This window comes from Spirosoma areae (genome assembly GCF_054781775.1).
The window spans coordinates 1-43790 of record NZ_BAAGTT010000025.1 but is presented as its reverse complement, the minus strand read 5'-3'; the positions used below and the strand labels follow the sequence as shown (position 1 = coordinate 43790).

The 43790-nt window shown below is 49.4% G+C and carries 49 protein-coding genes and 1 rRNA gene; 32 read left to right on the top strand and 18 right to left on the bottom strand.

Annotated features, from left to right (window positions below; all coding sequences use genetic code 11):
- Nucleotides 1-219: 219 nt before the first annotated feature.
- The 4 genes from ACYVI1_RS12860 to ACYVI1_RS12845 all read left to right on the top strand — a co-directional run bounded on the left by ACYVI1_RS12860 (nt 220) and on the right by ACYVI1_RS12845 (nt 2225).
- Nucleotides 220-426 (top strand): hypothetical protein, encoded by a 207-nt coding sequence (locus ACYVI1_RS12860; RefSeq protein ID WP_460910638.1) that lies wholly within the window; start codon nt 220-222, stop codon nt 424-426.
- 150 nt (nt 427-576) lie between these two features.
- Nucleotides 577-1077 carry a hypothetical protein gene (locus ACYVI1_RS12855; RefSeq protein ID WP_460910636.1) on the top strand — a complete coding sequence of 167 codons (501 nt, stop codon included), beginning with the start codon at nt 577-579 and terminating at the stop codon, nt 1075-1077.
- Nucleotides 1078-1243: 166 nt separating this feature from the next.
- Nucleotides 1244-1858 (top strand): hypothetical protein, encoded by a 615-nt coding sequence (locus ACYVI1_RS12850; protein ID WP_460910634.1) that lies wholly within the window; start codon nt 1244-1246, stop codon nt 1856-1858.
- Between the two features lie 199 nt (nt 1859-2057).
- Nucleotides 2058-2225, top strand: a complete 168-nt coding sequence (locus tag ACYVI1_RS12845) for a lmo0937 family membrane protein (RefSeq protein ID WP_460910632.1) — start codon at nt 2058-2060, stop codon at nt 2223-2225.
- A 558-nt stretch (nt 2226-2783) separates the two neighbouring features.
- Here the strand turns inward: ACYVI1_RS12845 and ACYVI1_RS12840 are convergent.
- The 11 genes from ACYVI1_RS12840 to ACYVI1_RS12790 all read right to left on the bottom strand — a co-directional run bounded on the left by ACYVI1_RS12840 (nt 2784) and on the right by ACYVI1_RS12790 (nt 8877).
- Complete coding sequence (locus ACYVI1_RS12840) at nt 2784-3497, bottom strand: class I SAM-dependent methyltransferase (protein WP_460910630.1); 714 nt, start codon at nt 3495-3497, stop codon at nt 2784-2786.
- Entirely contained in the window at nt 3494-4330 is an 837-nt protein-coding gene (locus ACYVI1_RS12835; protein ID WP_460910628.1) for a hypothetical protein, read from the bottom strand. Before ACYVI1_RS12835 ends, ACYVI1_RS12840 begins: the two co-directional genes overlap by 4 nt.
- Before the next feature lie 79 nt (nt 4331-4409).
- Nucleotides 4410-5000, bottom strand: a complete 591-nt coding sequence (locus ACYVI1_RS12830) for a DUF4494 family protein (protein WP_460910626.1) — start codon at nt 4998-5000, stop codon at nt 4410-4412.
- A 30-nt stretch (nt 5001-5030) separates the two neighbouring features.
- Nucleotides 5031-5489 carry a VRR-NUC domain-containing protein gene (locus tag ACYVI1_RS12825; RefSeq protein WP_460910624.1) on the bottom strand — a complete coding sequence of 153 codons (459 nt, stop codon included), beginning with the start codon at nt 5487-5489 and terminating at the stop codon, nt 5031-5033.
- On the bottom strand, nt 5482-6210 hold the full coding sequence (locus ACYVI1_RS12820; RefSeq protein ID WP_460910622.1) for a hypothetical protein: 729 nt from the start codon (nt 6208-6210) through the stop codon (nt 5482-5484). Before ACYVI1_RS12820 ends, ACYVI1_RS12825 begins: the two co-directional genes overlap by 8 nt.
- Nucleotides 6173-7168, bottom strand: coding sequence for a hypothetical protein (locus ACYVI1_RS12815; RefSeq protein ID WP_460910620.1), 996 nt, complete (start codon nt 7166-7168; stop codon nt 6173-6175). The genes ACYVI1_RS12820 and ACYVI1_RS12815 overlap by 38 nt, the downstream gene beginning before the upstream one ends.
- A gap of 4 nt (nt 7169-7172) precedes the next feature.
- Nucleotides 7173-7307: a hypothetical protein gene (locus tag ACYVI1_RS12810; RefSeq protein ID WP_460910618.1), complete on the bottom strand. Its 135-nt coding sequence runs from the start codon at nt 7305-7307 to the stop codon at nt 7173-7175.
- 4 nt (nt 7308-7311) lie between these two features.
- Nucleotides 7312-7701: a hypothetical protein gene (locus ACYVI1_RS12805; RefSeq protein WP_460910615.1), complete on the bottom strand. Its 390-nt coding sequence runs from the start codon at nt 7699-7701 to the stop codon at nt 7312-7314.
- A gap of 1 nt (nt 7702) precedes the next feature.
- A complete protein-coding gene (locus tag ACYVI1_RS12800; protein ID WP_460910613.1) occupies nt 7703-7960 on the bottom strand; it encodes a hypothetical protein in 258 nt (85 codons plus the stop codon).
- A gap of 48 nt (nt 7961-8008) precedes the next feature.
- The gene (locus tag ACYVI1_RS12795) at nt 8009-8395 is read right to left on the bottom strand and encodes a hypothetical protein (protein WP_460910611.1); all 387 of its coding nucleotides are present in this window, start codon (nt 8393-8395) and stop codon (nt 8009-8011) included.
- Nucleotides 8396-8586: 191 nt separating this feature from the next.
- On the bottom strand, nt 8587-8877 hold the full coding sequence (locus tag ACYVI1_RS12790) for a hypothetical protein (RefSeq protein ID WP_460910608.1): 291 nt from the start codon (nt 8875-8877) through the stop codon (nt 8587-8589).
- A gap of 112 nt (nt 8878-8989) precedes the next feature.
- Between ACYVI1_RS12790 and ACYVI1_RS12785 the strand changes: the two genes are divergently transcribed.
- The 3 genes from ACYVI1_RS12785 (at nt 8990) to ACYVI1_RS12775 (ending at nt 12070) form a co-directional block, all read left to right on the top strand.
- Entirely contained in the window at nt 8990-9526 is a 537-nt protein-coding gene (locus ACYVI1_RS12785; RefSeq protein ID WP_460910605.1) for a helix-turn-helix domain-containing protein, read from the top strand.
- Between the two features lie 678 nt (nt 9527-10204).
- The gene (locus tag ACYVI1_RS12780; protein WP_460910602.1) at nt 10205-10927 is read left to right on the top strand and encodes a hypothetical protein; all 723 of its coding nucleotides are present in this window, start codon (nt 10205-10207) and stop codon (nt 10925-10927) included.
- A gap of 93 nt (nt 10928-11020) precedes the next feature.
- Nucleotides 11021-12070 (top strand): sensor histidine kinase, encoded by a 1050-nt coding sequence (locus ACYVI1_RS12775; RefSeq protein ID WP_460910600.1) that lies wholly within the window; start codon nt 11021-11023, stop codon nt 12068-12070.
- Nucleotides 12071-12132: 62 nt separating this feature from the next.
- On the opposite strand, the gene ACYVI1_RS12770 is transcribed toward ACYVI1_RS12775, so the two are convergent.
- The 5 genes from ACYVI1_RS12770 to ACYVI1_RS12750 all read right to left on the bottom strand — a co-directional run bounded on the left by ACYVI1_RS12770 (nt 12133) and on the right by ACYVI1_RS12750 (nt 18207).
- Nucleotides 12133-14757 carry a glycoside hydrolase family 127 protein gene (locus ACYVI1_RS12770; RefSeq protein ID WP_460910598.1) on the bottom strand — a complete coding sequence of 875 codons (2625 nt, stop codon included), beginning with the start codon at nt 14755-14757 and terminating at the stop codon, nt 12133-12135.
- A 296-nt stretch (nt 14758-15053) separates the two neighbouring features.
- Nucleotides 15054-15509, bottom strand: a complete 456-nt coding sequence (locus ACYVI1_RS12765; RefSeq protein ID WP_460910596.1) for a DUF4890 domain-containing protein — start codon at nt 15507-15509, stop codon at nt 15054-15056.
- A 118-nt stretch (nt 15510-15627) separates the two neighbouring features.
- Nucleotides 15628-16134: a hypothetical protein gene (locus ACYVI1_RS12760; RefSeq protein WP_460910593.1), complete on the bottom strand. Its 507-nt coding sequence runs from the start codon at nt 16132-16134 to the stop codon at nt 15628-15630.
- Nucleotides 16135-16222: 88 nt separating this feature from the next.
- A complete protein-coding gene (gene mreC / locus ACYVI1_RS12755) occupies nt 16223-17059 on the bottom strand; it encodes a rod shape-determining protein MreC (RefSeq protein ID WP_460910591.1) in 837 nt (278 codons plus the stop codon).
- A gap of 122 nt (nt 17060-17181) precedes the next feature.
- Nucleotides 17182-18207 carry a rod shape-determining protein gene (locus ACYVI1_RS12750; RefSeq protein ID WP_460910588.1) on the bottom strand — a complete coding sequence of 342 codons (1026 nt, stop codon included), beginning with the start codon at nt 18205-18207 and terminating at the stop codon, nt 17182-17184.
- Between the two features lie 192 nt (nt 18208-18399).
- Between ACYVI1_RS12750 and ACYVI1_RS12745 the strand changes: the two genes are divergently transcribed.
- The 8 genes from ACYVI1_RS12745 to ACYVI1_RS12710 all read left to right on the top strand — a co-directional run bounded on the left by ACYVI1_RS12745 (nt 18400) and on the right by ACYVI1_RS12710 (nt 27797).
- Nucleotides 18400-19902 (top strand): GH3 auxin-responsive promoter family protein, encoded by a 1503-nt coding sequence (locus tag ACYVI1_RS12745; RefSeq protein ID WP_460910586.1) that lies wholly within the window; start codon nt 18400-18402, stop codon nt 19900-19902.
- Nucleotides 19903-19906: 4 nt separating this feature from the next.
- Nucleotides 19907-20218, top strand: coding sequence for a nucleotidyltransferase family protein (locus tag ACYVI1_RS12740; RefSeq protein WP_460910583.1), 312 nt, complete (start codon nt 19907-19909; stop codon nt 20216-20218).
- Nucleotides 20211-20645: a HepT-like ribonuclease domain-containing protein gene (locus ACYVI1_RS12735; protein WP_460910581.1), complete on the top strand. Its 435-nt coding sequence runs from the start codon at nt 20211-20213 to the stop codon at nt 20643-20645. Before ACYVI1_RS12740 ends, ACYVI1_RS12735 begins: the two co-directional genes overlap by 8 nt.
- A complete protein-coding gene (locus tag ACYVI1_RS12730; RefSeq protein ID WP_460910578.1) occupies nt 20638-21810 on the top strand; it encodes a 1-deoxy-D-xylulose-5-phosphate reductoisomerase in 1173 nt (390 codons plus the stop codon). The genes ACYVI1_RS12735 and ACYVI1_RS12730 overlap by 8 nt, the downstream gene beginning before the upstream one ends.
- 140 nt (nt 21811-21950) lie before the next feature.
- Complete coding sequence (gene rseP, locus ACYVI1_RS12725; RefSeq protein WP_460910576.1) at nt 21951-23267, top strand: RIP metalloprotease RseP; 1317 nt, start codon at nt 21951-21953, stop codon at nt 23265-23267.
- Between the two features lie 87 nt (nt 23268-23354).
- Entirely contained in the window at nt 23355-23828 is a 474-nt protein-coding gene (locus ACYVI1_RS12720) for a DUF6702 family protein (protein WP_460910573.1), read from the top strand.
- A 174-nt stretch (nt 23829-24002) separates the two neighbouring features.
- Nucleotides 24003-26492, top strand: a complete 2490-nt coding sequence (gene lon, locus ACYVI1_RS12715) for an endopeptidase La (protein WP_460910571.1) — start codon at nt 24003-24005, stop codon at nt 26490-26492.
- A 69-nt stretch (nt 26493-26561) separates the two neighbouring features.
- Nucleotides 26562-27797, top strand: a complete 1236-nt coding sequence (locus tag ACYVI1_RS12710; protein WP_460910568.1) for an AGE family epimerase/isomerase — start codon at nt 26562-26564, stop codon at nt 27795-27797.
- A 13-nt stretch (nt 27798-27810) separates the two neighbouring features.
- Here ACYVI1_RS12710 and murQ read toward each other — a convergent pair whose 3' ends face one another.
- Nucleotides 27811-28620 (bottom strand): N-acetylmuramic acid 6-phosphate etherase, encoded by an 810-nt coding sequence (gene murQ, locus ACYVI1_RS12705; RefSeq protein ID WP_460910565.1) that lies wholly within the window; start codon nt 28618-28620, stop codon nt 27811-27813.
- 126 nt (nt 28621-28746) lie between these two features.
- On the opposite strand from murQ, the gene ilvD reads away from it, so the two are divergent.
- The 17 genes from ilvD (at nt 28747) to ACYVI1_RS12620 (ending at nt 43394) form a co-directional block, all read left to right on the top strand.
- Complete coding sequence (ilvD, locus tag ACYVI1_RS12700; RefSeq protein ID WP_460910563.1) at nt 28747-30447, top strand: dihydroxy-acid dehydratase; 1701 nt, start codon at nt 28747-28749, stop codon at nt 30445-30447.
- 91 nt (nt 30448-30538) lie between these two features.
- A complete protein-coding gene (locus ACYVI1_RS12695) occupies nt 30539-30718 on the top strand; it encodes a hypothetical protein (RefSeq protein ID WP_460910561.1) in 180 nt (59 codons plus the stop codon).
- Nucleotides 30696-31334 carry a hypothetical protein gene (locus ACYVI1_RS12690; protein ID WP_460910560.1) on the top strand — a complete coding sequence of 213 codons (639 nt, stop codon included), beginning with the start codon at nt 30696-30698 and terminating at the stop codon, nt 31332-31334. Before ACYVI1_RS12695 ends, ACYVI1_RS12690 begins: the two co-directional genes overlap by 23 nt.
- A gap of 21 nt (nt 31335-31355) precedes the next feature.
- Nucleotides 31356-31643 carry a nucleotidyltransferase family protein gene (locus ACYVI1_RS12685; protein WP_460910558.1) on the top strand — a complete coding sequence of 96 codons (288 nt, stop codon included), beginning with the start codon at nt 31356-31358 and terminating at the stop codon, nt 31641-31643.
- Entirely contained in the window at nt 31640-32002 is a 363-nt protein-coding gene (locus ACYVI1_RS12680; RefSeq protein WP_460910555.1) for a HepT-like ribonuclease domain-containing protein, read from the top strand. Before ACYVI1_RS12685 ends, ACYVI1_RS12680 begins: the two co-directional genes overlap by 4 nt.
- A 23-nt stretch (nt 32003-32025) precedes the next feature.
- Nucleotides 32026-33771: a biosynthetic-type acetolactate synthase large subunit gene (gene ilvB, locus ACYVI1_RS12675; RefSeq protein ID WP_460910553.1), complete on the top strand. Its 1746-nt coding sequence runs from the start codon at nt 32026-32028 to the stop codon at nt 33769-33771.
- Nucleotides 33772-33867: 96 nt separating this feature from the next.
- Nucleotides 33868-34401, top strand: coding sequence for an acetolactate synthase small subunit (gene ilvN, locus ACYVI1_RS12670; RefSeq protein WP_460910551.1), 534 nt, complete (start codon nt 33868-33870; stop codon nt 34399-34401).
- An 8-nt stretch (nt 34402-34409) separates the two neighbouring features.
- On the top strand, nt 34410-34619 hold the full coding sequence (locus ACYVI1_RS12665; RefSeq protein WP_460910549.1) for a hypothetical protein: 210 nt from the start codon (nt 34410-34412) through the stop codon (nt 34617-34619).
- 31 nt (nt 34620-34650) lie between these two features.
- Nucleotides 34651-34881, top strand: a complete 231-nt coding sequence (locus ACYVI1_RS12660) for a type II toxin-antitoxin system HicB family antitoxin (RefSeq protein WP_460910547.1) — start codon at nt 34651-34653, stop codon at nt 34879-34881.
- Between the two features lie 103 nt (nt 34882-34984).
- Nucleotides 34985-36028, top strand: a complete 1044-nt coding sequence (gene ilvC, locus ACYVI1_RS12655; RefSeq protein ID WP_460910545.1) for a ketol-acid reductoisomerase — start codon at nt 34985-34987, stop codon at nt 36026-36028.
- Nucleotides 36029-36091: 63 nt separating this feature from the next.
- Nucleotides 36092-37369: a threonine ammonia-lyase gene (gene ilvA, locus ACYVI1_RS12650; RefSeq protein WP_460910543.1), complete on the top strand. Its 1278-nt coding sequence runs from the start codon at nt 36092-36094 to the stop codon at nt 37367-37369.
- Between the two features lie 5 nt (nt 37370-37374).
- Nucleotides 37375-38778, top strand: coding sequence for a 3-isopropylmalate dehydratase large subunit (gene leuC / locus ACYVI1_RS12645; protein WP_460910541.1), 1404 nt, complete (start codon nt 37375-37377; stop codon nt 38776-38778).
- 125 nt (nt 38779-38903) lie between these two features.
- Complete coding sequence (locus ACYVI1_RS12640; RefSeq protein ID WP_460910539.1) at nt 38904-39599, top strand: class I SAM-dependent methyltransferase; 696 nt, start codon at nt 38904-38906, stop codon at nt 39597-39599.
- A 14-nt stretch (nt 39600-39613) separates the two neighbouring features.
- On the top strand, nt 39614-40219 hold the full coding sequence (gene leuD, locus ACYVI1_RS12635) for a 3-isopropylmalate dehydratase small subunit (protein WP_460910538.1): 606 nt from the start codon (nt 39614-39616) through the stop codon (nt 40217-40219).
- Between the two features lie 99 nt (nt 40220-40318).
- Nucleotides 40319-41395 (top strand): 3-isopropylmalate dehydrogenase, encoded by a 1077-nt coding sequence (gene leuB / locus ACYVI1_RS12630; protein WP_460910536.1) that lies wholly within the window; start codon nt 40319-40321, stop codon nt 41393-41395.
- Nucleotides 41396-41660: 265 nt separating this feature from the next.
- Nucleotides 41661-42800, top strand: coding sequence for a 2-isopropylmalate synthase (locus ACYVI1_RS12625; protein ID WP_460910534.1), 1140 nt, complete (start codon nt 41661-41663; stop codon nt 42798-42800).
- Nucleotides 42801-42920: 120 nt separating this feature from the next.
- Nucleotides 42921-43394 carry a hypothetical protein gene (locus ACYVI1_RS12620; protein WP_460910532.1) on the top strand — a complete coding sequence of 158 codons (474 nt, stop codon included), beginning with the start codon at nt 42921-42923 and terminating at the stop codon, nt 43392-43394.
- A gap of 82 nt (nt 43395-43476) precedes the next feature.
- Here ACYVI1_RS12620 and rrf read toward each other — a convergent pair.
- Nucleotides 43477-43589, bottom strand: a 5S ribosomal RNA gene (gene rrf / locus ACYVI1_RS12615).
- Nucleotides 43590-43790: the final 201 nt, after the last annotated feature.

Here is a 43790-nt window from a genome sequence, read left to right as displayed (position 1 = left end):
TAGATAGTAAATCTGATTTAGTAACAATTAGTGGTGTGAGGGATCGGCCTTTAAAGTAGTTTAAACCTTATTTTTTTGTGTAAATACAGGAAAGCCATTACAGGATTAAACACGGCAATTATTCCCGGCAAACAAATTGCATCTATAGATAAATACCACCATTCCTTTTTAAAGTTATACATACGTTAAAAAAGGATTTATTAACTCGGTTCAATGCTTATGCGACAGACATTGGTTATCCTGGCAGTCATCATGGGGAGTCTTGCTAGCTTGTTTCTGTACTGTGCGGCCCTCATTGATTGGGTGCAGGATTACAGAACAGGTATCTACGCCAAAGACTATACCGAGGCCGTCGTCGAAACCTCAGCCATTTTTATTTACTCCTACACGGGCTATAGGTTTCTTAGATGGAGAACCGCACACTAACACTTACTAGAGTGAGTCGATAAAAAATGGGCTGGTTACTGACTGGCCTTTTTTTGGCAACTAACACAACGGCAGGGAGTGGTAGCCAAGCGACGGCCTCAAGGATTGGCAGGTGAATTTCTCAGTTTATCAACGTTCATACCTAAAGCGATGGGACACTTTGCAGCAAAACGGTCTGCCTATTGGCTGACCCTAACGCTGGGGCTGATGGGGCCTCATGCACACGGCCAGCGCCCTCCTTTTGAGGGGGCCAATGTGATTTTAATCACCACCGACCTGGCCGATACGCAAACCTATCAGGCGATTATTCGCGTATTGACCGAGCAATCCATTACCTTCTCGGCTGCCAGTGATGGTTTGTTGCTGACCTCTTCAGTAAAACCAGTTGACGGACAGCAAAACGTTGTTTTTGCTGGTCAGGTGTCAGTCAGGGGAAATATGGTGAAACTAACCGGTCAGCTGTACACCCCGGAACAGGTGGCTGAGGGAAGTAAATTGCCCAAAGGCAAAGCGGTGCCCATTGCCTATAGCAAACGAAAAAACTCCCTTCAGCGAGCAGGCTTTTTGTACCTGAATGAACTGGCCAAAAAATTACAGGCTCATTTCCGGGGCGTGATCTTCTATAAGGTGGAGCAGAACCTCGCCTTGTAGACTACTGGAGAGGTACCCCTAAAACAATACCACCATTGGGTCAATTAACCAGTGAATTGACTGAGTGAGTTTTTTTCTTTCCTTAAACCGTTGCCCCTCTAACAAATCCGTCCAGATGAGGTTGTTGAGGGTAGTCTATTTTACTTCATTTTAAAAATCGTTTACTATGAACTCATTTTCCAAACTGCTTTTGGCTACGCTGTTGAGCGGGGCTGTCTTTTCCTCATGCAGCCGCCCAGTGGCTTATTTCCAGTCCACGGCACGGCAGCAGGTGACTTCCACCAAAACCCTGTCGGTAATGGCTACGCCAATGGAAGCTACCCCATCAACGCTATTGGAGGAGGCATCGCCTACAGTGGCAGTTTCTTCCCCTCAACCAGTAGCCGGGGTGCCTTCACTGGCCCAGGCTAATCAGGCCATACGGCAGATAGAGACGTATGTACGCAACGATAGCAAGCTGGCATCGAATAAAAAGGTAGTCCAGCGTATGGCGCGGGTGAGTAAATTATTGGCAAGTCCAACCGCCCAAGCGGCTATGTCGACCAAGACCGCCCCGGCTCAAAAAACGACGTTATTCCAGCGGCTGATGCTCAAGAAGTTGGATAAGAAAATAAAAGACCAGTTGGCACCTGAGCGTACCATGGCTAAATCCCTGTTGACCATCGGTCTAATTGTCGGCGTTATAGGTCTCATTCTGCTCCTGCTTAATGTTGCCTCCCCGTTAGGGTTAATTGCCTTAATTGTCGGGTTAGCCCTTGTTCTGGTCGATCTGTTGCGATAGGTGACGTAGGCAGGCTTACCACCAGGGGGTATTACACTACCCCACTGAACTTGGTTGAGAAGAAAAACAATTAGTTTGCCGGGAACGGGATAAGCCAATTTGTATCGCTATGGGACTACCGTTTAAAGTTCCTAACATTGTTGACCAGAACTGGTTATTGCATCAATGCACCTACTTTTACCTTAACTAACTTACCAACATGGGCAATCTTCTGTACACCATCGCCGTCGTGCTGATCATCATCTGGCTACTGGGCTTTTTAGGCGTTTTGGGCGCGGGCATCGGCAGCAGCGGTTTAATTCATGTGCTTCTGGTCATCGCGGTTATTATGATCGTGCTACGGCTGATTCAAGGCCGAAGCGTGTGACCAGAGGTGGATTGTAAACAAGTAGACTGACAACGCCCGGCTGCTGGTAGGCAGAACCGGGCGTTGTGTCATTTTAGCGTAAGATTATACTATTCCTTATTTTTGGCAAAATGTTACTTCATCTAATTTGCCCAATGGCAGAACGTAAATACTTTCGGCTCGCCGTAAAAGAGTCCCTACTGGTGGGAATGGTGGTGGCCCTGGTGCTGACCATTACGCTGGTATATTTGTTTGGGGAGATATAAAACAGGCTTAGGAAACGTGCTGATAACTAAACTGGTAAAACAATGCCAAACCAGAAAGCCGGTTGTCTGACCGGGTTCGTGGTGTTTGTGATTGTATTGTTGCTCACAGTAGGAATACTGCTACTGGATTATCTGATGTAAAAAAAGCCAACATTTTCTAAACTGGCGAGTCGCGCACGTTGGTTGGCCAATGGCGGGTCTCGAATCGATTCGCACCGATGACAACGAGCGTCGCGTAGGGTTGATAGAGGCTGATTACTCTTATGACTTCTTCACACCCTTCCGGGCCGGTTTACTGGTTTTGGCTTTTGGTTTAGTCGCTGACTTCGCTGCCTGATTTCTTGCGCTGCTTCTGCATCTTTCTAAAAATCCAGAAATAGGAATGGAATTTTCGGGCGTGGTTTTGCTCGTTGACCCCACCACGAAAACGGTTTCGGGCAAATAAGATGTACAGGTCAACGCCCTTGAACCCCGACGCTTTCGCCATCTCATAGATTTCGTTGTGAATGAAGTAATTCGAACGGCCATGCACGAAATCTTGACATTTAAAGACCAGAATTCCCCTTGGGCGTAGAACGCGGCTGAACTCGTCGAGAGAGGTTTTGTAGTGGTTTCGGAGTTCGGTAATGGTTTTATAGCCGCCGTACTTTTCGCTCATGACGTAGTTTTCGGACGTGACGTGATTGCTCACCACGAACGGCGGGTCGAACATCAGGCTTTTAATGCTCGAGCTGGGAATGGGCAGGTTTCGACTATCACCGAGCGTCGCTTCTGGTTTTTTCGGATCGATGTCAAAGCACAGTTTCGGGCGGGGAATGCGTTTGTAAAACTCACCATACCCGTAGGTCGCATCCACATCGAATGTGCTGCCGGCAACATAAAGGGTCAGTATGTTTTGCAACAATTCGTCCTGATCGAAGCTAATCGATTTGATTTCAGGGCAAATCTGTAGCTGCTGACCAGGTGCATTTTTGCGCGTTTTTCTCTCGACGAGCGCAGGTACGGGATTATCGAACAGGTCGGTCATAGTCTATTCTTAGGTTCAATCCACTTGATGCCGAGCCAGGCGAAAAATTCCTCCTCAGATTTCCAGTAGGGCGGTAGTTCAGCATTCGGGTTGATGACTTTCCAGCCCGATTTCGTTTCCTCACAGTCGGCAATTCGACGCAGGCCGTCAGCCGTGCCACACCAGCCCTTTTTCTTCCAGCCGACCGCAATCGTTTGGGCCGAGTACTCCGCCGAGCCGGTGCGGATAGCCAACTGGCGATAGTAGTCATGCGCCGAGGGCATGAACAAATCCAGCTTGATACCCGAAGGCAGTAGAATCTGCATGTAGCGGCCATCGGCTTTGCCTTTCAACACCTCCCCGATACCGCCAACGCCCTCGACTTCCCGCCGAAAGGCCGGTATCACAACCGGCGTGGTCGGCGTATCAAACAGCCCCGTACTGCCCGTCTGCCACGTTTTGGGCTGACAGACGATCTCGATGTCTTTGACTTCCGGCTTTAACCGGCGTATCGAACCGGCAATGTGGATTCGGTCGCAGAAATCTTCGAGCCGGGCGACCAGTCCTTCGGCCAATCGGCGGGCTTTAGTCAGTTCCATTTTCGGGGTTTCGGGCTGGTTCATGGGCTGTTTGGGTTGGGGCACCTTAGGCATCTCTATAGGTTCGGTACTGGGCGTTTTGCCTAAAATTTGGGCCACCGCATCGGTTCGCTCGGCACGCTCCCGGTCACTCATGCCGGGTATGACTCCGCCATCGGTGAGCGTGCAGTAAATGATTTCGAGTTGGCCAATGCTGTAGAAGTCGCGCAGAAACTTGATTAAGCTGGCATCGGCGGTGTAGTATGGTTTAGTCATCGTGACAGAGAAGATGTAGAATAACCGGGCGCAAAATCGGCCCGGTTATTGCCCAGAATCCACATGAAAAAACTATCGGTTAGGCGTCAACGGGGTCGCCATTTTTCTTTCGGAAGGTGATCGTAACGCTGGCTTTCTTCTTTTTTGGTTGGTCATCAACCTTAATATCGAAATCCAACTCCGTCTGATTTATGTCGTAGCTATGGCGACCGAGTTGCAGCAGTAAATCCATTCGGTTGTGCCAATCCCCCTGCCATAGCTCGTTGTGGGGGTGCCATACGCCCTGTATTTCTGTTTTCTTCACGCCGGTAACGTGACTGGCTTCAGCGCGTCCATGAAATCTCAAGGCTCGCTCAATAGCCTGTTCAGCATCACTTGCCGGAATCAAGTAGCAACTTTTGTCATCGAGCCAGTTCAGATCAACCCGGTAAAAGGGCGCACCAATCAGGCTTTTGTCGTCAGTGCCTTTGTGGAAAATCACCTCATCAAAGGGTGCTTTAGCGATGGCATCTACATCAGGCGATTTGATGCGTTTTTTTAGATGCTCGTAACAGTGGGCTTCAACCTCCCCGAAGTTGACCGCTTCGTGTAGGAATAACTCAGGTACGGTTTTGATTTTACCCTCGACCGACTGTTCGTATTTGACTTTCGATTGATACCAGGTAAGCATAAGTAAACAGATTTATAGGGTTAAAATCAATTAATAAAGTTTTAGATAGGCCAGTACACCGGCTTGAAACTGCTCGAACGTTTGCGGCATAATGACCTCATAGCCGACCGCCCGCAGGTAGGCGTGAATCTTGATTTGAGCGTCGGAGGGTTTGCCGTTTACGGTTTTGGTTTCAATGTAGAGGCCCGGTTTCCCATTGCAGGGATAGGCCAGATGCAGGTCAGGAATACCACGAACCAAGCCCTCATCGCTCAGACGGGCAGCCAGCACAATCGAGCGTTTAGCCGCGTTGGGAATGGCATAGAGCAAGAGTTGCGGGTAAGCCAGGCGAAACCATTCGATTCCTAATGACTGCAACTCGTGTTCATCCTGATCGACGTGTTCAGCCCGGAATTGGGCGGCTGAAAGGGTCTCGGGCCTCGCTTTTTTGGCTTTTCCGCCCGGCTGGTTTAGCGCCTGGTATTCCTCCGCCGATAGGGTGTTACTCATGGGTGGGTTCGGATTGGGTTGCGGGTTGAGGTTGCGGACTGTCTTTGCCGGAGAAATACTGTTCCCGGAAATGGTGGTAATTGTAGCGTTCCCGGCGTTCCTGTTGGTCGGCCAACCGCTTCTCGGCTTCTTTCTTTTGCTGGAGAGTGGGTTCGCCCTCGGCAAAGCGTTGATAACTATCGCGAACCGCATCGACGGATAGTTTGGTACTTTCTTGGGCTTCGTCCGCATTCTCACTCCGACCGCGTTCACAGAGCGCGTTTCGCTCGTCGATGTCGTAGGCCAGTAGCCAGCCTTCCAGAATTTCCAGATCGAGCCGGTTGTACACTTTGCCGTAGCGACCGGCGCGACCCTGATCGAAGGCATAGGCGATTTCTTCGGGCTTGAAATACCAGAAGGTTTTCAGGATATGCCGGGCCGCGTCGAGCATTTGACTGGCATTCATGCGCGGCACATTCAGGGCGTCATTGGTCAGGCCAATCAGGATGATGAGGGATTTAAGTAGTACGGCCTCGTCGGTTTGCCGAATGACGGAAAGTTGGGTACCGTGTTTGAGAATGGCGGGTAAGCCATTGGCCGTAATAGCCGACAGACCGATACCAACGGCCATAATGTGACCGGCCCGAACCTGATGGAGCCGTTCCACTTCGGCCCCGTTCCGCGTGGCCAGAGCCGTACCGATTTCATTGTCCGTTGAGACCACCCGCGTTAACAAGGGCATCAACGAGGCTAAAGGCTTTTTCGTAGTCTGCACTTCCATAGCGGTCGGCATGGGCGGAGTGGGTGTGGCCGGGAGCGAGGGTTGCGGGTTGGTTTCCATTGGCTTGCTGTTGGTTGCTTGGTTTATCCTGGGATTTGGTGTACCATGAATTCAGGCGTATTTCGATGTCCCAGGCGTCCTGTGTTCGCCATCGTTCCTTACCGATGTGTTGCGGGTCGCCCTTGCGGATAATGCTGGTATGGTAGGCGATGAATTTCGGGTAGATGTGCAGGGGGAATTGATCGGGGAACTCGGCGTAATAGGCAAAAACAATGGCCTGCAATTCCCCGTCGCCGTACACTTTCCCGGCTGGTATCGGTATCGGTTTTAAAGGGGAAGGGGGGCGGGCGGAATCGGGGGTTGGGGTTCCCTTTTTTTCAGCTACGACAAAACAATCATTCGCGCTCGCGTCGTCGTTTAAGTTTGATGTTTGTTCGTTTGGTGTTTGGTTTTCTATATATATAGGCGAGTTCGTCAAATTTTGACGAGGTTCCTGACGAGGTTGCTGACTATCTTTTGAGTTAACTTCGTCAATCACTTCGTCAGAATTTGACGAACTTTCGGGTAGTTCATCGTTTTTTGACGAGGTTGTTGACGATCTTTTTGACGAACTTTCAGGGGTAACGAGTCGGTACAAACCACCCGCCCGAAAGCCTTTTCCAGCCGGTACAAAGGAAAGTAAACCGCGATTGGTGAGCGTTAATCTGGCTCCTTTTTCGCCCTTAATGGTGTTGAAGGAAAGGCCGGTTTCCCGGCACAGTGTACCGTCGCTGAAACGCATCTCCTCTGGCCAGTTCTTTCCGACACCTTCAGCATTAAACAGTTCGACGAGCCGCCAATAGAGTAGCGTTTCGTTGCCCGTAAAAGGCTCCTGTTTATGCTTAGCCCAAAAAGACCGAACCAGTTGTAGGTAATCCATGAAATCAGGAAAATAAAGCTTTAATCTTCGGCCAGTTGACGCCGATAATGATGACCAGCGCGACTATGGAGCCGACAGCCATCAGGCCATAGGCGATGGTGGTCGCGATAAGTTCGGATTCGGTTGGTTTGAGCGGCATGGCGTTAGGATTGATAGTGCAGACAAACGGCAACCTCGGCTAAGACATCATGCCACAGGTAGCAGTGTTCGAGCGTGAGCGCATCGACGCCAATGGTCAGCAGTAGGGCCATTTCGAGCCGGAAGCGGAAGAACGCCCACGTTTCGGGATCGTGGTGGGGCTGTTTAAATTCGCGCTGATAATAGCGTTCGGCCCGGTTCCGGGCTTCGCGTAGCAGGGTAAAACCGTGCCAGCCGCTTTCGAGTGCTTTGACATCGAACCCGGCGAGCCACAGTTCTAAATCGAACTGGTTCATCTCGCCGTTCTCATGCCAGTCCGCAGGCAGATCGTTGTAGAATAACTCGACTAATGAATGAGCCTGTCGTTTGGCGCGGGCGTGGAGTACTTTAGCCATATCAGCAGAAAATGACGACGGCTAACCAGGTGATGAGCCAAACCGACGCGATGAATACCAATTCAGCCAATGAGGGCAGGTTCCTAACGAACCGGCGCAGGAAATGCCAGACACGATACACCCAGGCGGGCAGGCGAAGGCGACCGGCCCGGTATTCGTCGCGTAAAAACCGGTACGTTCGGGGTCCGAATACGGCCAGTATCAACAGGAAACCGGCAAAACAGCCGATGCCGAGAACGGCGAAGAACTTGATTAGCATGATTGATAGAAAAGTTTAAGCCCGGTGCATTACAGCACCGGGCGGAGGTTAGGAAAGGGCGTTATGAGCAAGGCCGGCTACCTCGGACGCTATCGTATAGAGCGCTAAATCGACGCTCATTTTCGGATTCAGGTCGATGTGAAGCGTTTCGGTTTCGGTATTCCAAACCGGCTCAGGACCGCTACAACCGCGTTCATAGCCCGCAAACAGGCGAAGGCAAACCCGGAAGGAAAGCCGGATTTTATCGCCGTAGGGCTTGTCTTCCGTCAGTTCGATGGATTCGCAGGAATCCGTTACTTTCTTCTCCAGCAGGTGCATAAACTCGTCCTGCTCGTCGACAAAGTCGATGTCGGAGAGGGGGCGGTTTTTGAATTCAACGCGGTGCAGAGCCGCTTGAGCCGTTGCAAATTTTTGGGAAATGGGGTGCATTGTCATAGCTTTGTTCTTGGTTTTAGGATTTGCCCGGTGTATCGTTGGTCGCGAGCCGGGCATTTCTGTTTGTTTTAACTGTGACAAATATATCACAATTATAATTAATAAACTAACCAATACGATAAAAATTATCACAATTAGAATAAAAATTTACGATAAAAAAACGCAAATCGTCAACGTGCGATTTACGTAGTCTATGCCCGCTCTACGTTGAGAACCTGTTCAGCGGCTTCTAAGTACGAACTAACGTCTGCCAACCGCCCCTCTACCTCGGCTAACATTGCAATTAGTTCCAGGCGAACGCGTTCGTCTCGGGATTGCCCTCGTACTATATTATTGATAATATTCTTATTAAAGGTCTCTCCCTGTAGCGAACGCAATCCCTTTTGGTTGAGTCTATCCACTAATTTCTCATACGTACCGTATCTGGGCGGAAATTTGCCGGTTAAATAATAAAGGTTTCCGGGAATGCGTATTGTTTCCATAATTGTTATATGTTTGTCACAACAACACTAAAAGACACTGGTATCGTGATTGTGTTGTCACAAATATATAACAATTAGAATAATAATATTGTCACAACTAAAATAAAAATCTATGGAACAACCTGTAGAGCCGGTAGCTATTGAACTGGACCCGATGACAGTCAGGCTATTGGAGTTTATTCAGAAAAAAGATGGCCCGTCTAAAGTTGCCAAACGGATCGGCATAAAACCATCCGTCTTTTACAATTACGAAGCGGGGCGCAACAAGCAACCGGCACCGGACATTTTGCAGCGCATGGCCGTGCATTATCCCGATTTTGACCCGATGTATATTCTTACGGGTCAGCAGACGCAATCGGTAACGGTCACTGGTGGAAATGGCAGACAGGAGGTATTAGCCACTGAGAACGCGGGCCTTCGCAAAGAAATCGAACGATTGGAAGAAACCGTTTCGATTCTACGAACCGTCGTCAGCAGTCAGTTGGGAAAAGACATCGAGGGAAAAAATAGGTCTGCTACCGAGACCACCCAGGGCGAACAGTTGTATTTGGATTTGGCATTTGCGAAGCAGGCCGAACGGCGCATGATTCCGGTTGATATTCGGAATGCGTTCGGTATTTCGCAAACCTGGCCTACCAAGCGTAACTAATTCCCTCGGCGTTAGCAGTCAGACGCGGCAAATTGCCGGGTTCGTGGTAAGTAAAACCGGAATTTTGCGTAGTTTCGCTACAGATTTCCGCTACAAGGTGGCTGTAGGTGAAATTACCCTCTGATTATCAATCAGATACGCGAAATTCAACTCCCCAGCTTCGGGAGCCTGATAGTTAGCCACTTAGCAGTAATGTTGAGTGGCTGATTTCGTTATGGGGCACCACAAATTTCAGGATTCGCTGTTTCAGACTTACCGTGAAACTGCAATTTAGTTTTCGGCGGTATATACTTTTTGGTCTAATTTTTGGCGACTCATATGGATTGTGCTGTATCTGTTTTTTCAGAAAGTACAGAATAACAAAAGCCCCCCTGCTGGTTTCCCCCATCTGTCCACTTTTGCCTAATGATATACAATGGACTTCCAGCAGAATAAGGATTAAGACACCGCGACCTGACTCCGAAGGATTGAATGTAAATTCATCCAAGAGTCTCACTTCCAGCAGAATAAGGATTAAGACTTTTTTCATTTGTCCCGGTCAAACAGCTTCTCAGGTAAACGATGACGACCAGTGAATAAAACATTAGAGTAACTAATTGACTAAGCGACTACCTTGTGGTCAATTGATTACCCAGGATTACGTCTCCTTTCTCATTGAGTCCATCAGATCTGTTTAACATGGCTACTCCCATAGACTCCTTCCTCAACCGTCCCCAACGAACAGGCAACCCTATGCTGTTCGCGCTCGTGTCGCTCCTGCTGCTCACCAGTTGCAATCGGGAAACGTTGTTCCAGTCGAATTTCGACCCAACATCTGTCAATCAGCCACCGGCAACGAACCAGCAGGTGGGCACGGCCAATGTAGACGGGCCAGTGGGCAGCGTTAAAGTGATAGCTTCACCCGTACAAACCGGCGGTAAATGGGTACAGATCACGCGTACAGCTAACCAACAATCAGTATCGGGTCTTAAATGTAATCTCTCCACCTTTAAGGGAGACGGCGAATACACGTTTTCCACGTTTATGTTCATGCCCTCTGGTAGTGGCATTGCCACCATTCAGTTTGAGCCTATCGGTCAGGCACCGAGTACACTGACCAGTTTTTTGCACCTGGATTTTATGCCAGACAACAAAGTGCGGCTCGATGATGATGCCGCTACTACGTTTGGCTCGTTCCCTCGCGACAAGATATTCAGTGTGGTGGTTACCCTCAGGATAAATGCCAGCCCAACTGCACACATCGCCCTGGGTGGCGACGGCGCTTCGGGTGAGAAAGAGCACACGATTCTGTCGCCGTTCCGGTCAATAGCCCGTCAATTTGGCGCGGCAAGGCTCTGGATGGGGTTTCCGCATACCGGCTCCTTCGACGCAACCACCATTGTGGTGAATCGTAAACAGTAATGAACCGGCGCTATCCATTACTTAACTAAATCTTAACCAGGTCTCTTGTCACATTCGCAAAGTTTGTATTTTTGTTTATCTGGTTGATTTGGTGTGCAGGCAATACTCACTGACGATTCGCAACGGGCTAAACCCAACGACAAATGGTTTCGTATCATCGGCGTGCCGATGGCTGTTCTACCATTTGTGTATTTCTACATACGTGAGTACGGTTTTGCCTGGCCATTAGTAGGGCTGACCTTTGGGTGGGGATTACTAACGACTGGCGTAATCTGGGAGTTATTACGGTGGTGGGTATTCCAGGCGCGGGCCAACTATTTTCACATAGATAATACCGGTCGGCGTGTTCTGCTCACCTTTGTCGGTTACGCAGTGGTGATAACCCTGATGCAGCCCTTCGAAACCTGGGGCCTCAGCCAAATTGACCCAACGGGTTTGATTAAAACCCCGACGCTCCGTATGTACCTGACGCATATCGTCATGGCCATTTCGTTTGCCTTCATCGTTGGGGGAGTTTATGAGGTCATTTACTACCTGAAACTCTACAGGCTGGCCCTGACGGATACTGAAGACCTTAAAAAGGCGAAGATGCAGACAGAACTGGATGCCCTCCGTCAGCAGGTTAATCCACACTTTCTGTTCAACAGCCTTAATTCGCTAACCGCCCTTATCGGCGAAGATCCGCAGAAGGCCGAACAGTTCAGCGAAGAACTGAGTTCGGTGTACCGATACCTGCTCCGCTGCAACGACGCACCACTGGTGCCCTTGAGGGCTGAGCTGGACTTTCTTAACTCGTACTACCACCTGCTCAAAACTCGCCACGGGGATTCACTTGTCTTAACGACCCACGTTCTATCCGGCACCGAAGCCGGGCAACTCCCGCCCCTGACGCTGCAACTGCTGATTGAGAACGCCGTTAAGCACAACATTGTACTGCCCGAACAGCCCCTAACGATCTATTTGTATACTGACCCCGCTAACCAGCTTGTGGTCAGCAATAACATACAGCGCAAGTCCACGCGCGTATTGAGCAACGGGGTGGGCCTGAGCAACATCATTACCAAGTACCAGATGCTGGGCCGACCCGCCCCCGTCATCGAGGACAACGGGTCTGAGTTTCGTGTTACCCTACGGCTGGTATAGTTGCCCAGTCGCAGGCCGGACCCACTAACCAGTTGACCCGTTCTCAGTTGTCGCAGCTTAACTTAAGGCGTTTTCTTCAGCCAGACTTCCAGGTCGCCCCCGGTTTGTCCGGCCTCGGCATAGGGTACTAACTTTAGCTCAACCAGTTTGCCATCTACCCGGCCCTGTGCGCTGTAGACCTGCGCCCCAACCCAGCCCTTAGGCAGCACCGTTGGTGAGAGGGCTTTCAATGCGGGCGATTCGAGCGTTACAGTACGCAGGTCGCTGATGGTGGGATTAAGCGCCTGATCGAGGGCCAGCACCTGTGGGCCGTTCTTCAGCGCCACCATCCCCGGATAACTTTGTCCGCCATCGAGCAATTGCGGATTCAGGTCAAAAGCGACCTGAATAGTTGTGTTGGGTTCCCAGATTTGGTCCAGCGTCAGGTACTGGCCTGGTGTTCCGGTTCGGACTTTATCGCCAACCGTTGCCCGGAAGTTCCGTGCCCAGGCTGGCACGTGCAGTGCCAGTTTGAAAGCTGCCCGACGGGCCGGTTGAACCGAAATTGTGGCCAGCCCTTCGGCAGGAAATAGAGAAGTTATCGCCAGTTTGAAAGGCATTTTCTCCCCACTTGTTGTCAGAATTGTATCCTGTACTTCCCCGGCAGAGTAAATATTGATATTTAGGCCGTTATCGGTGTTTTTAGTGTAGACCAATTCGGGGGTGATGGCAAATCCCCTGGGTACGCTGGCCAGGCAGCAATGAGCAAAAATGGTGCAGCGATACGGTTTTTTTCCGACCAAAGCCGTGTAATAACTCACGCAGCCCGTCTGCGGGTTTTCGGCGGCAAATAAATGGTTATAAATGGCTTTTTCGAGTTCATCGACGTATTTAGCCTCCCCCGTTAGTGCATAAAGGGCCTGATTGAACTGAATCCAGGTCGTTGTTACGCAGCCCTCGCCCATGCTGTCGCCGTTTTCGGCGGGCAAAACGCCGTCCTTCTGAAACAACTCATGCGAACTGGCCGCACCCGTAATGTAAAGTTTGTTGGTCACTATGTCCTGCCAGGCCCGTTCAACGGCCGTCAACAGCGCAGCCTCGCCCGTCAATTGATAGAGCTTGACAATACCAACGAAGTTCGACATCATTTCATAGGCTTTGCCATTGGCGGTTTTATCTACTTTGCCAATCGTGTTGAGCGTTGAGATGATCCGGGGGCCTTTGGGCGACTCGTAGGCGTCGAGAATATACTGGCAGAAATCAAGGTATTTTTTCTCACCCGTGAAGCGGTAGAGGTCGGTCATGGGTTCGAGAACGCTGGCAGATGCCATGCCAACGTGTTCGCCGGTTTCCACGATGTTCAACTGCCCCGGTCCGTTGCCAAATGAGCGAACCAGCAAATCGCCGACGCGCGTTGCCGTTTCGAGAGCGGGTGAGTAACCCGTTGCTTCGTAGTAACTAAGCAGCCCAAGCAGGTCGTATTTATGCGCCCATACATCCCACGCTTTCCAGTAATTAGCTGGAATATAGGTGCCGAGGTACCCGCTTTCCAGTTGCGTCCCGATCAGAATGTCCACAATCCGGTCCATCTGCACTTTTAGTTGCGGGTCATGTGAATACCGCCAGACCCGGCTGGCTGCGTGGAGGTATTTGCCGGGATACTCACCTACCCAGGTCTGCTTGCCGGGTCGGTTGTAGAACCCTTCCAGAATTCCCTGCTCGTCGATATTCAGCAGCCGCTGCGTTAGGTTTGCCTTCAGCCGTTCCTGCAAAAAACCGCCAAATCGGATGTGTTCGAGCGGAAAGGCTTCTGTTTTGTCGGGGATTCGTTTCGCCACGGCCGGAAACGTCAGGTGCTCACCCACTCGCGGTTCGGCCCGGTAGCCAACCAACGTACTGTAGCTGATGGAATCGGGCAGAGCGGGGACAGTGAAGACATAATCGGCCCGGTAGGCCCCTTTACCGCCGAGTTTCATCGAATAGGTGTAAGCTGCTTTAGCCGACTGCCCAAAGGTCAGGTTGTCCGTTTTCTGAAAGACCACCGCCTTTGTGTTGGTATTGACAACCCGTGTGCGAAGCGTACCGGCCAGTTTTTCAACGGGTGCGGCAACGCGAAACTGCACCGACTTCGTCAACGAAGTTTCGCCGGTACCCGTCAGAATCGACGGTTTTTCATCGGCAGATAGGGCCAGAACCGTACTGAGCTTTACCGGTCCGCCAAGCACATAGGGGCCCGCCAGCATACCGCCTTTACCAGCGCTATCCTCTACCCGAACAGCAATCACATTTTCGGCATCCCACCGGATGCGGTCGTAGGGAATGAGGTACTCGCGGCTTTCGCTGTAGCCCGAGGTATGCCCAACTTCCTCTCCATTCAAATAAGTTTGGTCGTTATCGTCAATTTTGCCTAGGGCCAGCCGCAGCCCCTTTACCAATGGATTTTTCTGCCGCAGCGCCGACGGAATCACCACCCGAAGGCGGTACCAGGCAATTCCGTTGTACTCCGGTAGTCCCTGTGTTTCCCAGCTTGTGCCTACGCTGACGGCTTCCCAGGTCTGGTCGCTGGCAGTTGGGCTGGCATAGGCTGAATTGTCGCCGGGCTGAATTTTCCAGCCAACCGACAGGTCAAGGGCCGATGTAGTTGGCTGGCTGTAGCCGGAAAAAGTGGCCAGCCCGGCAAGAAGCAGGAGTAAACAGTTAATTTTCATGATTCTTTAGGTGAACAAGCTACAAGGTTTGGTTAAGAACTTGTTCATGACGTTTGGAGGGTATTGTTCCAAAACAGGGATCTATGTGCTTAATCTGAAAAGGAATCTGCCTGAGTAATATACGCATGAGTCGATGGTTAATAAGCATCAAGGTGATGGATTGAAGCCTTTATAGAAAAAAATCAACACATAGACGGAAATACAGCAGCAATTTACGGGGGTCGAAAAAGCGAAATCCCGGCGGTCGATTCATGAATCGACCGCCGGGATTTCAACTTCGTAGTTTAACTGCCAGCTTACTTCTGGTCGGTACCGTCTTTACTGCCACGGGCGCCACCAGCATGCCGGCCTTTTCCCATCTGACTCCGCATCGATTCAAACGCAGCATATTGGTCGGTTGTCAATGTGCTTTTTAGTTGGCTGCTGAACTCGTCGGCGTTTGCTTTCATGGCCCGAACTTTGGTTTTCCTGTCGTCAGCGCTTTTCTGGATGGCATCCATTTTCTCGGCCCGTGCCAGTGTCAGCGCATACACTTTCTTAGACGTGGCTTCGTCCAGACTCAACTGTTTCGTCATTCGGTCGGTCATTTTTTGAGCGCGCGTGGCCGGGTCAACTGCCTGATGCCGCATTCCCTGGTTCCTGCCCATGCGGGTTTTGGCCGGAGCATCGGGCGTAGTGGTGGTCTGCTGAGCCAGCAGCGGCAAAGAAAATAGAGTGAATACGAATGCGCTAAATGCAAGTTTCTTTAACATGGTTCATGGTTGTTTAATCTGAACCTAAGACGGCCGTTCGGCGCGATGGTTTAATGGGTGTACTGAATTTATGGATGGGTGGCTGTATGACGTTCTCTGGCTTCTTCCTGACGAATGGCTAATTCCGGGTGAAGAACTGAAGCAGAACGATGCTCACAGTGGTGAATACCGTGCTGGCTCCCACCCGGATGAGCGTTGGAATGAGGAGGGTTAAACTGCTGGCTTCGATGAAAAACAGAGCCGTATGATGTACCAGTGTTAGAATGAATACATACCGAAAAAACGCCCCGGCCCCCAACTCCTGCAGTGAAAATTCAATCCGGGTTTCCAGCCCCGGCACGTCAATCTGCGACCGAACCACCAGTGGCCGGCAATAGGCCATTAGAATTGTGGCGGCTGCGTGCATTCCCAGGGTATTGTAAAAGGTGTCCACGATGATCCCCGTTATGAACGCAAGTAGCAAAAGCCATGTCATACTGGTTTCATTGGGCAACAGAAGAATGCAGGCGATGTAGATGAAACAAAAGGCGTAATCGAACAGAACCAGATTCCGCACAAGCAGAATTTGCAGCACTAAGTACAGCAAAAAAAGAACTGTTGTGGACAGAATTTCGCGGAAAGTCATTTTTTAGTCGATAGATGATAGCTGGCAGTCATCCGTCAATAGTACCGTTCTTCTGGTTACTATCGACGGATGACTGCCAGCTATCAACTTATTTTTCTGTTTCAATTTGTTTCTCCAACTGCTCCTGGTCAGCTTTCAGGCGATTTTCGACTACGTAGACGAACGACAGATTACTGAAATTGGTAGCCAGATTAAGCGTAAGATCATGAAATGTCTGGTTAGGCTGAACACCAATTGTGCGAACACGCCCTACCAGAATACCGGGCGGAAACGTTGAATTAAACTCCGATGTTACCACCGAATCGCCTTTGCTAACGGGCTTATACCGCGAAATATCCATCAGTTTTATCAGATGCGGGTCGCCACCGTCCCACCTGGCCGAACCAATTTCATCCGCTTTTACTAATTTGGATGACACCAGAAATTCGGAATGCAGAATGGACGTAATGACCGAGAAGTGTCGGTTGCACACCTTCACTTTACCCACCACGCCCGTCGGCGAGATAACCCCCATGCCGGGCTGAATGCCATCGTCGGTGCCTTTGTCAATGGTAATGTAGTTGTTGGCAAACTGGGTTGTGTTATTGACCACTTTTGCCACGACAAACCTAAACCGGTCGGCGAAGGCGGAATCGGCCTGGTAATTAACCGGAGCCGCTGGCTTACTCTGGAGGAGTTTGGTTAACCGGGCGTTAAGCTGCTGATTTTCCAGGGCCAGATCAGCATTGACCTGCCGCAGACTGGCATATTCGTTAGCCGCATTCGACCACGCCAGCAACTGAGCCGCGTAGCGGTTCGATGTGTTGAAATAGGTGATACTCCAGTAGTTGCTGGTGTTGATGATGAAGTAAAAACAGAGTACTTCCAGTAACACGAACAAAATGAAGTTTCGGCTTCGGACGAAAAAGTCGACTAACTCTCCCATATAAAATACGTAACGCGGGCGGTTGGCCGCTGCCGTGGAGACCCACGCTTTGTAGCAACTGAATAACCAACTACAAAGCGTGGGTCTCCACGGCAGCGGCCAACCGCCCGCGTTACACCTGTTTAACTAATCAGCACCGACCGGTACATATCCAGATTCTTAATTACCTCGCCCGTGCCTTTCACAACGGCTTTAAGCGGGTCGTCGGCAACGTGAATCGGCAGTTTGGTTTTCGCGCCCAACCGCTTATCAAGGCCGTGCAGAAGCGCCCCGCCCCCGGTCAGGTGAATGCCATTCGTATAAATATCGGCGGATAGCTCCGGTGGCGAAATTTCGAGGGCTTTCATCGTAGCTTCCTCAATTTTCGAGATGGACTTGTCGAGCGCGTAGGCAATTTCACTGTAGGTAACTTTGATTTCTTTCGGAATGCCGGTCATTAAGTCGCGGCCCCGGATTTCATAATCGGCGGGTGGGTTGTCGAGTTCGGGCAGGGCCGACCCAACTTCCATTTTGATTTGTTCTGCTGAGCGTTCACCAATGAGCAGGTTGTGTTCGCGACGCATGTAATCCACAATGTCGCGGGTGAACACGTCGCCCGCAATCCGAATCGACTGTTCGCACACAATTCCCGACAGCGCAATGACAGCAATTTCGGTGGTGCCCCCGCCAATGTCGACAATCATGGTGCCATTCGGCTGGGTAATGTCGATGCCAATACCAATAGCGGCTGCAATGGGCTCGTGAACCATATACACCTCTTTGGCCCCGGCATGTTCGGCAGAATCTTTAACGGCCCGCTTCTCCACCTCCGTAATCCCCGACGGAATGCAGATAACCATCCGGTGCGAGGGCGAAAACAGCTTGCTGCCCGTGTCAATCATTTTAATCATGCCCCGAATCATCAGTTCGGCGGCTGTAAAATCGGCAATCACGCCGTCTTTCAGGGGGCGAATGGTCTTGATGTTTTCATTGGTCTTTTCGTGCATCTGCATAGCCTTATGGCCAATAGCCAGCACTTTTCCGGTGAGTTTGTCCATTGCAATAATCGAAGGCTCATCCACCACAATCCGGTCCTTATGAATAATCAAGGTATTCGCCGTCCCCAGGTCAATCGCAATGTCACTGGTTAAAAAATTGAAAAGTCCCATTTTAAGTTGGCGCAGAACGCCTTATGAACAAGTACTGTTTTCTTGAAAAGTGTGCAAAAATAGAGATTATTCAAGAGAATGTCTTCAATGAATAATGTATAATGCAAAATGAATAATGGGCAAGTGCTGCAGGAAGCCCCTACAACCTTTTCACATCATACATTATTGATTATACATTACTTTTGCACTATTATGGGAATTCGGTCGGTTGTTAGTAAGCCTTTGGCGAAGTGGGTTGTTGAGCGTCAGCAAGCCTGGATGTACCAGCCCGCCGAGGCTCAGCAACGCTGGCTTCGGCAGTTAATTGACGGAGGACAGGATACGGTTTTTGGCCGCGACCATCGGTTCAGGGATGTGCAGACGGTTGCGGAGTTTCGGCAGGCCGTACCCGTCCGTGATTATGAAGACCTGAAACCCTACATTGAGCAGATTCTGACCGGTGGCAGCGATGTGCTCTGGAAAGGCAAACCACTGTATTTTGCCAAAACATCCGGCACAACCTCCGGCACAAAATACATTCCCATTACGCACGACTCTATTCCGAATCATATAAACTCAGCCCGCGATGCCCTGTTGAATTACGTTAACGAAACGGGCAACAGTGCATTTTTAGATAAGAAACTCATCTTCCTGTCGGGCAGCCCCGAACTGACCCAGAAGGCGGGCATTAACATTGGGCGGCTGTCGGGCATTGCCAACCACCACGTTCCGGCTTACCTCCGCACCAACCAACTGCCCAGCTACGAAACCAACGTCATCGAGGACTGGGAAACCAAATTAGAACGAATCATCGACGAAACGTTACTGCAGCCCATGTCGCTCATTTCGGGCATTCCACCCTGGGTGCAGATGTATTTCGACCGGATTCAGGAACGAACGGGCAAGTTGATAAAAGACGTTTTCCCCGATTTTTCGGTGTTTGTGTATGGCGGAGTCAACTTTGAACCGTACCGTGCCAAATTGTTCGAGAGCATCGGCAAGCGCGTCGATTCGATTGAAACCTACCCCGCTTCGGAGGGCTTCATCGCGTTTCAGGATAGCCAGACCGAAGAAGGTTTGCTGATGCTGGTAGACAGCGGCATCTTTTTCGAGTTCATTGCCGCCGACGAGTATTTCACCTCAACCCCGCGCCGACTAACGATTGACGAAGTAGAGTTAGGCAAAAACTACGCGGTCATCATCAACAACAACGCCGGGCTGTGGGGCTACTCCCTCGGCGACACGGTTAAGTTCGTCTCACGGGAACCGTATCGTTTGCTCGTAACGGGCCGAATCAAACACTTCATTTCTGCTTTTGGCGAACACGTCATCGGCGAAGAAGTGGAGAAGGCGTTGAAAGATGCCATGCAGAAGCATCGCGAAGTTGAAGTTGTCGAGTTCACCGTGGCGCCAATGGTTAGCCCGACAGAAGGCCTGCCGTATCATGAGTGGTTCGTTGAGTTCGCCACGCCCCCACACGACCCAGCGGCTTTCGCCCGCGACGTAGACAACCGCCTAACCAAACTAAACGTATATTACGACGACCTCATTACCGGCTCCATCCTGCAACCCCTCAAACTCACTAATTTGCCACGCGGGGCGTTTCAGCGGTACATGAAGTCGCAGGGGAAACTGGGCGGCCAGAACAAAGTGCCCCGTTTGGCCAACGACCGCAAGATTGCCGATGGGTTAGTAGAAACAGGACAAACGGTGTAAGGAAATGGAAGCAATAGCCGTCGATCAAAAATTTATTTTGGAAAAGCTTCGGGCCAATCGCGAACGCTTACGAACAGAGTTTGGCATTGAGCAAATTGGCCTATATGGCAGTTTCGCCCGGAATGAGCAGACTGAAAAAAGCGATATTGACTTGGTATATAATTTAGTTAAAGACCATCATTTGTCTCTGATTGATAGAGATCGTCTACAGCGAGTTCTAAAAAAACAAATACGCCGTAAACCGGACCTAATAAACCAACGATACATGAATCCATTTACTAAGTACACAATGTTAAAAGACGTAATTTATGTATAACATAAAAAACCTTTCATCTATCTGCACCATGTTAGAATGTATAGAAAAGATTTTTTTGTATAGCAAGCCGTTTACTAATATAGAGGATTTTATATGGGCTAATGATCAGCAAAACTACAATGCCAGTTGGGGTTTGCTTCTGGTCGTAGGGGAGGAATCAAAACGACTTGATTCTGGATTAAAAAATGAGCATCCACAAATTCCCTGGCGGAATATTGCAGGAATGAGAAATTTTTTGGCCCATGATTACCGGGGTATTGACTATGACTTGGTGTACGAAGTTATTAATAAAAATTTGCCGGCGTTGAAAGAGGTGCTTGTTGATATGGTGGGCAAAGTCGACTATGACAAAACCCTATTAATGGAAGTATTAGAGTCCCCCTATTACCGTCACATACAATACCTCCGCGATAAGCTACATGACTGACGTAAAAAAACGCCATATCGCCATCCTCGGCTCGACCGGCTCCATCGGAACGCAGGCCGTTGACGTGATTAGGGCCTATCCCGACCAGTTTCAGGTTGAGGTGCTGACAACCAACAACAACGCCGAACTACTTATTCAGCAGGCCGTTGACCTGAAGCCCAACGTTGTGGTCATCTGCAATGAAGACCGCTATGACCAGGTTTTCTCGGCCCTTGATCCCCTGGGCATCAAAGTCTATGCCGGGGCGAAAGCCATTGCATCGGTGGTGCAGATGGATACGGTCGATATGGTGCTGACGGCGATGGTCGGTTATGCGGGCCTGCTGCCAACCATCAAAGCTATCGAAGCCGGGAAGTCCATTGCGCTGGCCAATAAAGAAACGCTGGTGGTAGCGGGCGAGTTGATTACCCGGCTGGCGGCCCAGAAAGCGGTAAACATTTACCCGGTTGATTCTGAGCATTCGGCTATTTTCCAGTGCTTAGTTGGCGAATTTCATAATCCGATTGAGAAGATTATCCTGACCGCGTCGGGCGGGCCGTTTCGGGGGAAATCGCGGGAGTTTTTGGCAACCGTCACCAGGGCGCAGGCACTCAAACACCCCAACTGGACAATGGGTGCCAAAATTACGATTGATTCGGCTACGCTCATGAACAAAGGGCTGGAAGTCATCGAAGCGAAGTGGCTGTTTGGCCTTCGCCCCGACCAGATTGATGTGATTGTGCATCCGCAAAGCATCATTCATTCGCTGGTGCAGTTCGAAGACGGCAGCCTGAAAGCGCAAATGGGCCTGCCCGACATGCGCCTGCCAATTCAGTTCGCGCTGAGCTATCCGAATCGACTGAAATCTGATTTTCCGCGTTTTAACTTCATGGATTACCCATCGCTGACGTTTGAGCAGCCCGACCGGGAAACGTTCCGAAACCTGCAACTTGCTTTCGAGGCCCTGGGCCGGGGCGGCAACGCTTCCTGTATTATCAACGCAGCCAACGAAGTAGCCGTCGATGCATTTCTGCATGACCAAATTGGCTTTCTGGAAATCTCCGAGCTTATCGAGTCCTGTCTGGCCAAAGCGACGTTCGTGCAAAGCCCGACGTATGACGATTATGTGAGCACCGACCAGGAAACCCGCCAACTGGCGATGGAGCGAATTAAAAGTTTGGTTTAGCTGTTTTATCAGAAACCTATAAGGTTTTGAAAACCTTATAGGTTTCTCCACTGCCTTTTAGCGTTTCAATACAAATCATTGGCTTGTTAATATTTTTTCAGCAAAACATCATTAGTTAACCAGCATTTTCACAGTTTTCAATGGAAATTTTAGTAATGGCCGGACAGCTCATTCTGGGTTTGTCCATTTTGGTAGGTTTACACGAGTTAGGGCACCTGTTGGCGGCCAAAGCTTTTGGTATGCGGGTAGAGCAGTATTTTATTGGCTTCCCACCCAAAATCTGGAGCATCAAACGGGGCGAAACCGAATACGGCGTTGGCGCCATTCCCCTCGGTGGCTTCGTGAAAATTTCGGGAATGATTGACGAATCACTCGACACCGCCCACACGAATACTGAACCACAGCCCTACGAATTTCGGGCGAAACCGGCCTGGCAACGGCTCATCGTGATGCTCGGCGGTATCATCGTCAATGTCATTGTCGGCATTCTGATTTTCGTCATTTTAGCTTATAAAAACGGGAATACCTATCTGGCCGCGAAAGATGCCAAATACGGGATTGTTGCCTACGAACTTGCCCAAAGCATTGGCTTGCGAACGGGCGATAAAATCGTGAAAGTCAACGGAAAAGAGATTACTGACTTTAATGAAATTCGCAGTTCCGATGTGTTTCTGGGCAATAACAGTTCCTACACGGTTGAACGAAACGGTACGTTGGAAGACATCGAGATTCCCAATGATTTCGTGGATAAACTGGCCGACAAAAAAGCCGCCGGGCAGTTTATCGAACCCATTGAGCCGTTCAAAGTTGCCGAGTTGGTGCCGGGGCAACCGGCTGGCAAAGCGGGCCTGAAAACGGGTGATATTATTACGAGCATTAATGGTAAACCCATTCAGTTTTATCATGAGTTTACCGAAGTCGTGAAGCCGCTCAAAGGCAAGCCAGTCGTACTTGGCATTAATCGAAATGGGCAGCCAATAACACTGAACATGACCACTACTGCCGACGGTACGATTGGTTTTTATCCTGAGTTTTTGCTGCCCCTTACCAGCCAGGAATACACCTTCGGCGAAGCCCTGAGCGTTGGCACAAAAAAGGCGTTTCAGGTAGTTTTTGACAATATTAAAGGCTTCGGTAAGATCTTCCGGGGCGAAGTGTCTGCGTCCAAAGCCCTCAGTGGCCCCATTGGCATTGCCCAAAACCTGTTCGGTGGCGTGTGGCGGTGGGAACGTTTCTGGACCGTTACGGGCCTGCTCTCCATGGCGCTCGCGTTCATGAATGCCCTGCCGATTCCCGCCCTCGACGGCGGTCACGCCACGATTCTGGGCTATGAAATCATTTCGGGCCGCAAACCGTCCGACCGTTTCCTGGAAGGAGCGCAACGCGTAGGTATGGTAATCCTCCTCGGTCTGATGGCGTTCGCCATTTTCAACGACGTTTTTAAGGCTGTTTTTTAATTAGTCAAACACAGAGAACACAGAACTCCGTGTTCTCTGTGTTCAAGCTCCGTGTCCTCTGTGTTAAAAAAAATAATCAGCGGCTTTTTGCTCATCAGTCTTACGGCCAGTCGTCCGGCGCACGATGTTCACGTCAGCGTTACGCAGATGCAGTATAACGCGAAAGAACGGGTTTTTGAAATAAGCATTCGCGTTTTCACCGACGATCTGGGGAAAGCCCTTTCGGCAGCCTCAACGGCAACTGTTAATCTCGCCGGAACACCGAACTCTAAAAACGACCCGTTCATCGAAAAATACGTTCAGTCTCATTTTGGGTATGTAAGTCCGCAAAAGCAGCCCAAACCGTTCAGATACGTGGGGCACGAAGTGGAAGTTGATGCCCATTGGCTCTACCTGGAAATGCCTTACACTGAATCATTCCGGGGCGGGTTGTTGAAACAAAATCTGTTGATGGAGTTATTTGACGACCAGGTTAATATGGTCAATATCACCTACCAGGGCCAGAAAAAAACGCTGGTTTTCCGTAAAAACCAGCCTGTTCAGGCTATTTCGTTCGATTAATAAATTTATCGCCGACTGACTATCCATTTCGTTAATTTTGCAGTTGTAACGATTGAGCCGTCATTTCGTCATAATATGCGAATGGCACGGGTCTTGCAGCTACATTTCTCCTCGACTCCCGCAACCTTCAGGCACTAATCCATTATTGAAAGCTGTCAGTTCGGCAGTGTACCTATGAATTCAGACAACGAATTTGCAACCCGCTTGTTACTCTCCGATTTTGATTCGGACAATTTAGAAATTGTGCCCCTCGGCTCACCCGAGGGAATGGATGAAGATTATGAGTTACCGGCAAACCTACCCATCCTGCCGGTTCGAAATACAGTTTTATTTCCGGGTATGGTCATTCCCGTTACGGTTGGGCGGTCGAAATCAATCCGGCTGGTCAAGAAAGCCTACAAAGGCAACCGAATCATTGGGGTAAGCGCCCAACTCAATCAGCAAAAAGATGAACCCACTGCCGATGACCTGTATCGGTACGGTACGGTAGCCTATATTATTAAAATGATTACGCTGCCCGATGGCAACATCACCATTATTATTCAGGGCAAAAAGCGGTTTGAAATTCAGCAGATTACGCAGGAAGAACCGTATATGGCAGCTCAGGTTCGCCAGATTGACGACGTTTTTCAGAACGTAAATAAGAAAGAAGGTAAAGCCCTCCTGCAATCGTTGAAAGATGCAGCCTATAAAATGCTTCGCCTGAATCCCGAAATTCCACAGGAAGCCCGGATTGCCCTCGATAACATCGAAAGTCCCACGTTTTTACTGCACTTCCTGTCCTCGAACGTGAATACCGATGTTTCGGATAAACAGCGACTTCTGGAATCACTCGATGGCAACCAGCAGGCTAATTTACTGCTCGAATTCATGCTCCGCGAAGTGCAGTTGCTCGAACTCAAACGCGAAATCCAGTCCAAAGCCTCCTCCGATCTTGACCAGCAACAGCGCGATTATTACCTGCGCCAGCAAATGAAGGTGTTGCAGGATGAGTTGGGCATTGATAACCCCGACCGGGAAATTGATGACATTCGGATGAAGGCCGACCGGAAGAAATGGTCAACCGAAGTACGCGGCCATTTCGACAAGGAACTGAATAAGTTACAGCGTATCAACCCGATGGCGCCGGAATACCCGGTCACGATGAACTACGTTGAGCTGATGGTCGACCTACCCTGGGGTGAGTACACAAAAGACAATTTCGACCTTAAGCGGGCGCAGAAAATCTTAGACACCGACCACTTTGGGCTGGAGAAAGTGAAGGAGCGGATTATTGAATACCTTGCCGTTCTGAAACTGAAAAATGACATGAAAGCCCCCATTCTTTGCTTATACGGACCTCCGGGCGTGGGTAAAACCTCGCTGGGCAAGTCGGTGGCGAAGGCGTTGGGCCGGAAATACAGCCGGATGGCACTGGGTGGCGTTCATGATGAAGCCGAAATTCGGGGGCACCGTAAAACCTACATCGGCGCCATGCCGGGCAAGGTTATCCAGAACATCCGCAAATGCGGCACGGCCAATCCGGTCTTTATTCTGGACGAGATTGACAAGGTAAGCTCCGATTTCCGGGGAGACCCCTCGTCGGCACTGCTCGAAGTGCTTGACCCTGAACAGAATAGCACGTTCATGGACAACTACCTCGAAACTGAGTTCGACCTTTCGCGGGTGTTATTCATCGCTACGGCCAACTCGCTCGATACCATCCACCCCGCCCTGCGCGACCGGATGGAGATTATCGACATTGCGGGCTATACCGTTGAGGAAAAAGTACAGATTGCTAAAAAATACCTGATTCCGAAACAGCGCAGAGACCACGGGCTGAAACCTAAAGATTTAGTCATTGAAGACAAAGCCATCCTGCGAATTATTGAAGGCTATACGCGCGAGTCAGGTGTGCGGAATCTGGAGCAAAAAATTGGCGCATTAATCCGGAAAATTGCCAAATCCATCGCGATGGAGGAGGAATACAATCATACCGTTAAAGTCACGGATATTTCTAAAATGCTCGGTGCCGAGATTTTTGATAAGGAACTCTATGCCGACGACGACATTGCGGGTATCGTGACGGGCTTAGCCTGGACGCAGGTTGGGGGCGAAATTCTGCTCATCGAATCAAGTCTGAGCCGGGGAAAAGGCGTATTGACGCTGTCGGGCCAATTGGGTGACGTAATGAAAGAGTCAGCGATTACGGCCCTCTCCTACCTCAAAGCCCATGCCGACGACTTAGGCATCGACTACCGGGTTTTTAGCCACTACGATTTGCATATTCATATTCCAGCCGGCGCCGTACCAAAAGATGGCCCCTCGGCCGGTATTACGATGCTTACGTCGATGACCTCGATTTATACCCAACGCAAAGTGAAACCGTACCTGGCCATGACCGGTGAAGTGACGCTGCGGGGAAAAGTATTGCCCGTAGGTGGGATTAAAGAGAAGATTCTGGCGGCTAACCGGGCAGGAATTAAAGAGGTGGTGCTTTGTTCCAAAAATCGGAAGGACGTTGACGAAATCAATAAGACCTATATCAAAGACATGGCGTTCCATTACGTCGACACAGTTGACCAGGTGCTTGACTTTGCGCTATTGCCCGGTAAGGTGGGTAAACCAATGAAATTTATCCTGCCTGAAGAGAAAGAACAGCGTGAGGTGGAGAAGGTGTTTTAATTTCTTCTCAAACGACGGAGAACAGGGCCGGGCTGAATTAGTAGCCCGGCCTTTTTTTATCTTTACGCCATGCTTGACTTTCAAAAACTCGCTGCTTCCTATCAACAGGCTTTGCTCCGGCAGGTTGTCCCGTTCTGGCTTAAACATAGCCGGGATGAACCCTGTGGAGGCTACTTTGATTTGCTGTCAGCAACGGGCGAAGTCATTGAGGGAGATAAATTCGTTACGCAGCAAGCCTGCCAGGCATGGGCCTTTGCCTGGCTCCACAATACGCTCGACGGACAACCCGCCTGGCTCGAACACGCCCGGCACGGGACCAATTTTTTAAGTCAGTTTGCCCACACAGATACACTTACCTGCTACGCCCAACTCGACCGGCGTGGTCGGCCGGTTGCAGCCGCTACTGACGTTATCCCCGATTGTTTGGTGGCAATGGCCTATGCTCAACTTCACCGGGCCACCAACGATGACGAATGGGTCATGGTAGCCAAACAAACATTGGCCAATCTGCTCCAGCGTCGCGAAGCGATAAGGACTGAACAAGCGGCAACCGTTGGCGGATTTCGGCAGGTCCGGCACCTGAGCGAACCCGTAGCTGTACTCAAAACGCTGCTGGAGATGCAATCCTTTGTAGACGAAGAAACATGGAAACGAAGCGTCGATTTAGTTTTGGATGAATTGTTGCACGAATTTGTAGACCGTCGCACAGACACGCTTCGGGAGTTCATTTTGCCGGAAGGTTCGTTTGTTAACACGCCGGAAGGCCGACGCCTTAACGTGGGCCTGGCATTTCAAACCGCCAGTTATCTGCTTGATTTGTACGCCCAAAACCTCTTGCTCAAAACGGGGCTAACCGGCAATACTAACCGCAAACTGGCAACACAGGTTGTTGGCTGGTGTCTGCGGCTTTGCGAGCAGGCCTGGGACGAAACGGCAGGGGGATTAAATCAATACGTTGATTTTAAAGGTCAGCCCCTTCTGTTTACCGATTGGCAACAGAAATGGGCCTGGGTGCAGGTCGAGAGCCTTGCGGTGTTAATGAAAGGCTATTTTCATACCCGCCAGCCCGATTGTCTTAAGTGGTTCAAACGCATTCACGACTACACGTTTCACCACTTCCCCGACGCTAAGCACATCGGCTGGCATGTGGCCGTTGACCGACAAGGCCAACCACTCTTAGCAGCCAAATCCCTACCAACAGTCGGTTGCTTTTCGCTTATCCGTTGCTTAGCCGAAACTGCGAAGTTTCTAACGAAGTGCGAACAAATTCAAGTGAAAGAAAAGCCCGTTCGCATTGTTCACTGAAGCGGCAGGGTGATTAGTTTTTAGCCTGATTATAGCCGTCAATAGACCCGCGAACATTGCCAAATTTCGCTAATAACTCTTCAGCTTCTTCCCGGCTGACGCCGATTTCGCTCATGACCATTTTGGCAGCCCGGTCCTGCAACTTAATGTTTGTCAGTTGCATATCGACCATTTTGTTGCCCTTTATCCGGCCCAACTGAATCATTACCGACGTCGAAATCATATTCAGCACGAGTTTCTGGGCGGTTCCGGCTTTCATGCGTGTGCTGCCCGTTACAAACTCCGGCCCGACAACCACTTCAATTGGAAACTCTGCCGCCTGCGCCACCGCCGACCCTTCATTGCAGACAATACAGCCCGTGAGCAATCCAGCTTTGCGGGCTTCCTGTAAACCACCAATTACATACGGTGTCCGGCCTGATGCCGCAATACCAATCACGGTATCATTTGCGTCGGGGTGGTAAGGCGCTATATCTATCCAGGCTTGTTTGGCATCGTCTTCGGCAAACTCAACGGCTTTTCGGATAGCCCCGTCTCCGCCAGCCATCAGGCCAATCACCAAATCGTGCGGAACGCCATACGTTGGCGGACATTCCGATGCATCGACAACGCCCAGCCGACCGCTTGTGCCAGCACCAATATAAATCAGCCGACCCCCCTGTTTCATGCGTTTAACAATCTCCGGTACCAACGCTTCGATTTGGGGAATAGCCCGCTCAACGGCCATTGGCACGGTTTTGTCTTCCTGATTAATATTCGTCAGCAAGTCGTGAACCGACATTTGCTCCAGATGATCGTAGTGCGAAGAGGTTTCCGTTGTCATACGCCAAAAGTAATACAGGCTTAGTTGAACCGACAAAATTTTCTGTTTTTCCTTGCCTTTCAGAAAAATAGCCTGTTTATTTACGGCGTTATTACACCAACAGCGAAATTTCGCTAATTGATTAGTATGATTGCCGAGCAAGCCACTACCCCGTTAAATCGTTTCAGCCGCACGTTAACCCAGGAAGTTAGTAATCCCGCTGCTCAAGCCATGCTGTATGGCATTGGCCTGACAGAGGCTGACATGCAGAAACCCCAGATTGGGATTGCCAGCACGGGTTATGAGGGTAATACCTGTAATATGCACCTGAACGGGCTTTCGGTATATGTAAAGCAAGGTGTTCAGGCAAGTGGCCTGGTAGGGCTGATTTTCAACACCATCGGCGTATCGGATGGCATGACCAACGGCAACGATGGCATGCGCTATTCCTTACCCAGCCGCGACCTCATTGCCGATTCTATTGAATCAGTGGTGGCGGCTCAGTGGTATGATGGCGTGGTGACGGTAGTTGGCTGCGATAAAAACATGCCCGGTGCCGTGATGGCAATGGCTCGGTTAGACCGTCCCGGCATTATGGTGTATGGCGGCACGATTCGCTCTGGTCATTATAAAGGGCAAAAATTAGACATCGTCTCGGCGTTTGAAGCCCTCGGCAAAAAATACGCCGGGAACATCTCCGACGAAGACTTTAAGGGCGTTATTCAGAACTCAATTCCGGGCGCGGGTGCTTGTGGCGGTATGTACACGGCCAATACGATGGCCAGCAGCATCGAAGCAATGGGGTTGAGTTTGCCGTTTAGCAGCAGCTACCCGGCCACCCACGAAGGTAAGCAGGAAGAGTGCAAAAAAATTGGCGCGGCCATGCGCCTGCTACTCGAACGCAACATCACCCCCGCCGATATTATCAGTCGTAAATCGCTCGAAAATGCGCTGACGGTCGTGATGGCTCTTGGTGGCTCAACCAATGCCGTGCTGCATTATCTGGCTATTTCGCGGGCCGCTGGCATCACGCTGACACTCGATGAAATTCAGGCCATCAGCGACCGCGTCCCGTTCCTGGCCGATTTGAAGCCGAGTGGCAAGTATTACATGGAAGACATGCTCGAAATTGGGGGCGTTCCGGCCGTGATGAAGTACCTCTACGAACAGGGCATGATTCATGGCGACTGCCTGACCGTGACGGGCAAAACCATAGCCGAGAATCTGGAAGACATTCCTCCGCTCAACTTTGAAACACAGCAGATTGTACGCCCGTTAAGCAACCCGATTAAGGCAACCGGACATATTCAGATTCTGCGGGGTAACCTCGCTCCAATGGGTTCGGTAGCGAAAATTACCGGTAAAGAAGGCCTGAAATTTGATGGGATTGCTAAAGTGTGCGAACACGAAGGCGAAGTCATCGTCGCGCTTCAGAAGGGTGAAATTTTACCCGGTCAGGTTATTGTTATTCGTAATTCCGGCCCGAAAGGTGGCCCCGGCATGAGCGAAATGCTGAAACCAACCTCGGCCATCATGGGCGCGGGCCTCGGCGACAAAGTAGCTCTCATTACGGACGGACGTTTTTCGGGGGGCACACACGGCTTCGTCGTAGGGCACGTAACGCCCGAAGCTTTCGATGGTGGCCCAATTGCCCTCGTCCACGACGGCGACCGCATCACCATCGACGCCATCACCCGCGAACTAACGCTACACATTTCGGATGAAGAATTAGCCTATCGCAAAAGTGAATGGAAACAACCCGCCCCACCGTTCACCAAAGGCATACTGGGCAAATACATTCGGAATGTGAAATCAGCAAGTGAAGGGTGCGTGACGGATGAGGGGTAATAAGCTTTTGGTACGTTTGTGAGTTATGTGGAGCGAGGAATTAAGAAATCGAACCCGTCTGGTACTGACAACTAATCAGGCCGCTTATATCATGGACGATTTAAGCATTCCACTCAAGAAGTTCGCCAAGTATGCTTTTGTTCTTGGCTCAATTCACATCAACGATTCATCAGGTAATAAGTATGTAGTCAGAAGTCGATTAGACGAAACCGTTTGGCAGTACAACACTTTAGACGAACTGATTGAAGATGGATGGGCACTTGACGGATGAAGAGCAGCAGGTAAGCACTTGGGATAATTATGCGATCACGCTCAAAAATTATCAGACTTACTTAGAGCGAAAAGAAATGCGTAAGCAATCAAGATTTGACCTTGATTTTACTGATTTGCTGTATGCTTCCAATTATAAAGGAGGCAGTGGATCAATACAAGAAGACTTTTCTAAATCAGAAAGCGACCAGAATCTAAAATTTTACAGCAATCTTCTGACTGAAATCCATAAATCATTTGACCAGAGGGGTTTAGAACATATTGAAGATGACAATCTGCCAAAGCTGAAAGAGTATGCAAAACAAATGATTGGTCTATGTTCTGAACACCACATTAAAGGTCTTGGCGTCCCCTATTGTTCAGCCTTGTTTCATCTGCATTTTCCAAATTTAATTCCAGTTATTGATCGAAATGTCTTGTTAGGATTAGGGATGATAGGTTGTGATAAAATTCCAAAATCTGGACAAGTCAAATACATTGGTCTACATTACACCGATCTGATAGAGAGGATGCGTATTTACGTTGGCGAAAACAAAAAAAATCTTCGTGATGCCGATAGAGAATTGTTTGACGCAGGCAAGTTGATCTGGAATGCTCACAAATCAACTAACCCATGAACATCATTATAATATCAAACTATGACAACCCCAGCTCAAAACCAGCAAATTATCAACTACCTGAGACCGTACCAACCGGAGCGGGTGGGTATTTTTGGGTCTTGGGCAAGGGGCGAAAATGGGCCGGATAGCGATTTAGATGTTCTCATTAAGTTAAATAAGCCCGTTTCGCTATTGACGTTTACACGAATGGAACGTGAGTTGTCAGAAACCTTAAATTTAAAAGTGGATTTGGTTTCTGAGAACGCCCTTCAAAATGAACGACTGAAACAATACATTTTGAAAGACTTACAGGAAATTACCGTATGAAAGATGATAAGGTGTATTTGGAACACATTATGGACAGTTTTAGGAAGATTCTTGACTATACCGAAGACATGTCCCTTGATGAATTTCTGAATGACACTAAAACGCAGGATGCCTCTATCCGCCAACTGGAGGTCATTGGAGAAGCAACTAAGCGGCTGTCTATCCCACTTCGCCAACGATTCACACATATTCCCTGGAAGGACATGGCTGGTATGCGGGACAAGTTGATACACGATTACATTCAAGTTGATTTGATGATTGTATGGGCAACTGTTTCAGAAGAAGCTACACCACTACTCATTGATATTGAACAAGTTTACAATACGCTGTTAAATGAAAGCAGCCAAACAACAAACTGAACGACACTAACCGACCACACGTCATGGAAGCAATTGCCAGCGTTATACCGGAAACCTTAGAAATACCAGCGATTCCAACCTATATCAATGGGTCACATGCCCTCATGCAGGCACTTGTCGCTGAAGGGGTAGACACTATTTTTGGCTATCCTGGTGGCGCCATTATGCCCGTTTATGACGCGCTTTATGATTTTCAGGAGCGCATCAACCACATTCTGGTACGCCACGAGCAGGGCGCCGGTCATGCAGCCCAGGGATACGCCCGGATGCAGGGTCGCGCAGGTGTTTGCTTAGTCACGTCGGGGCCAGGGGCAACCAACCTCGTTACGGCCATTGCCGACGCGCTCATCGACTCCACGCCAATGGTGTGCATCGTGGGGCAGGTGGCTAAAAAACTGCTGGGTACAGATGCTTTTCAGGAAGCCGATGTGATGGGCGTTACCATGCCGATTACAAAATGGAACTACCAGATTACCAGCGCCGACGAAGTGCCGGAAATAATGGCTAAAGCGTTCTACATCGCGCAGTCGGGCCGGCCGGGGCCGGTGCTGATTGACATGACCAAAAGTGCCCAGTTAGAACTGATGACGAAGTCGTTCCGGTACGAACGCTGCCAGTCTATCGTTAGCTACCGGCCACGCAGGGTGCCCAAACACGAGCAGGTCGAAGCTGCCGCGAAGTTGATTAACTCGGCTAAACGCCCATATATCCTGGCGGGGCATGGGGTTCAGATTGCCAAAGCGGAAGAGGAACTCCAGGCGTTTGCTGAGAAAACGGGCATTCCGGTTGCAACAACGTTGCTGGGTCAGTCTACGATTCCGACCAATCACCCGCTGTACGTAGGTTGGCTGGGTATGCACGGCAACTACGGCCCCAATGTAATGACCGACCAGGCCGACGTAATTATTGCTATTGGGATGCGTTTCGACGACCGCGTTACGGGCGATGCCAGCAAATACATCAAACAGGCGAAAGTTGTTCATATTGAGATTGACCCGTCGGAGATTGACAAAATCATTCATGCCGATGCACCCGTTGTGGGCGACGCGAAAGAAGCGTTGAAAGCGTTACTCTCACTCGTAAAACCCAATGACCATACCATCTGGCGCAATGGGTTCCGGAAATACGATGCGATTGAAAATGAGACCATTACCGTTCCAGAACTAACCAGCCCGGACGGTAAAATCAGAATGGCCGAAGTCATTGACCTGCTCTCGAAGAAGACAAAGGGCGAGGCTGTTCTGGTAACGGATGTGGGGCAGCATCAGATGATGGCGTCACGTTATTATCAATTCCGGCGCCCAAACAGCTTAGTTACATCGGGTGGTATGGGCACAATGGGCTTTGCCCTGCCAGCCGCTTTCGGAGCACAGGTTGGCGCGCCCGACCGTCAGGTGGTGGCCATTATTGGCGATGGTTGTTTCCAGATGACCTTGCAGGAACTGGGCACAATTGTCCAGAACAAGCAGCCGGTTAAGGCCATTATCCTGAACAACAACTTCCTGGGCATGGTACGCCAATGGCAGCAGTTGTTTCACCAGCGTCGGTACTCGTTCGTAGAGTTGCAAAATCCCGATTTCATTATGATTGCTAAAGGTTTCGGAATGGACGGGCAATCGTGCAGCGAACGCGATAATCTGTCAGCCGCCCTCGACACAATGCTGGCACACGACGGACCATTCCTGCTCGAAGTGATTGTTGAAAAAGAAGAAAACGTGTTTCCAATGGTGCCAGCCGGTGCCAGCGTCGCGCAGATTCGATTAAAATAGAAGTTAACGTGGTGTCAGGTTCTCAAACCTGACACACAGACTAAAATCGTGTCGGGCTTAAGAACGCCAGCGGGCGACCGTCCGATACCACGAAAGATGACTAACTACACCATTTGCATATTCACCGAAAATACCATCGGGTTGCTCAACCGCATCACAATTATTTTCACGCGCCGACGGGTCAATATTGAGAGCCTGACTGTATCTGAAACGGAACGTAAAGGCGTATCGCGTTTCACGATTGTGATTAAACATGAATCGCGGGAAGAGGTTGAAAAACTCGTCCGGCAGATTCGTAAAATAGTGGAAGTGCTGGCCGTATTCGGCTATCTCAATGATGAGATTGTCTATAATGAAATTGCTTTGTTCAAGATTTCGACCCCGCTGGGCAGCAAGCCGCTCGATGTTGAAACCATCAATAAAGAACACAAAGCCTGGGTTGTTTATTGGGGTTTAGACTACGTCGTTATTGAGAAAACGGGCAACGACATCGAAATTTTTGAGTTTTTCGCCTACATCAAACAGTACGAAATTCTGGAGTTTGTCCGTTCAGGCCGCGTCGCCGTTGGCAAAACCGAGAAGGGGCTGGTCGAGTACCTACCCGAAGCCGAGTGGGCGTATTATTTGTAACGTATTGCATGGGAAAGTTTGAAAAGATATTGACCAAATTGTTACGCGGAAAAGCTGATAACAATTTCGATTTTGACGAATTGAGGAATCTTCTACTAAAGCTTGGTTTTGACGAGAGAATAAAAGCGAGTCATCATATTTATTCAAAAGATGGCATTACCGAAATCATTAATCTTCAACCCAAACAAGGTAAAGCTAAAGCATACCAGGTTAAATAGGCCAGGAATCTGATTGTAAACTACAAACTTGATGTCGAGGAAGATGGAAGCGAATCCTAAATATGAGATTATCATTTATTGGAGTAGTGAAGACAATGTCTTTATCGCTGAAGTACCAGAACTACTGGGTTGCATGGCGGATGGCGATACATACCAGTCAGCGTTAGCCAATACAGAAATAATCATTCAGGAATGGCTGGAGACAGCGCAATCGCTACAGCGCGACATTCCTAAACCCAAAGGACGATTATTATTTGCGTAACCTATCACAATTTGTGATACCCTGCACAAATCGAGATGACTCTATGTTTTCTGTTTGCGTAACCAATTAATACCCCCAAATACGAGTACAAAACCAATTAAACATGGCAACGATTAATTTCGGAGGAGTTGAAGAGCAAGTTGTAACGCGGGACGAGTTCCCGTTAGAGAAAGCCCGCGACGTGCTGGCTAATGAAACCATCGCCGTTATTGGCTACGGTGTACAAGGCCCTGGCCAGTCGCTGAACATGCGCGATAACGGTTTCAACGTTATTGTTGGGCAGCGCAAAGGCAAAACCTACGATAAGGCCGTGGCCGATGGCTGGGTGCCGGGCGAAACATTGTTTGAAATTGAAGAAGCGCTCGAAAAAGGCACTATTATCTGCTTCCTGCTTTCCGATGCTGCCCAAATCGAACTCTGGCCAACTGTAAAAGCCGCCCTCAAGCCCGGCAAGTCGCTGTATTTCTCACACGGCTTTGGCGTAACTTACAAAGAAAAAACAGGCATTATTCCACCTGCCGATGTCGATGTATTCCTTGTAGCCCCGAAGGGTTCCGGTACATCGCTGCGCCGGTTGTTTGTCGAAGGAAAAGGGCTGAATTCCAGCTTTGCCATCTATCAGGATGCTTCGGGCAACGCACGGACTAAAGCCATTGCCATGGGCATTGGCGTAGGTTCGGGCTATTTGTTCGAGACTGATTTCTACAAAGAAGTAACCTCCGACTTAACCGGCGAACGCGGTACGCTGATGGGTGCCATTCAGGGCATTTTCGCGGCTCAGTATGAAGTCCTCCGCGCCAACGGTCACAGCCCATCGGAAGCATTCAACGAAACGGTTGAAGAACTGACGCAGTCACTAATGCCGCTCGTTGCCGAAAACGGTATGGACTGGATGTATGCCAATTGCTCGACTACAGCCCAGCGCGGTGCCCTCGACTGGTGGAAACCCTTCCGCGATGCCACCAGGCCGGTATTCGAGCAGTTGTATAATTCGGTAAAATCGCAGGAACAGGCTGAAATCAGCATCAGCCGCAACTCGCAACCCGATTACCGCGAGAAACTTGAAGTCGAACTATCCGAACTTCGCGAGTCAGAAATGTGGCAGGCAGGTAAGGCCGTTCGGTCACTGCGCCCAGAGCGGGCTTAGTTTTTGATGGGAACGCGGTTCTCCATTCGCGTTCCCATCCTTTAGTTTGCGTAACTTTACAGCATGAGCACGGTAGTTGACGAAGAGAAGAAAATAGCATTTCCTGACCTCGATAATATTTATCTGGCCGCCGAACGGCTTCGGGGTGTAGCCGTCCATACGCCTTTGCAGGAAAATATCAACCTGTCGGACCGCTACGGAGCTACTATTTACCTGAAGCGGGAAGATTTGCAGGTTGTCCGGTCGTATAAGATTCGGGGAGCCTACAACAAAATGGCCAGTTTGCCTGCCGACGTTTTGGCAAAGGGTGTTGTATGCGCCAGCGCGGGCAATCATGCTCAGGGATTGGCCTATGCCTGCCGGAAGATGGGCGTGCGCGGCATAATTTTCATGCCAACGACTACCCCAAACCAAAAGGTGAAGCAGGTAAAACTGTTCGGCAAAGAGTTCGTTGACGTCGTCTTAATTGGTGATACGTATGACGATGCTTACCATGCCGCCATGGAATTTGTAAACACCCACGACAGCGTCTTCGTGCATCCATTCGATGACCTGCAGGTGATGGAGGGGCAGGGCACCGTGGGACTGGAGATATTCAAAGATTCTAATTTCAAGATTGATTACCTGCTGATGGCTATCGGCGGGGGCGGGTTGGCAGCGGGCGTGTCTACGGTGTTCAAACAACTCAGCCCGAAAACGAAACTCATTGGCGTTGAGCCTGCTGGTTCGCCCTCCATGAAAGTTTCCCTTGATGAGAACCAGGTGGTAACCCTCGATGAAATCGACAAATTTGTGGATGGAGCCGCCGTGAAGCGCGTGGGCGATATGACCTTTGAAATTTGTCGCAAAAATCTGAACCGCGTTCTCTTAGTGCCGGAAGGAAAAGTTTGCACCACCATTCTGCAACTTTATAATGAAGAAGCCATTGTAGCCGAACCCGCCGGTGCCTTAACCATTGCCGCACTTGATTTTTTGAAAGACGAAATTCGCGGCAAGAATGTAGTGTGTTTGGTTGGTGGCGGCAATAACGACATTACCCGAACCGAGGAAATTAAGGAACGGTCGCTGCTTTACGAGGGTCTCAAACATTATTTCATCGTTCGGTTTCCGCAGCGTGCGGGTGCCATGCGTGAGTTTCTGGCCGATGTTCTTGGTCCCAACGACGATATTACGTTGTTTGAATACTCTAAACGGACAAATCGGGAACGAGGCCCGGCTTTAGTCGGTATCGAATTAAAAGCGAAAGCTGATTTTGACCCACTGTTGACCCGAATGAAAGAAGCTAAAATCCAGTTCGAGTATCTAAACGACAAGCCGGATTTGTTTGAGTTTTTGATTTGAGAAATATGAGCCAGCCCACCACATTATTCGATAAAATCTGGGATGCCCACGTTGTGAAACAGGCCGATGAACATCCCGACGCGCTGTTCATCGACCGGCATTTTATTCACGAAGTAACCAGCCCGCAAGCGTTTGACGGTTTGAGGAAACGGGGTATCAGCGTGTTCAACACCGCTCGCACCACCGCTACCGCCGACCATAATGTACCAACCAAAGACCAGCATCTACCCATAAAAGAAGCCCTTTCCCGGCATCAGGTCGAGACGTTGCGGAAAAATTGCGCGGAGTTTGGCGTTGAGTTATACGACCTGGGGCACCCGTTTCAGGGAATTGTCCATATTATCGGGCCAGAGTTAGGCCTGACGCTGCCCGGCATGACCATCGTTTGTGGCGATAGTCATACCAGCACCCATGGCGCATTTGGCAATGTGGCCTTTGGCATTGGTACCAGTGAGGTGGAGCAGGTATTAGGTACGCAGTGCATTCTGCAGTACAAACCGAAGCGGATGCGTATCAACATCAACGGCCTCTTGTCAAAAGGAGTTACGTCGAAAGATATTATTCTGTACGTCATCTCGAAAATATCGGCCAGCGGGGCTACCGGTTATTTCGTTGAATACGCCGGCGACACCATCCGTAGCCTGTCGATGGAGGCCCGGATGACCATCTGCAACATGAGTATCGAAATGGGCGCACGGGGTGGCCTGATTGCCCCCGATGACATGACCTTTGAGTACATTCGAGGTCGCCGGTTTGCACCACAGGGAGATGCATTTGAGAAGGCCGTTTCACAATGGCGTGAACTCAAAACCGACATCGGTGCTACCTTCGATGTCGAACTGAATTACAACGCTCAGGACATTCAGCCCATGATTACCTATGGAACCAATCCCGGCATGGGAATCGGTATCGGCGAACATGTTCCAAACCTAAGCGAAATTCCAGCCCATGAACTGGCTTCGTTTACAAAATCATTGGCCTATATGGGCCTGGAGCCGGGTATGGAACTTCGCGATAAACCTGTTGATTACGTCTTTATTGGCTCTTGCACAAATGCCCGGATTGAAGACCTCCGCACAGTTGCTAATTTTGTGAAAGGCAAACAAAAAGCCGCAGGGGTAGAGGTTTGGATTGTGCCCGGTTCGGTTCAGGTAGCTAACCAGGCCAGAGCCGAAGGGTTGGATAAGGTTTTTGAAGCAGCAGGGTTTGAACTCCGTGAGCCAGGCTGTTCGGCCTGCCTGGGCATGAACGAAGATAAAATTCCAGCGGGTAAATATTGCATCAGCACGTCTAATCGAAACTTTGAAGGCCGTCAGGGACCTGGTGCCCGAACCTTTCTGGCCAGCCCGATTATGGCCGCAGCAGCCGCCGTTATGGGCCGGGTCGTCGACATTCGTGAACTTGTTTAATCATTTTGCTTAGCCTAATATCATCTTATGTTGGCCATTCCCTAAAAAGTCGGTGAGTTTTCACAACTGTTATTGATTCAACAAAAGAGTTTACTTAGTTTTAGCAAACTAAAAACCCATGATGAATGAATCAAGTCAGACAAACCGCCGAGAATGTGGACTATAATGGCAGTGATAACCTGTCCATTATGCGTTTTGCAGAGAACTACAACAGAAACTTATATAGGTGGATAGAAGCAGGCACAAATGATAAAATGAAAATTCTTGATTTTGGGGCTGGTAATGGAGAATATGCCAATCGATTTCCACTAAACGCCGTTGACGCGGTCGAAATCGACCCTGATTTATTGCCGCTCATCAAGCAACCTGTTTTCACAGATTTAAATCAACTCACGCAGCAATACGACCTGATTTACACGATTAATGTGTTGGAGCATATCGAGTACCATCAGGCCATTGCTAAGCAGTTATTTAACAAAACCAAACCCGGCGGTACCATAAAAGTATTCGTACCAGCGCGTCAGGAAATATTTAGCCATATGGATGAGCACGTTGGCCATTATCGTCGCTACGATAAGCGTATGGTTAACGAGTTATTGAACACAGCAGGTTTCGAGGTGACAAGCTGCCATTATTATGATTTTGCCGGTTATTTCATCTCTCTGATATACAAATGGTTAGGTAAAAATGGCCGTATCACTAAAGAGTCTGTCATTTTCTATGACCGCCTTATATTTCCCATTAGCCACTTGCTCGACCGATTAACATTTGGGCAGGTAATTGGTAAAAATGTAATGGCCGAAGCCATCCGTCCCCGCTAATTGCACTATTTCCTATGCGTAAAGAAACGTTTCATACGCTCACGACAAAAGCCGTACCGCTGTCGATTGAAAACATCGACACCGACCAGATCATACCAGCCCGCTTCCTGAAGGCAACCACACGTGAGGGCTTTGGGGAGAACCTTTTCCGCGATTGGTCCTTCAATCCCGATGGCACAAAAAGAGCGGATTTCGTGCTGAACGACCCGAAATACTATTCGGGCGAAAATGGCGCAAAAATTTTGGTAGCCGGGCGTAATTTCGGGATGGGCAGCAGCCGCGAACATGCCGCCTGGGCTATTCATGATTTTGGCTTTAAGGCAGTTGTTTCGAGTTTCTTTGCTGATATTTTTCGCAACAATGCCCTAAACACGTTCGTTCTGCCCGTGCAGGTATCCAACGAGTTTCTAAAAACAATTTTTGCTGCACTTGAACTCAATCCGGATACGCTGCTAACAATTGATTTGCCTTCCCAAACGATTTCGTTAGAAACCGGCGAATCAGAACAATTTGCGATTAATACGTACAAGAAAACCTGCCTGATGAACGGCTACGACGATATTGATTACCTGCTCAGCCTCAAAAACGAGATTACGCAATTTGACATAGCCCACGCCTAATTAAAGGTGAACGGGCGAACGAGTGAATGAGCGAAAATTACGCGCCAGCCGGAATCCGGATCACCACTCTTTCGCTCGTTCACTCGTTCACTCTTTAAAATGAAAAAACACATTTTAGTTATTGCTGGCGACGGCATTGGTCAGGAAGTAACGGCGGTTGGGAAGCAAGTGCTGGAAGCAATCGCCCAAAAACACAGCCACGAATTTACCTTCGATACGGCCCTCATTGGGCATGCAGCTATTGAAGTAACGGGCAATCCATTACCCGATGAAACCATCACCAAATCGAAAGCGTCAGATGCCATTCTGTTCGGTGCCGTAGGCCATCCTAAATACGACAATGACCCATCGGCTAAAATTAGACCCGAACAGGGACTTTTGGGCATCCGTAAAGCACTGGGTCTGTATGCTAACCTGCGGCCAATTAAGTTATTTGACGAGTTGTTAAGCGCGTCGAGTATCAAACCTGAAATTTTGCGGGGAGCCGATATCCTGTTCTTTCGGGAATTAACCGGTGATGTATACTTCGGTGAAAAGGGACGTTTAAATGACCGAAATACGGCTTACGACACTATGATTTATAGCCGGTATGAGGTGGAGCGAATTGCTATTAAAGCCTTTGAAGCGGCCATGACCCGGCGAAAAAAATTATGTTCGGTCGACAAGGCGAACGTCCTGGAATCTTCGCGCCTGTGGCGCGAGGTAGTGCAGGAAATGGCTCCGCGTTATCCCGATGTTGACGTTGAACACCAATTTGTTGATGCGGCTGCCATGTTGCTTATTAAAGACCCTAAACGTTTCGATGTCGTTTTAACGGGTAATCTTTTTGGAGATATTTTAACGGATGAAGCCAGCCAGATTGCCGGTTCGATGGGCATGCTGGCATCGGCTTCTATAGGCGATATAACCGGACTTTATGAACCCATCCATGGTTCGGCTCATGACATAACCGGTAAAGGTATTGCGAACCCGTTAGCCTCCGTTTTATCGGTCGCGCTTATGCTCGACATTTCTTTTGGTATGAAGACCGAAGCTGATGTTGTTGTTAATGCGGTAGATTCTGCACTTAAGTCTGGCTTCCGCACCCGCGACATTGCTGATTCAACCACATTAGCAGCTAAGATTTTGGGTACTGAAGCGATGGGAAAGTGCATTCTTAATTGCATAACAGGCTGATATAGAGTAACTGTTGTAAGATTAAAAAATAATTCCCGGAAGTTTGCAGGCTTAACAAAAACGCCTATTTTTGTAGCGTATTTACGCAGACAGCGAAATTTCGCAGGAAAATCATGACTTATTCTTCTTTACTCTGCCGACTGCAAACAGTAAACGTTTACTAAGAACGGAGCGAGGAAATGCTGTACTAAAAAGCCCTTTCTCCCACAGAAGGGGCTTTTTGCATAGGTTAGAACTCAATACTATTTTTAATTGATTGCTGATTATGAGCCAACGAGTTTTTATTTTCGACACTACCTTACGCGACGGTGAGCAGGTACCGGGGTGCCAATTATCTACGGAAGAGAAAATTATCGTGGCAAAAGAACTAGAGCGAATGGGTGTTGATATTATTGAAGCAGGTTTTCCTATTTCAAGTCCCGGCGACTTCCGCTCTGTTGTTGAAATTTCGAAGGCGGTATCAGAGCCCACCATTTGTGCGTTAAGCCGAGCCGTAAAAGGTGATATCGATGCGGCTGGTGAAGCACTAAAATGGGCAAAACGAGGACGGATTCATACAGGTATTGGTTCTTCTGACATTCATATTCGCAATAAATTCAGTAGCACACGCGAGAAAATTCTGGAACAGGCTATTGCTGCGGTCAAACACGCTAAAACCTATGTTGAAGATGTAGAGTTTTATGCCGAAGATGCTGGTCGGGCTGATTTGGTGTTTCTGTCTCAACTGACCGAAGCCGTTATTACTGCTGGTGCTACAGTTGTAAACATTCCTGATACAACAGGCTATTGCTTACCTGATGAATACGGCAGAAAAATTGCGTATATCTACGAACATGTTCCCAATGTTCATAAAGCAACCATTTCGATTCATTGTCATAATGATCTGGGTTTAGCTACGGCTAATACATTGGCGGGCGTTATGAACGGAGCGCGACAGGTGGAAGTAACCATGAACGGCATTGGTGAGCGCGCTGGCAATACATCGCTTGAAGAAGTTGTAATGGCTATTAAGGTGAAAAAAGAGCTGGGTTTGCATACAAATATTGATTCGACGCGGCTATTTCCGGTAAGTAATCTAGTCTCTCAAATGATGCGGATGCCCGTACAGGCGAATAAAGCCATTGTGGGTCGTAACGCCTTCGCACACTCATCAGGCATTCACCAGGATGGCTTTTTGAAGCATTCTGAAAATTACGAAATCATGAACCCGCATGATGTAGGCGTTCCAAAGTCTTCCATCGTACTAACAGCACGCTCCGGACGGCATGCGCTTAAACATCGGCTCGAACTACTGGGCTTTCGCTATGACAGGCCAACACTCGACGGTATTTATACACGCTTTTTGGATATGGCCGACATCCGAAAAGAAGTGAATGATAAGGATTTAATGGAATTGATTCGCTAAGTATAAGCCCGTTATAAACGGGCTTATTTTATTGATTCTAACGCGAACAAAATTGCCACACAAGCTGTTGGGCCAACAACAACCCTCACTTATCAATTGCGTAAAAAATAGTATAATCATATGGCTCGCCCAACGCTCGAACTCATCTACGCGCTCCGTCAAACAACCCAAAATTTAAAGAAAGGCGCGCACTACCAATGGGGGCATATGGGCAGCTGTAATTGTGGCAATCTCGCCCAGCAGCTTACCAGGCTTTCTAAGGACCAAATTCATCAATATGCCATGCAACGATATGGAGATTGGAATGAACAGACCGACGGTTACTGTTCAAACAGCCAAATGCCTATTGACTTGCTAATTAACGAAATGCTTAATGTAGGGCTGATGCTCGAAGATTTAAAACATCTCGAAAAACTTGATGATAGAGAAGTATTAAGCCAGCTTCCTCTTGAACAAAGATTCTTAAAATATAATGTGCGGGAAGATGTCATCGCCTATATGAACGCATGGGCTAATTTATTGGAAGAGAAGTTATTAGATAAAATAATATTACCGAATTTGCAGGATTTTGCTCCTATAGCATCAGTCTCATAAACGTATCTACCCGTTTAGACGCACAGAAGCCGTTCCTCTCTCGAAGAACGGCTCACGGCCAGCTTCCGCTGCAATATCACTCAGGTGGCACCTGCCTACTCTCCCGCTTGTGACAGCAGTACCATCGGCAGTACGGGGCTTAACGGCTCTGTTCGAAATGGAAGAGAGGTGCACACCCGCCTTGACGGCACCAACCTGACTGAAGCTCAACGACAACCCCGCCTAACACAGGGTCATCAAGACCTGTTCCTTCTTTGAACCCCACAGAGAGAGACCTCCTTTACCCAGACCCAGCCCGCTAACCCCAGCGGCTAAACCAACCAGCCCCGCTCAACGACGGACCTATAAGCCCCAGCACACGCTCCCGGGGTCATTAGTACGGCTCAGCTCTACGCA

Coding starts and splice junctions, on each gene's coding strand:
- ACYVI1_RS12810 (WP_460910618.1), bottom strand. CDS start 7,307: ATGCCGCTCAAACCAACCGAATCCGAACTTATCGCGACCACCATCGCC.
- ACYVI1_RS12770 (WP_460910598.1), bottom strand. CDS start 14,757: ATGAAAATTAACTGTTTACTCCTGCTTCTTGCCGGGCTGGCCACTTTT.
- leuD (WP_460910538.1), top strand. CDS start 39,614: ATGCGTAAAGAAACGTTTCATACGCTCACGACAAAAGCCGTACCGCTG.
- ACYVI1_RS12825 (WP_460910624.1), bottom strand. CDS start 5,489: ATGAGTAACACCCTATCGGCGGAGGAATACCAGGCGCTAAACCAGCCG.
- ACYVI1_RS12620 (WP_460910532.1), top strand. CDS start 42,921: ATGGCTCGCCCAACGCTCGAACTCATCTACGCGCTCCGTCAAACAACC.
- ACYVI1_RS12625 (WP_460910534.1), top strand. CDS start 41,661: ATGAGCCAACGAGTTTTTATTTTCGACACTACCTTACGCGACGGTGAG.
- ACYVI1_RS12795 (WP_460910611.1), bottom strand. CDS start 8,395: ATGACAATGCACCCCATTTCCCAAAAATTTGCAACGGCTCAAGCGGCT.
- ACYVI1_RS12820 (WP_460910622.1), bottom strand. CDS start 6,210: ATGCCCTTGTTAACGCGGGTGGTCTCAACGGACAATGAAATCGGTACG.
- ACYVI1_RS12735 (WP_460910581.1), top strand. CDS start 20,211: ATGTATAACATAAAAAACCTTTCATCTATCTGCACCATGTTAGAATGT.
- ilvN (WP_460910551.1), top strand. CDS start 33,868: ATGACTAACTACACCATTTGCATATTCACCGAAAATACCATCGGGTTG.
- murQ (WP_460910565.1), bottom strand. CDS start 28,620: ATGACAACGGAAACCTCTTCGCACTACGATCATCTGGAGCAAATGTCG.
- leuC (WP_460910541.1), top strand. CDS start 37,375: ATGAGCCAGCCCACCACATTATTCGATAAAATCTGGGATGCCCACGTT.
- mreC (WP_460910591.1), bottom strand. CDS start 17,059: ATGGGAGAGTTAGTCGACTTTTTCGTCCGAAGCCGAAACTTCATTTTG.
- ACYVI1_RS12730 (WP_460910578.1), top strand. CDS start 20,638: ATGACTGACGTAAAAAAACGCCATATCGCCATCCTCGGCTCGACCGGC.
- ACYVI1_RS12840 (WP_460910630.1), bottom strand. CDS start 3,497: ATGACCGACCTGTTCGATAATCCCGTACCTGCGCTCGTCGAGAGAAAA.
- ACYVI1_RS12790 (WP_460910608.1), bottom strand. CDS start 8,877: ATGGAAACAATACGCATTCCCGGAAACCTTTATTATTTAACCGGCAAA.
- ACYVI1_RS12660 (WP_460910547.1), top strand. CDS start 34,651: ATGTCGAGGAAGATGGAAGCGAATCCTAAATATGAGATTATCATTTAT.
- rseP (WP_460910576.1), top strand. CDS start 21,951: ATGGAAATTTTAGTAATGGCCGGACAGCTCATTCTGGGTTTGTCCATT.
- ACYVI1_RS12665 (WP_460910549.1), top strand. CDS start 34,410: ATGGGAAAGTTTGAAAAGATATTGACCAAATTGTTACGCGGAAAAGCT.
- ACYVI1_RS12745 (WP_460910586.1), top strand. CDS start 18,400: ATGGGAATTCGGTCGGTTGTTAGTAAGCCTTTGGCGAAGTGGGTTGTT.
- ACYVI1_RS12780 (WP_460910602.1), top strand. CDS start 10,205: ATGGCTACTCCCATAGACTCCTTCCTCAACCGTCCCCAACGAACAGGC.
- lon (WP_460910571.1), top strand. CDS start 24,003: ATGAATTCAGACAACGAATTTGCAACCCGCTTGTTACTCTCCGATTTT.
- ACYVI1_RS12680 (WP_460910555.1), top strand. CDS start 31,640: ATGAAAGATGATAAGGTGTATTTGGAACACATTATGGACAGTTTTAGG.
- ACYVI1_RS12760 (WP_460910593.1), bottom strand. CDS start 16,134: ATGACTTTCCGCGAAATTCTGTCCACAACAGTTCTTTTTTTGCTGTAC.
- ACYVI1_RS12750 (WP_460910588.1), bottom strand. CDS start 18,207: ATGGGACTTTTCAATTTTTTAACCAGTGACATTGCGATTGACCTGGGG.
- ilvC (WP_460910545.1), top strand. CDS start 34,985: ATGGCAACGATTAATTTCGGAGGAGTTGAAGAGCAAGTTGTAACGCGG.
- ACYVI1_RS12835 (WP_460910628.1), bottom strand. CDS start 4,330: ATGACTAAACCATACTACACCGCCGATGCCAGCTTAATCAAGTTTCTG.
- ACYVI1_RS12855 (WP_460910636.1), top strand. CDS start 577: ATGGGACACTTTGCAGCAAAACGGTCTGCCTATTGGCTGACCCTAACG.
- ACYVI1_RS12830 (WP_460910626.1), bottom strand. CDS start 5,000: ATGCTTACCTGGTATCAATCGAAAGTCAAATACGAACAGTCGGTCGAG.
- ACYVI1_RS12785 (WP_460910605.1), top strand. CDS start 8,990: ATGGAACAACCTGTAGAGCCGGTAGCTATTGAACTGGACCCGATGACA.
- ACYVI1_RS12800 (WP_460910613.1), bottom strand. CDS start 7,960: ATGCTAATCAAGTTCTTCGCCGTTCTCGGCATCGGCTGTTTTGCCGGT.
- ilvD (WP_460910563.1), top strand. CDS start 28,747: ATGATTGCCGAGCAAGCCACTACCCCGTTAAATCGTTTCAGCCGCACG.
- ACYVI1_RS12805 (WP_460910615.1), bottom strand. CDS start 7,701: ATGGCTAAAGTACTCCACGCCCGCGCCAAACGACAGGCTCATTCATTA.
- ACYVI1_RS12815 (WP_460910620.1), bottom strand. CDS start 7,168: ATGGATTACCTACAACTGGTTCGGTCTTTTTGGGCTAAGCATAAACAG.
- ACYVI1_RS12640 (WP_460910539.1), top strand. CDS start 38,904: ATGAATCAAGTCAGACAAACCGCCGAGAATGTGGACTATAATGGCAGT.
- ACYVI1_RS12710 (WP_460910568.1), top strand. CDS start 26,562: ATGCTTGACTTTCAAAAACTCGCTGCTTCCTATCAACAGGCTTTGCTC.
- ACYVI1_RS12765 (WP_460910596.1), bottom strand. CDS start 15,509: ATGTTAAAGAAACTTGCATTTAGCGCATTCGTATTCACTCTATTTTCT.
- ACYVI1_RS12685 (WP_460910558.1), top strand. CDS start 31,356: ATGACAACCCCAGCTCAAAACCAGCAAATTATCAACTACCTGAGACCG.
- ACYVI1_RS12860 (WP_460910638.1), top strand. CDS start 220: ATGCGACAGACATTGGTTATCCTGGCAGTCATCATGGGGAGTCTTGCT.
- ACYVI1_RS12850 (WP_460910634.1), top strand. CDS start 1,244: ATGAACTCATTTTCCAAACTGCTTTTGGCTACGCTGTTGAGCGGGGCT.
- ilvB (WP_460910553.1), top strand. CDS start 32,026: ATGGAAGCAATTGCCAGCGTTATACCGGAAACCTTAGAAATACCAGCG.
- ACYVI1_RS12690 (WP_460910560.1), top strand. CDS start 30,696: ATGGATGGGCACTTGACGGATGAAGAGCAGCAGGTAAGCACTTGGGAT.
- ACYVI1_RS12845 (WP_460910632.1), top strand. CDS start 2,058: ATGGGCAATCTTCTGTACACCATCGCCGTCGTGCTGATCATCATCTGG.
- ACYVI1_RS12695 (WP_460910561.1), top strand. CDS start 30,539: ATGGACGATTTAAGCATTCCACTCAAGAAGTTCGCCAAGTATGCTTTT.
- ACYVI1_RS12740 (WP_460910583.1), top strand. CDS start 19,907: ATGGAAGCAATAGCCGTCGATCAAAAATTTATTTTGGAAAAGCTTCGG.
- leuB (WP_460910536.1), top strand. CDS start 40,319: ATGAAAAAACACATTTTAGTTATTGCTGGCGACGGCATTGGTCAGGAA.
- ilvA (WP_460910543.1), top strand. CDS start 36,092: ATGAGCACGGTAGTTGACGAAGAGAAGAAAATAGCATTTCCTGACCTC.